The sequence below is a fragment of the Pseudomonas wadenswilerensis genome (assembly GCF_024749185.1).
Taxonomy (GTDB): Bacteria; Pseudomonadota; Gammaproteobacteria; order Pseudomonadales; family Pseudomonadaceae; genus Aquipseudomonas; species Aquipseudomonas wadenswilerensis.
Window position 1 is genome coordinate 5223710 of record NZ_CP087191.1, and the last position, 57671, is coordinate 5281380.

47 protein-coding genes, 6 tRNA genes and 3 rRNA genes (1 of these 56 cut by a window edge) are annotated in these 57671 nt (G+C 59.7%); 15 read left to right on the forward strand and 41 right to left on the reverse strand.

What is annotated here, in order from left to right; genetic code table 11:
* Positions 1-107: 107 nt before the first annotated feature.
* The 22 genes from rpoC to tyrS all read right to left on the reverse strand — a co-directional run bounded on the left by rpoC (position 108) and on the right by tyrS (position 23092).
* Entirely contained in the window at positions 108-4307 is a 4200-nt protein-coding gene (gene rpoC, locus LOY45_RS24030; protein WP_115085067.1) for a DNA-directed RNA polymerase subunit beta', read from the reverse strand.
* Between the two features lie 64 nt (positions 4308-4371).
* Positions 4372-8445 carry a DNA-directed RNA polymerase subunit beta gene (gene rpoB, locus LOY45_RS24035; RefSeq protein ID WP_115085066.1) on the reverse strand — a complete coding sequence of 1358 codons (4074 nt, stop codon included), beginning with the start codon at positions 8443-8445 and terminating at the stop codon, positions 4372-4374.
* Between the two features lie 219 nt (positions 8446-8664).
* Positions 8665-9030, reverse strand: a complete 366-nt coding sequence (rplL, locus tag LOY45_RS24040) for a 50S ribosomal protein L7/L12 (RefSeq protein ID WP_043861936.1) — start codon at positions 9028-9030, stop codon at positions 8665-8667.
* Between the two features lie 78 nt (positions 9031-9108).
* Positions 9109-9609, reverse strand: a complete 501-nt coding sequence (rplJ, locus tag LOY45_RS24045) for a 50S ribosomal protein L10 (protein ID WP_045190247.1) — start codon at positions 9607-9609, stop codon at positions 9109-9111.
* Between the two features lie 200 nt (positions 9610-9809).
* Positions 9810-10505: a 50S ribosomal protein L1 gene (gene rplA / locus LOY45_RS24050; RefSeq protein ID WP_038606147.1), complete on the reverse strand. Its 696-nt coding sequence runs from the start codon at positions 10503-10505 to the stop codon at positions 9810-9812.
* Entirely contained in the window at positions 10505-10936 is a 432-nt protein-coding gene (gene rplK, locus LOY45_RS24055) for a 50S ribosomal protein L11 (protein WP_115085065.1), read from the reverse strand. The genes rplA and rplK overlap by 1 nt, the downstream gene beginning before the upstream one ends.
* A 119-nt stretch (positions 10937-11055) precedes the next feature.
* Positions 11056-11589, reverse strand: coding sequence for a transcription termination/antitermination protein NusG (gene nusG / locus LOY45_RS24060; RefSeq protein ID WP_010220294.1), 534 nt, complete (start codon positions 11587-11589; stop codon positions 11056-11058).
* 9 nt (positions 11590-11598) lie between these two features.
* Entirely contained in the window at positions 11599-11967 is a 369-nt protein-coding gene (gene secE, locus LOY45_RS24065; protein ID WP_045202238.1) for a preprotein translocase subunit SecE, read from the reverse strand.
* Positions 11968-12012: 45 nt separating this feature from the next.
* Positions 12013-12088: transfer RNA gene (locus LOY45_RS24070), tRNA-Trp, on the reverse strand.
* A 53-nt stretch (positions 12089-12141) separates the two neighbouring features.
* Positions 12142-13335: an elongation factor Tu gene (gene tuf / locus LOY45_RS24075; RefSeq protein WP_115085064.1), complete on the reverse strand. Its 1194-nt coding sequence runs from the start codon at positions 13333-13335 to the stop codon at positions 12142-12144.
* Between the two features lie 86 nt (positions 13336-13421).
* A tRNA-Thr gene (locus LOY45_RS24080) sits at positions 13422-13497 on the reverse strand.
* A gap of 26 nt (positions 13498-13523) precedes the next feature.
* A tRNA-Gly gene (locus LOY45_RS24085) sits at positions 13524-13597 on the reverse strand.
* A 24-nt stretch (positions 13598-13621) separates the two neighbouring features.
* A tRNA-Tyr gene (locus LOY45_RS24090) sits at positions 13622-13705 on the reverse strand.
* 152 nt (positions 13706-13857) lie between these two features.
* Positions 13858-14286: a hypothetical protein gene (locus tag LOY45_RS24095; protein WP_258578465.1), complete on the reverse strand. Its 429-nt coding sequence runs from the start codon at positions 14284-14286 to the stop codon at positions 13858-13860.
* A 7-nt stretch (positions 14287-14293) separates the two neighbouring features.
* On the reverse strand, positions 14294-15040 hold the full coding sequence (locus tag LOY45_RS24100) for a pantothenate kinase (RefSeq protein WP_115085062.1): 747 nt from the start codon (positions 15038-15040) through the stop codon (positions 14294-14296).
* A complete protein-coding gene (gene birA, locus LOY45_RS24105) occupies positions 15030-15989 on the reverse strand; it encodes a bifunctional biotin--[acetyl-CoA-carboxylase] ligase/biotin operon repressor BirA (RefSeq protein ID WP_258578466.1) in 960 nt (319 codons plus the stop codon). Before birA ends, LOY45_RS24100 begins: the two co-directional genes overlap by 11 nt.
* Positions 15990-16146: 157 nt before the next feature.
* Positions 16147-16262, reverse strand: a 5S ribosomal RNA gene (gene rrf / locus LOY45_RS24110).
* Between the two features lie 146 nt (positions 16263-16408).
* A 23S ribosomal RNA gene (locus tag LOY45_RS24115) occupies positions 16409-19299 on the reverse strand.
* Positions 19300-19513: 214 nt separating this feature from the next.
* A tRNA-Ala gene (locus LOY45_RS24120) sits at positions 19514-19589 on the reverse strand.
* A gap of 29 nt (positions 19590-19618) precedes the next feature.
* Positions 19619-19695 (reverse strand) — tRNA-Ile (locus LOY45_RS24125).
* A gap of 66 nt (positions 19696-19761) precedes the next feature.
* A 16S ribosomal RNA gene (locus LOY45_RS24130) occupies positions 19762-21298 on the reverse strand.
* The 16S, 23S and 5S rRNA genes sit together here with 2 tRNA genes alongside, the layout of an rRNA operon.
* Before the next feature lie 594 nt (positions 21299-21892).
* On the reverse strand, positions 21893-23092 hold the full coding sequence (tyrS, locus tag LOY45_RS24135) for a tyrosine--tRNA ligase (RefSeq protein WP_115085060.1): 1200 nt from the start codon (positions 23090-23092) through the stop codon (positions 21893-21895).
* Between the two features lie 210 nt (positions 23093-23302).
* Between tyrS and LOY45_RS24140 the strand changes: the two genes are divergently transcribed.
* Both LOY45_RS24140 and LOY45_RS24145 read left to right on the forward strand, forming a co-directional pair.
* A complete protein-coding gene (locus LOY45_RS24140; RefSeq protein ID WP_258578467.1) occupies positions 23303-24724 on the forward strand; it encodes a peptidoglycan DD-metalloendopeptidase family protein in 1422 nt (473 codons plus the stop codon).
* A gap of 3 nt (positions 24725-24727) precedes the next feature.
* Positions 24728-25819 (forward strand): anhydro-N-acetylmuramic acid kinase, encoded by a 1092-nt coding sequence (locus LOY45_RS24145; RefSeq protein ID WP_258578468.1) that lies wholly within the window; start codon positions 24728-24730, stop codon positions 25817-25819.
* A gap of 57 nt (positions 25820-25876) precedes the next feature.
* Here the strand turns inward: LOY45_RS24145 and erpA are convergent, their stop codons facing one another.
* Complete coding sequence (gene erpA / locus LOY45_RS24150; protein ID WP_010221479.1) at positions 25877-26227, reverse strand: iron-sulfur cluster insertion protein ErpA; 351 nt, start codon at positions 26225-26227, stop codon at positions 25877-25879.
* A gap of 158 nt (positions 26228-26385) precedes the next feature.
* Positions 26386-27420 carry an N-acetyl-gamma-glutamyl-phosphate reductase gene (gene argC, locus LOY45_RS24155; RefSeq protein WP_115085057.1) on the reverse strand — a complete coding sequence of 345 codons (1035 nt, stop codon included), beginning with the start codon at positions 27418-27420 and terminating at the stop codon, positions 26386-26388.
* 142 nt (positions 27421-27562) lie between these two features.
* Between argC and hemJ the strand changes: the two genes are divergently transcribed.
* From hemJ to LOY45_RS24195, 8 genes are all read left to right on the forward strand, one after another.
* Entirely contained in the window at positions 27563-27988 is a 426-nt protein-coding gene (hemJ, locus tag LOY45_RS24160; protein ID WP_115085056.1) for a protoporphyrinogen oxidase HemJ, read from the forward strand.
* Positions 27989-28021: 33 nt separating this feature from the next.
* Positions 28022-28978: an NAD(P)H-dependent flavin oxidoreductase gene (locus LOY45_RS24165; RefSeq protein ID WP_233674568.1), complete on the forward strand. Its 957-nt coding sequence runs from the start codon at positions 28022-28024 to the stop codon at positions 28976-28978.
* A 31-nt stretch (positions 28979-29009) separates the two neighbouring features.
* Positions 29010-29456 (forward strand): DUF805 domain-containing protein, encoded by a 447-nt coding sequence (locus LOY45_RS24170; protein ID WP_258578470.1) that lies wholly within the window; start codon positions 29010-29012, stop codon positions 29454-29456.
* A gap of 75 nt (positions 29457-29531) precedes the next feature.
* On the forward strand, positions 29532-30305 hold the full coding sequence (locus LOY45_RS24175) for an SDR family NAD(P)-dependent oxidoreductase (RefSeq protein ID WP_115085053.1): 774 nt from the start codon (positions 29532-29534) through the stop codon (positions 30303-30305).
* 73 nt (positions 30306-30378) lie between these two features.
* Positions 30379-30717 carry a histidine triad nucleotide-binding protein gene (locus tag LOY45_RS24180; RefSeq protein WP_038998468.1) on the forward strand — a complete coding sequence of 113 codons (339 nt, stop codon included), beginning with the start codon at positions 30379-30381 and terminating at the stop codon, positions 30715-30717.
* A gap of 65 nt (positions 30718-30782) precedes the next feature.
* A complete protein-coding gene (coq7, locus tag LOY45_RS24185; protein ID WP_038998467.1) occupies positions 30783-31430 on the forward strand; it encodes a 2-polyprenyl-3-methyl-6-methoxy-1,4-benzoquinone monooxygenase in 648 nt (215 codons plus the stop codon).
* Between the two features lie 8 nt (positions 31431-31438).
* Complete coding sequence (locus LOY45_RS24190; protein WP_233674567.1) at positions 31439-32479, forward strand: DUF2157 domain-containing protein; 1041 nt, start codon at positions 31439-31441, stop codon at positions 32477-32479.
* Positions 32479-32898, forward strand: a complete 420-nt coding sequence (locus LOY45_RS24195; RefSeq protein ID WP_115085051.1) for a hypothetical protein — start codon at positions 32479-32481, stop codon at positions 32896-32898. Before LOY45_RS24190 ends, LOY45_RS24195 begins: the two co-directional genes overlap by 1 nt.
* Before the next feature lie 48 nt (positions 32899-32946).
* Here LOY45_RS24195 and LOY45_RS24200 read toward each other — a convergent pair whose 3' ends face one another.
* Complete coding sequence (locus LOY45_RS24200) at positions 32947-33369, reverse strand: OsmC family protein (RefSeq protein ID WP_115085050.1); 423 nt, start codon at positions 33367-33369, stop codon at positions 32947-32949.
* 192 nt (positions 33370-33561) lie between these two features.
* On the opposite strand from LOY45_RS24200, the gene crp reads away from it, so the two are divergent.
* Positions 33562-34206 carry a cAMP-activated global transcriptional regulator CRP gene (gene crp, locus LOY45_RS24205; RefSeq protein WP_115085049.1) on the forward strand — a complete coding sequence of 215 codons (645 nt, stop codon included), beginning with the start codon at positions 33562-33564 and terminating at the stop codon, positions 34204-34206.
* Here the strand turns inward: crp and LOY45_RS24210 are convergent.
* Genes LOY45_RS24210 through LOY45_RS24225 form a run of 4 tightly spaced genes read right to left on the reverse strand, consistent with a single transcriptional unit; the run spans position 34203 to position 37446 of the window.
* A complete protein-coding gene (locus tag LOY45_RS24210; RefSeq protein WP_115085048.1) occupies positions 34203-34907 on the reverse strand; it encodes a lipoate--protein ligase family protein in 705 nt (234 codons plus the stop codon). The genes crp and LOY45_RS24210 overlap by 4 nt on opposite strands.
* A 53-nt stretch (positions 34908-34960) precedes the next feature.
* Entirely contained in the window at positions 34961-35797 is an 837-nt protein-coding gene (gene trpC, locus LOY45_RS24215; protein ID WP_258578471.1) for an indole-3-glycerol phosphate synthase TrpC, read from the reverse strand.
* The gene (gene trpD, locus LOY45_RS24220; RefSeq protein ID WP_258578472.1) at positions 35794-36843 is read right to left on the reverse strand and encodes an anthranilate phosphoribosyltransferase; all 1050 of its coding nucleotides are present in this window, start codon (positions 36841-36843) and stop codon (positions 35794-35796) included. The genes trpC and trpD overlap by 4 nt, the downstream gene beginning before the upstream one ends.
* Before the next feature lie 9 nt (positions 36844-36852).
* The gene (locus tag LOY45_RS24225) at positions 36853-37446 is read right to left on the reverse strand and encodes an aminodeoxychorismate/anthranilate synthase component II (RefSeq protein ID WP_115085045.1); all 594 of its coding nucleotides are present in this window, start codon (positions 37444-37446) and stop codon (positions 36853-36855) included.
* Between the two features lie 404 nt (positions 37447-37850).
* Here LOY45_RS24225 and estP point away from each other — a divergent pair, with 404 nt between their 5' ends.
* A complete protein-coding gene (gene estP, locus LOY45_RS24230) occupies positions 37851-39773 on the forward strand; it encodes an esterase EstP (protein ID WP_258578474.1) in 1923 nt (640 codons plus the stop codon).
* A 45-nt stretch (positions 39774-39818) separates the two neighbouring features.
* Here estP and trpE read toward each other — a convergent pair whose 3' ends face one another.
* The 9 genes from trpE to LOY45_RS24275 all read right to left on the reverse strand — a co-directional run bounded on the left by trpE (position 39819) and on the right by LOY45_RS24275 (position 50664).
* Positions 39819-41300, reverse strand: coding sequence for an anthranilate synthase component I (trpE, locus tag LOY45_RS24235; protein ID WP_115085043.1), 1482 nt, complete (start codon positions 41298-41300; stop codon positions 39819-39821).
* Positions 41301-41369: 69 nt separating this feature from the next.
* On the reverse strand, positions 41370-42188 hold the full coding sequence (locus LOY45_RS24240; protein ID WP_115085042.1) for a phosphoglycolate phosphatase: 819 nt from the start codon (positions 42186-42188) through the stop codon (positions 41370-41372).
* Positions 42185-42859: a ribulose-phosphate 3-epimerase gene (gene rpe, locus LOY45_RS24245; protein ID WP_258578475.1), complete on the reverse strand. Its 675-nt coding sequence runs from the start codon at positions 42857-42859 to the stop codon at positions 42185-42187. Before rpe ends, LOY45_RS24240 begins: the two co-directional genes overlap by 4 nt.
* 144 nt (positions 42860-43003) lie before the next feature.
* Positions 43004-43831: an ABC transporter permease gene (locus LOY45_RS24250; protein ID WP_010221459.1), complete on the reverse strand. Its 828-nt coding sequence runs from the start codon at positions 43829-43831 to the stop codon at positions 43004-43006.
* An 11-nt stretch (positions 43832-43842) separates the two neighbouring features.
* Positions 43843-45090, reverse strand: coding sequence for an ABC transporter permease (locus LOY45_RS24255; protein ID WP_036995062.1), 1248 nt, complete (start codon positions 45088-45090; stop codon positions 43843-43845).
* Positions 45091-45154: 64 nt separating this feature from the next.
* Positions 45155-46189, reverse strand: coding sequence for an ABC transporter substrate-binding protein (locus LOY45_RS24260; protein ID WP_258578476.1), 1035 nt, complete (start codon positions 46187-46189; stop codon positions 45155-45157).
* Positions 46190-46229: 40 nt separating this feature from the next.
* The gene (locus tag LOY45_RS24265) at positions 46230-47354 is read right to left on the reverse strand and encodes an ABC transporter ATP-binding protein (protein WP_038998451.1); all 1125 of its coding nucleotides are present in this window, start codon (positions 47352-47354) and stop codon (positions 46230-46232) included.
* Positions 47355-47634: 280 nt separating this feature from the next.
* Positions 47635-48264, reverse strand: coding sequence for a response regulator (locus LOY45_RS24270; RefSeq protein WP_115085040.1), 630 nt, complete (start codon positions 48262-48264; stop codon positions 47635-47637).
* Between the two features lie 9 nt (positions 48265-48273).
* Positions 48274-50664: a PAS domain-containing sensor histidine kinase gene (locus LOY45_RS24275; protein ID WP_258578477.1), complete on the reverse strand. Its 2391-nt coding sequence runs from the start codon at positions 50662-50664 to the stop codon at positions 48274-48276.
* Between the two features lie 94 nt (positions 50665-50758).
* Between LOY45_RS24275 and LOY45_RS24280 the strand changes: the two genes are divergently transcribed.
* The gene (locus LOY45_RS24280) at positions 50759-51763 is read left to right on the forward strand and encodes an alpha/beta hydrolase family protein (protein ID WP_258578478.1); all 1005 of its coding nucleotides are present in this window, start codon (positions 50759-50761) and stop codon (positions 51761-51763) included.
* Here the strand turns inward: LOY45_RS24280 and LOY45_RS24285 are convergent.
* The 3 genes from LOY45_RS24285 to LOY45_RS24295 are packed head-to-tail and all read right to left on the reverse strand — an operon-like array spanning position 51760 to position 54219.
* Positions 51760-52524 carry a TerB family tellurite resistance protein gene (locus LOY45_RS24285; RefSeq protein WP_115085037.1) on the reverse strand — a complete coding sequence of 255 codons (765 nt, stop codon included), beginning with the start codon at positions 52522-52524 and terminating at the stop codon, positions 51760-51762. The genes LOY45_RS24280 and LOY45_RS24285 overlap by 4 nt on opposite strands.
* Position 52525: 1 nt before the next feature.
* Positions 52526-53197, reverse strand: a complete 672-nt coding sequence (murU, locus tag LOY45_RS24290; RefSeq protein WP_258578479.1) for an N-acetylmuramate alpha-1-phosphate uridylyltransferase MurU — start codon at positions 53195-53197, stop codon at positions 52526-52528.
* Positions 53194-54219 carry an aminoglycoside phosphotransferase family protein gene (locus tag LOY45_RS24295; RefSeq protein WP_258578480.1) on the reverse strand — a complete coding sequence of 342 codons (1026 nt, stop codon included), beginning with the start codon at positions 54217-54219 and terminating at the stop codon, positions 53194-53196. The genes murU and LOY45_RS24295 overlap by 4 nt, the downstream gene beginning before the upstream one ends.
* Positions 54220-54349: 130 nt before the next feature.
* Here LOY45_RS24295 and LOY45_RS24300 point away from each other — a divergent pair, with 130 nt between their 5' ends.
* The gene (locus LOY45_RS24300; RefSeq protein ID WP_258578481.1) at positions 54350-57166 is read left to right on the forward strand and encodes an LPS-assembly protein LptD; all 2817 of its coding nucleotides are present in this window, start codon (positions 54350-54352) and stop codon (positions 57164-57166) included.
* Positions 57147-57671, forward strand: the start of a protein-coding gene (gene surA, locus LOY45_RS24305; RefSeq protein ID WP_258578482.1) for a peptidylprolyl isomerase SurA. The gene runs 795 nt beyond the window's last position; 525 of the gene's 1320 nt are visible here — the first part of the coding sequence; the start codon lies at positions 57147-57149; the stop codon falls past the right edge of the window. Before LOY45_RS24300 ends, surA begins: the two co-directional genes overlap by 20 nt.

The window sequence follows — 57671 nt, forward strand, 5'->3', positions numbered from 1 at the left end:
GATCTTGCCCCCAGTCAAGACAAGGCCCCGGCCCTCCCCTTCCGGTCATCGGCAACAAATTATGTCGCCAATGACCAAAACAGGTTTGCCGGGGCCCTATCCTACTTTCAGTTACCGCTGGAATTCAGCGCTTCGGTCAGTGCGGCTTCCACCTCACTGGCACTTACGCGCAGCGGTTTGTCGGCATCACGGCGACGCTTGCGCTCGCTGTGGTAGGCCAGACCGGTACCGGCCGGGATCAGACGACCCACGACCACGTTTTCTTTCAGGCCGCGCAGGTAATCGCGCTTGCCGGTTACCGCCGCTTCGGTCAGTACTCGAGTGGTTTCCTGGAAGGAAGCCGCCGAGATGAACGATTCGGTGGACAGCGAGGCCTTGGTGATACCCAGCAGTACGCGAGTGAACTTGGAGACAAACTTGTCTTCCGCGCCAAGGCGCTCGTTCTCTACCAGTACATGGGTCAGTTCCATCTGGTCGCCCTTGATGAAGCTGGAGTCACCCGACTCGGCAATCTCGACCTTGCGCAGCATCTGACGCAGGATGGTTTCGATGTGCTTGTCGTTGATCTTAACGCCTTGCAGACGGTAAACGTCCTGAATCTCGTTGACGATGTACTTGGCCAGCGCGCTGACACCCAGCAGACGCAGGATGTCGTGCGGATCGCTCGGACCGTCGGAGATAACTTCGCCGCGGTTCACTTGCTCGCCTTCGAAGACGTTCAGGTGACGCCACTTTGGAATCAGCTCTTCGTACGGATCGCTACCGTCGTTCGGGGTGATGACCAGACGGCGCTTGCCCTTGGTCTCTTTACCGAAGGCGATGGTGCCGCTGACTTCAGCCAGAATCGAGGCTTCTTTCGGACGACGGGCTTCGAACAAGTCGGCAACCCGCGGCAGACCACCGGTGATGTCACGGGTCTTCGACGTTTCTTGCGGGATACGCGCGATAACGTCACCGACGCCAATCTGGGCACCGTCAGCCACACCGACCAGGGCGTTGGCTGGCAGGAAGTACTGAGCCGGTACGTCGGTACCTGGCAGCAGCAGATCCTTGCCATTGGCGTCGACCATCTTGATTGCAGGACGGATTTCCTTGCCTGCAGCCGGACGGTCTTTGACGTCCAGAACTTCAATGTTGGTCAAACCAGTCAATTCGTCAGTCTGACGCTTGATGGTGATGCCTTCTTCCATGCCCACGAAGGTCACGGTACCTTTCATCTCGGTAACGATCGGGTGGGTGTGCGGGTCCCACTTGGCGACGATTGCGCCAGCGTCGACCTTGTCGCCTTCCTTCACCGAAATGACCGCACCGTAAGGCAGCTTGTAACGCTCGCGCTCACGACCGAATTCGTCGGCAATCGCCAACTCACCGGAACGCGATACGGCGACCAGGTTACGGTCGGCACGCTCAACGTGCTTCAGGTTATGCAGGCGAACCATACCGCCGTTCTTCACCTGGACGCTGTCGGCAGCCGAGGTCCGGCTTGCAGCACCACCGATGTGGAATGTACGCATGGTCAGCTGGGTACCCGGCTCACCGATCGACTGGGCAGCGATAACGCCGACCGCTTCACCGATGTTCACCTGGTGACCACGCGCCAGGTCACGACCGTAGCACTTGGCGCAGATGCCGTAGCGGGTTTCGCAGCTGATCGGCGAACGCACGATCACTTCGTCGATGCTGTTCAGCTCGATGAACTCGACCCACTTCTCGTCGACCAGGGTACCGGCCGGAACGATAACGTCGTCGGTGCCTGGCTTGAACACGTCACGGGCGATAACACGACCCAGTACACGCTCACCCAGCGGCTCTACAACGTCGCCGCCTTCAATGTGCGGCGTCATCAGCAGGCCTTGCTCGGTGCCGCAGTCGATCTCGGTCACGACCAGATCCTGGGCAACGTCTACCAGACGACGAGTCAGGTAACCGGAGTTCGCGGTTTTCAACGCGGTATCCGCAAGACCCTTACGAGCACCGTGAGTCGAGATGAAGTACTGGAGTACGCTCAGACCTTCACGGAAGTTCGCGGTGATCGGCGTCTCGATGATCGAGCCGTCCGGCTTGGCCATCAGACCACGCATACCGGCCAGCTGACGAATCTGAGCTGCCGAACCCCGGGCACCGGAGTCAGCCATCATGTACATCGAGTTGAAGGACTCTTGCTCGACTTCGTCGCCATTGCGGTCGATGACCTTCTCTTTCGAGAGGTTGGCCATCATCGCCTTGGAAACTTCGTCGTTCGCCTTGGACCACAAGTCGATGACTTTGTTGTACTTCTCGCCCTGGGTTACCAGGCCGGAGGCGTACTGGCTCTCGATCTCTTTCACTTCGTCGGTGGCAGCACCGATGATGCGGGCTTTTTCATCCGGGATAACGAAGTCGTTAACACCGATGGAAACGCCGGAGATGGTCGAGTAGGCAAAACCGGTATACATCAGCTGGTCAGCGAAGATCACGGTCTCTTTCAGACCAACCACGCGGTAGCACTGGTTGATCAGCTTGGAGATCGCCTTTTTCTTCATTGGCTGGTTGACCACGTCGTACGACAGACCTGGTGGAACAACCTGGAACAGCAGTGCACGGCCGACAGTGGTGTCGACGATACGGGTGTTCTTGACGCTGCCGCCATCACGATCGTTTACGGTTTCGTTGATACGAACCTTGATCTTGGCGTGCAGGGCAGCTTCGCCGGCACGGAATACCCGGTCGACTTCCTGCAGGTCAGCGAATACGCGACCTTCGCCCTTGGCGTTGATGGCTTCACGGGTCATGTAGTACAGACCCAGTACAACGTCCTGCGACGGAACGATGATTGGCTCACCGTTGGCTGGCGACAGGATGTTGTTGGTCGACATCATCAGCGCGCGCGCTTCGAGCTGGGCTTCCAGCGTCAGCGGCACGTGAACGGCCATCTGGTCACCGTCGAAGTCGGCGTTGTACGCAGCACAGACCAACGGGTGCAGCTGGATAGCCTTACCTTCGATCAGTACCGGTTCAAACGCCTGGATGCCCAGACGGTGAAGGGTCGGTGCACGGTTGAGCAGTACGGGGTGTTCGCGAATCACTTCGGCGAGAACGTCCCAAACCTCTGGCAGCTCACGCTCGACCATTTTCTTGGCGGCCTTGATGGTGGTCGCCAGACCACGCATTTCCAGCTTGCCGAAAATGAACGGCTTGAACAGCTCGAGAGCCATCTTCTTCGGCAGACCGCACTGGTGCAGACGCAGGGTCGGACCTACGGTAATTACCGAACGGCCGGAGTAGTCAACACGCTTACCGAGCAAGTTCTGACGGAAACGACCTTGCTTACCCTTGATCATGTCGGCCAGGGACTTCAGAGGACGCTTGTTCGAGCCGGTGATGGCACGACCGCGACGGCCGTTATCCAGCAAGGCGTCGACCGCTTCCTGCAGCATGCGCTTTTCGTTGCGCACGATGATGTCCGGCGCGGACAGGTCGAGCAGGCGCTTCAGACGGTTGTTACGGTTGATCACCCGACGATACAGGTCGTTCAGGTCGGAAGTCGCGAAGCGACCGCCATCCAGCGGAACCAATGGACGCAGGTCTGGCGGCAGAACCGGCAGAACGGTCAGGACCATCCACTCAGGCAGGTTGCCCGAGCCCTGGAAGGCCTCCATCAGTTTCAGACGCTTGGACAGCTTCTTGATCTTGGTTTCCGAGTTGGTCTGCGGAATCTCTTCGCGCAGGCGACCGATCTCGTGCTCCAGGTCGATAGCGTGCAGCAGCTCGCGGACAGCCTCGGCACCCATGCGGGCGTCGAAGTCGTCACCGAACTCTTCCAGCGCTTCGAAGTACTGCTCGTCGTTGAGCAGCTGGCCTTTTTCCAGGGTGGTCATGCCCGGGTCGATAACGACATAGCTCTCGAAGTAGAGAACGCGCTCGATATCACGCAGGGTCATGTCCATCAGCAGGCCGATACGCGACGGCAGCGATTTCAGGAACCAGATGTGGGCAACCGGCGAAGCCAGTTCGATGTGCGCCATGCGCTCACGACGAACCTTGGCCAGGGCGACTTCAACGCCGCACTTCTCGCAGATCACGCCGCGGTGTTTCAGGCGCTTGTACTTACCGCACAGGCACTCGTAGTCCTTGACTGGGCCAAAGATCTTGGCGCAGAACAGGCCGTCACGCTCAGGCTTGAACGTACGGTAGTTGATGGTTTCCGGTTTTTTAACTTCACCGAACGACCACGAACGGATCATCTCAGGCGAGGCCAATCCGATACGGATGGCGTCGAACTCTTCGACTTGACCCTGGTTTTTCAGCAAATTCAGTAGGTCTTTCAAGGCCTTTCCTCCTGGCGGAGCAGGGAGCGGGCTTTTCAGCCACGCTCCCGATTCGCGTCACGTGTTATTCGGTTTCCAGATCGATATCGATACCGAGCGAACGAATCTCTTTGATCAACACGTTGAAGGACTCGGGCATGCCCGGCTCCATACGGTGATCGCCGTCCACGATGTTTTTGTACATCTTGGTCCGACCGTTCACATCGTCCGACTTCACTGTGAGCATTTCTTGCAGGGTGTATGCCGCGCCGTATGCTTCCAGCGCCCACACTTCCATCTCCCCGAAACGCTGACCACCGAACTGCGCCTTACCACCCAGCGGCTGCTGGGTAACCAGGCTGTAAGAACCAGTGGAACGCGCGTGCATCTTGTCGTCCACCAAGTGGTTCAGCTTGAGCATGTACATGTAACCAACGGTCACATGACGCTCGAACTTGTTACCAGTACGACCGTCGAACAGCTGCATCTGACCGCTTTCTGGCATGTCTGCCAGTTTCAGCATGGCCTTGATCTCGCTTTCCTTGGCACCGTCGAAGACTGGAGTGGCCATTGGCACACCGCCTTTGAGGTTCTTCGCCAGGTCCAGGATCTCCTGGTCGGAGAAAGTCTCCAGCTCTTCCTGACGACCACCGATCTCGTTGTAGATCTCGGTGAGGAACTTGCGCAGCTCGATGACCTTGCGCTGCTCTTCGAGCATGCGGTTGATCTTCTCGCCCAGACCTTTGGCCGCCAGGCCCAGGTGGGTTTCGAGGATCTGACCAACGTTCATACGCGATGGTACACCCAGCGGGTTGAGTACCACGTCGACCGGAGTACCGTTGGCGTCGTGCGGCATGTCTTCGACCGGCATGATCACCGAGACCACACCTTTGTTACCGTGACGACCGGCCATCTTGTCGCCCGGCTGGATGCGACGACGGATTGCCAGGTAGACCTTGACGATCTTCAGTACGCCCGGTGCCAGGTCATCGCCCTGCTGCAGCTTGCGCTTCTTGTCTTCGAACTTGTCGTCCAGCAGACGGCGACGATCAACGATGTAGGCCTGGGCCTTCTCGAGCTGCTCGTTCAGCGCGTCTTCGGCCATGCGCAGTTTGAACCACTGGCCGTGCTCCAGACCGTCCAGGACTTCGTTGGTGATCACAGTGCCTTTCTTCAGGCCTGCACCACCGTCGACAACCTGGCCGTTCAGGGCCGAACGCAGACGCTCGAAGGTTGCGCCTTCGACGATGCGGAACTCTTCGTTGAGGTCCTTGCGGATCTCGTCCAGCTGCATCTTCTCGATGGACAGCGCACGGCTGTCGCGCTCGACGCCATCACGGGTGAAGACCTGTACGTCGATGACAGTACCTTTGGTGCCGGTAGGCACGCGCAGGGAGGTGTCTTTAACGTCGCTGGCCTTCTCACCGAAGATCGCGCGCAGCAGTTTTTCTTCCGGAGTCAGCTGGGTTTCGCCTTTTGGCGTGACCTTGCCGACCAGGATGTCGCCAGCGCCAACTTCAGCACCAACATAGACGATACCGGCTTCGTCCAGCTTGTTCAGCGCAGCTTCACCGACGTTCGGGATGTCCGCGGTGATTTCCTCTGGGCCAAGCTTGGTGTCACGGGCCACACAGGTCAGTTCCTGGATGTGGATCGTGGTGAAGCGGTCTTCCTGAACCACACGCTCGGACAGGCAGATGGAGTCTTCGAAGTTGAAGCCGTTCCACGCCATGAACGCGATGCGCATGTTCTGACCCAGTGCCAGTTCACCCATATCGGTGGACGGGCCGTCGGCCATGATGTCGCCACGCTGAACCGCGTCACCCTTGTTCACCAGCGGACGCTGGTTGATGCAGGTGTTCTGGTTCGAACGGGTGTACTTGGTCAGGTTGTAGATGTCGACACCGGCTTCACCGGTTTCAACTTCGTCATCGGCAACGCGAACAACGATACGGCTGGCATCGACGGAGTCGATCACGCCACCACGACGGGCCACGACGCAAACGCCGGAGTCACGGGCAACGTTGCGCTCCATGCCGGTACCGACCAGCGGCTTGTCGGCGCGCAGGGTTGGTACAGCCTGACGCTGCATGTTCGAACCCATCAACGCACGGTTGGCGTCGTCGTGCTCGAGGAACGGAATCAGCGACGCTGCAACCGAAACTACCTGCTTCGGCGAAACGTCCATCAGGGTGACGTCTTCCGGCGCCTTGACGGTGAATTCGTTCAGGTGACGAACAGCTACCAGCTCGTCGATCAGGTGCTTCTTCTCGTTCATCGTGGCCGAAGCCTGGGCGATGACGTGATCAGCTTCTTCGATCGCCGACAGGAACACGATGTCGTCGGTAACCACGCCTTCTTTCACCACGCGGTACGGGCTTTCCAGGAAGCCGTACTGGTTGGTGCGAGCGTACGCAGCCAGGGAGTTGATCAGACCGATGTTCGGACCTTCAGGGGTCTCGATCGGGCACACACGGCCGTAGTGGGTCGGGTGTACGTCACGGACTTCGAAGCCTGCGCGCTCACGGGTCAGACCACCAGGGCCGAGTGCGGAGACACGACGCTTGTGGGTGATCTCGGACAGCGGGTTGTTCTGGTCCATGAACTGCGAGAGCTGGCTGGAGCCGAAGAACTCTTTCACCGCCGCCGCAACCGGCTTGGCGTTGATCAGGTCCTGAGGCATCAGGCCTTCGCTTTCAGCCATCGACAGACGCTCTTTGACCGCGCGCTCTACACGCACCAGGCCAACGCGGAACTGGTTCTCGGCCATCTCGCCGACACAACGGACGCGACGGTTACCCAGATGGTCGATGTCGTCGACGATACCTTTGCCGTTACGGATGTCGACCAGGGTCTTGAGGACCTCGACGATATCTTCCTTGCTCAGCACGCCCGAACCTTCGATCTCGGTACGACCGATACGACGGTTGAACTTCATGCGGCCAACGGCCGACAGGTCGTAACGTTCGGCGCTGAAGAACAGGTTGTTGAACAGGGTCTCGGCGGCATCCTTGGTTGGCGGCTCGCCAGGACGCATCATGCGATAGATCTCGACCAGCGCTTCCAGTTGGTTGCTGGTGGAGTCGATCTTCAGGGTATCCGAGATGAACGGACCGCAGTCGATGTCGTTGGTGTACAGGGTCTCGATGCGAACAACCTGAGCCTTGGCGATCTTCACCAGGGCGTCGGTGGTCAGCTCGGTGTTGCACTCAGCCAGGATCTCGCCGGTAGCCGGGTGCACGATCGCCTTGGCGGTAGTGCGGCCCAGGACGTATTCCAGCGGAACGTCCAGCTGCTTGACGCCAGCTTTTTCCAGCTGGTTGATGTGGCGAGCGGTGATACGACGACCTTGCTCGACAATGACCTTGCCGGTTTCGTCATGAATATCCATGACCGCAACTTCACCACGCAGGCGCTGAGGCACCAGCTCCAGGCTGAGCTTCTCGCCCGACACGTGGAACACGTTGGTGGTGTAGAAAGCATCCAGCACTTCTTCAGTGCTGTAGCCCAGCGCGCGCAGCAGAACCGACGCAGGCAGTTTACGACGACGGTCGATACGGACGAATACACAGTCTTTCGGATCGAACTCGAAGTCCAGCCACGAACCGCGGTAAGGAATGATCCGCGCCGAGTACAGCAGTTTGCCAGAGCTGTGCGTCTTGCCGCGGTCGTGATCGAAGAACACGCCCGGCGAACGGTGCAGCTGGGAAACGATAACACGCTCGGTACCGTTGATTACGAAGGTACCGTTTTCAGTCATCAGGGGAATTTCACCCATGTAGACTTCTTGCTCTTTGATGTCCTTGATCGCTTTGTTCGACGACTCTTTGTCGAAAATGATCAGGCGGACTTTTACCCGCAGCGGAACCGCATAGGTCACGCCACGCAGTACGCATTCTTTGACATCAAAAGCCGGTTCGCCCAGACGATAGCCAACGTACTCCAGGGCAGCATTGCCGGAGTAGCTGATGATCGGGAAAACCGATTTGAAGGCCGCATGCAGGCCCACGTCGCGGAACTGATCTTTGGTCGCTCCCGCTTGCAAGAATTCACGATACGAATCCAGCTGGATGGCCAGGAGGTAAGGCACATCCATGACGTCCGGCAACTTGCTAAAGTCCTTGCGGATACGTTTTTTCTCAGTGTATGAGTAAGCCATCAGCGTTCCCCAGCTTGGTCACCTGCTTGTTTGGCTTCTCCCGACGGGAGCAGCCAGAAAATCGTGCAAACCCCATGGTTTGCGCCACCATCATTGGTGGTTGCAGCTCGTTATCGGCGCCGACCTGGTCAGCTGCCAATAACGGAAAAAGGCCGGTGGCAAGAGCCACCAGCCATCAGCCTTTCGCTTATCGCTCGGGCTGGAGACGCACAGTCGAAATTACTTCAGTTCGACGGTAGCGCCTGCTGCTTCCAGGTCAGCTTTAGCTTTGTCAGCGGCTTCTTTCGAAACGCCTTCAGCAACAACCTGAGGAGCGGTATCAACCTTTTCCTTGGCTTCTTTCAGGCCCAGGCCGGTCAGTTCACGAACAGCCTTGATCACGTTTACTTTCTTGTCGCCAGCGGCAACCAGAACAACGTTGAACTCGGTTTGTTCTTCAACAACGGCAGCGGCAGCAGCTGGGCCGGCAGCGGCAACAGCAGCGGTAACACCGAAGGTTTCTTCCATTGCTTTGATCAGCTCAACAACTTCCAGAACGGTTTTCTGGCCGATTGCTTCGATGATTTGCTCGTTAGTCAGAGACATGACTTAAATCCTGTATTGGGGTGACAGCCTACGCAGCCATCAAATTAAACGTATGATTTCGAAAGTGCTTTCTGCGCCTTAGGCTGCAGCAGCTTCTTTCTGGTCGCGAACGGCTGCCAAAGTACGAGCCAGCTTGCTGGTAGCGCCTTGGATCACGCTCATCAGCTTCGCAATGGCCTCGTCGCGGGTCGGCAGGGAAGCCAACACGTCGATCTGGTTTGCGGCAAGGAACTTGCCGTCGAACGCAGCTGCCTTGATCTCGAACTTGCTCTGACCCTTGGCGAATTCTGCGAACAGACGGGCAGCAGCGCCCGGGTGTTCGTTGGAGAATGCGATCAGGGTAGGGCCAGTGAAGGCGTCGTTGAGGACACTGAATTCAGTGTCAGCAACAGCGCGCTTGAGCAGGGTGTTACGTACAACACGTACGTAAACGCCAGCTTCACGAGCCTCTTTACGGAGTCCGGTCATTGCGCCTACAGTCACGCCACGGGCATCAGCCACGACAGCAGACAGAGCGACTTTGGCAGCCTCGTTGACTTCAGCGACGATGGCCTTCTTGTCTTCGAGTTTAATTGCCACGGGTAAAACTCCTGCTTGTTACCGTTTCATCCAGCCGGAGCCGGATGTCGTTTTGGTGTCTGATTCGGTAAGGAACCAGGGGCACCATCTGCGTAGGCTTGTGGTTTAAGACTTGCGTCGCCTACGGTCTTGGATAGCCCCCGCCAGGCAGGGACCCCAATTTTTTCAACCTGGTGCGATCGCTCGCACCGGGTTTTGTCTTACGCGTTCAGCGAGCTCTGGTCGATGACCAGACCTGGGCCCATGGTGGTGCTCAGGGTAACGCGCTTGACGTAGATACCTTTCGAGGAAGCTGGCTTGATGCGCTTCAGATCAGCGATCAGGGCTTCAACGTTTTCCTTCAGCTTGCCAGCTTCAAAGCCGACTTTGCCAACGGAGGTGTGGATGATGCCGTTTTTGTCGGTGCGATAACGAACCTGACCAGCCTTGGCGTTTTTAACCGCGGTGGCTACGTCTGGAGTTACGGTACCGACTTTCGGGTTAGGCATCAGGCCGCGAGGACCCAGAACCTGACCCAGCTGACCTACAACACGCATTGCGTCCGGGGAAGCAATAACGACGTCATAGTTCAGGTCGCCGCCTTTCATTTCGGCAGCCAGATCGTCCATACCAACGCGGTCAGCGCCGGCAGCCAGAGCGGCTTCAGCAGCAGGACCCTGGGTGAAGACAGCTACACGTACGGTCTTGCCAGTGCCGTGTGGCAGCACGGTAGCGCTACGAACGACCTGGTCGGATTTACGTGGGTCAACACCGAGGTTGACAGCAACGTCGAAGGATTCGCTGAACTTCACGGTGGACAGTTCGGCCAGCAGCACTGCTGCGTCTTCGAAGTTGTAGACTTTGCCTGCTTCGATTTTCGAAGCAATGGCCTTTTGGCGCTTGGTCAGCTTAGCCATTACACACCCTCCACGTTGAGGCCCATGCTGCGAGCAGAACCGGCGATGGTTCGCACGGCTGCATCCATGTCAGCAGCAGTCAGATCAGCCTGTTTGGTCTTGGCGATCTCTTCCAGCTGAGCACGGGTCACAGTACCGACTTTAACGGTGTTCGGACGTGCAGAACCGCTGGTCAGGCCAGCTGCTTTCTTCAGCAGAACCGAAGCAGGGGTGCTTTTGGTTTCGAAGGTGAAGCTGCGGTCACTGTAAACAGTGATGATCACAGGAGTCGGCAGACCGGCTTCTTGACCCTGAGTACGGGCGTTGAAGGCCTTGCAGAATTCCATGATGTTCACACCGTGTTGACCCAGTGCTGGACCAACGGGTGGGCTTGGGTTGGCCTGGCCGGCCTTTACTTGCAGCTTGATGTAAGCCTGAATCTTCTTAGCCATGAGCTACTCCAATATCGGGTACGAACGCCTGAAGGCTCCCCGGATTACTTGCGTTTTATCCCAGTGACGACAAAACCCCGCAGCACATAGGGCTGCGGGGTATGGGATGCTTTGTTCGGCTAGACCTTCTCGACCTGGCTGAACTCGAGCTCTACCGGGGTAGAGCGACCGAAAATAAGCACGGCCACTTGGATCCGGCTCTTCTCGTAGTTAACTTCTTCAACGGTACCGTTGAAATCAGCGAACGGACCGTCGATAACGCGGACCACTTCGCCCGGCTCGAACAAAGTCTTCGGCTTCGGCTTATCGCTGCCATCGGCAACGCGACGCAGAATGGCTTCAGCTTCTTTGTCGGTGATGGGTGCAGGCTTGTCTGCAGTACCACCGATGAAGCCCATGACACGAGGAGTATCCTTGACCAAGTGCCAAGTCCCTTCGTTCATGTCCATTTGGACCAGCACATAACCCGGGAAGAACTTACGCTCGCTTTTGCGCTTCTGGCCATTGCGCATCTCAACCACTTCTTCAGTGGGGACCAGAATCTCGCCGAAGCCATCTTCCATGCCAGCCAGCTTTACGCGCTCGATCAGCGAGCGCATTACATGCTTCTCGTAACCCGAGTAAGCATGCACAACGTACCAACGCTTAGCCACGGGACACCCTTAGCCAACAATCAAGGAAATCAACCAACCCAGCAGGGAGTCGAGACCCCACAGCAGCAACGCCATAACCAGGACAACCGCCACTACGATGAGCGTGGTCTGCGTGGTTTCTTGGCGGGTTGGCCATACGACTTTACGAATCTCGGTGCGAGCTTCCTTTGCCAGCGCAAAGAACGACTTGCCTTTGGCAGTCTGCAGGGCAACGAAGCCAGCTACAGCAGCAAGAGCAAGCAGTGCAAGTACGCGATACAGAATCGGCGAGGCGGAGTAATACTGGTTACCCACAACACCAACGACTACCAAAGCGACAACAGCCAGCCACTTGAGCAGATCAAAACGAGAGTCTTGGGCTTCAGCCTTGGGAGTCATCTAGGAAAATCCTGTGAAAAGAAAGCCAGACACACGAGGTGAATCTGGCAGGTCAGGAGGGAATCGAACCCCCAACCTACGGTTTTGGAGACCGTCGCTCTGCCAATTGAGCTACTGACCTAAAAGCTTATCAGGCCGACCATTATGTCGGCCTGATCGAGAGAAATCAACTACTTATTCGATAATCTTTGCTACGACACCAGCACCGACGGTACGACCGCCTTCACGGATAGCGAAACGCAGACCGTCTTCCATCGCGATGGTCTTGATCAGGGTAACAGTCATTTGAATGTTGTCACCTGGCATTACCATTTCAACGCCTTCTGGCAGCTCGCAGTTACCAGTCACGTCAGTAGTACGGAAGTAGAACTGTGGACGGTAGCCTTTGAAGAACGGAGTATGACGGCCGCCTTCTTCCTTGCTCAGAACGTAAACTTCTGCGGTGAACTTGGTGTGCGGCTTGACCGAACCTGGCTTGACCAGAACCTGGCCACGCTCAACGTCGTCACGCTTGGTGCCGCGCAGCAGCACGCCGCAGTTCTCGCCAGCACGACCTTCGTCCAGCAGCTTGCGGAACATCTCAACACCGGTGCAGGTGGTGGTGGTGGTGTCACGCAGACCAACGATTTCCAGGGCGTCTTGAACGCGGACGATACCACGCTCGATACGACCGGTAACAACGGTACCACGACCCGAGATCGAGAATACGTCTTCGATTGGCATCAGGAACGGCTTGTCGATAGCGCGCTCAGGCTCTGGGATGTAGGCATCCAGAGTCTCAACCAGCTTCTTGACAGCGGTGGTGCCCATTTCGTTGTCGTCTTTGCCTTCCAGCGCCATACGAGCCGAACCGATGATGATCGGAGTGTCGTCGCCTGGGAAGTCATAGGTGGACAGCAGGTCGCGAACTTCCATCTCGACCAGTTCCAGCAGCTCAGCGTCGTCTACCAGGTCAGCCTTGTTCAGGAAGACCACGATGTACGGAACGCCAACCTGACGAGACAGCAGGATGTGCTCACGGGTTTGTGGCATCGGACCATCGGCGGCCGAGCAAACCAGGATCGCGCCGTCCATCTGGGCAGCACCGGTGATCATGTTCTTCACGTAGTCAGCGTGACCTGGGCAGTCGACGTGAGCGTAGTGACGAATCTTCGAGTTGTACTCGACGTGTGCGGTGTTGATGGTGATACCGCGAGCTTTCTCTTCTGGAGCGCTGTCGATCTTGTCGAAGTCAACAACGGCCGAACCGAAAACTTCGGAGCAGACGCGGGTCAGCGCTGCGGTCAGCGTGGTCTTGCCATGGTCGACGTGACCAATGGTGCCGACGTTCACGTGCGGCAGACTACGATCGAACTTTTCCTTAGCCATCGAGACAATCCTCAGCAAGAAGAAATAAGCAAGTCAATACGACCATTAAAACAAAGGCAGATATTTTCATATCTGCCTTAGTTATATGGAGCTCTTGAGCGGATTTGAACCGCTGACCTCACCCTTACCAAGGGTGTGCTCTACCAACTGAGCTACAAGAGCGTAACACTGTGCAACAACCGTAAACTTGGAGCGGGTAGCGGGAATCGAACCCGCATCATCAGCTTGGAAGGCTGAGGTTCTACCACTAAACTATACCCGCGGAGCTTGCGGCTCTCGCTAAAACTGGTGGAGGGAGAAGGATTCGAACCTTCGAAGCTCTCGCAACGGATTTACAGTCCGTCCCCTTTGACCGCTCGGGAATCCCTCCAGATTTGGCCGGCATTCTATGCAGAAGCCGATCCAGTGTCAAGCGCTTTTTCAAATTTTTTCAATCAAATCTGAAACTTAGCTGCTTTGACACCGCCTCCAGCTCTACCACCTGAGTGGTGTTCCCTGTGAAGCGGGCGCCATTCTATCAAGCTATTCGCCAGTTGCAATACCCTCGCACAACATTATTTTATGTTTTAAGTCTTTGAAATCATGGGAAAGTGTCCCAAGCACGGTTTGGTCCAGCAAACGCTGGCTCTGGGGCGCGACCTGCAGCCACAAACCAGTGCTATCACCCAGGCGGCCGGTCACCGGAACAGCAGCAATATCCAGGGTCAGCAAGCGCTGACGCAGTGCCTTTACCTGATCCTGGCCCGCCAGGCCGCCTACGTAGAGGCATTCCTGGCCACGCTCGGGCGCCGTTTTACCCTTGCTCGACTCGCTCAGCAGACGAATATCCTGCTGATTTCCCTTATACAGCGACAACGGCGCCACTTCCTTGGCCTTCAACGGCGCTTCCTGCTGGTGCCAGACGTAATAAAAGACATTGAGCACCACCAACAACAGAAACAACCAACGCATAGGCACCTCAATCCAGGGGACAAGCCATGGCCAGACCAACGAACACCAGGTCCGGCACCACCCGGGCCTGTGGCGCGGTCTCCTGCACCAGGAGCGCATCGCCCCCGGTTAGCAGCACGGTGAAATCATCACCCCACAGTCCCTGAGCGTATTCGAGCTGCGAGCGAACAAAGCCCTGCAGCATATGCACGCAACCACGCTCCACCGCCTCGACAGTAGAACGCCCAGGCGCCAGGCTCGACAATGCCCGTTCAGCCGAAGCATCGTCATAGCGGATACGCCGGGTGTGGGTACGCAGCTGACTGCGCATCAACGGCATGCCCGGGCAAATGAAACCACCCAGATGCTCGCCGTCGGCAGATACGAAGTCGGCCTTGGCCGCCGTACCAAAATCCATGACCAGGCAAGCGCCGCCCGCCAAGTGATACCCCCCCAGGAGCGCAAGCCAACGATCCAGGCCAAGGCGCTGGAAGTCTTCGTAACCATTACGCACGCCACAGACCTCTTTGGCCGGCTGCGCCACCACAACATTCAGGCCAAAGTGCTGAGCGAGCAGCGCCGAAAGACCGGCAGTCTCCTCTTCACTTCTGACACTGACCAGGCGGCAGCGCCTGGGCGCCTCAGGGAGCGCCATGACAGCCGCTACCAGGGCCTGATCGGAGTCCACTATGCCGCCGGCAGCCACAGCACCCTGCGCAGCATGGATTACCCGCCACTTGATAAAGCTGTTGCCACAATCGAGCTCAAGAATCATCACGCAACCTCAAACTGAGCTCACCACCGCTAAAGCTCTTCTCAACACCATCAACCTCGAGGCGCAACGCCCCTTGCCGGTCAATGCCTAGAACAATTCCGTCAATCCGGTTGACTCCGGCAATCAGGGACACCGCAGCCCCCTGCCACAGATGGGATTGTTCCCATTCGGCCTGGAACGCGGCGAAACCGGATTGCCGATGGCGCTGCAGATCCTGCTGCAGGTTCTGACTGAGCGCAGCCACCAGCTTATTACGATCGACTGCCACCCCTGTCTCACGACGCACAGACGTCCACAGCTGATCGATCTGCTCGTTGACCTGCATGTTGACGTTGATACCAACCCCCAGCACGACGTGACAGACGTCCGCGGGATCTCCAACCAGCTCCAGGAGGATGCCAGCGATTTTCTGATTGTTTACCAGAACATCATTCGGCCATTTCAGTCCCGCGCTGGCAACACCAAAGGCCTGCAGCGTACGCATTACCGCCAGGCCAACCACAAGGCTCAAACCTTCCAGCTGGCGCATGCCGCCTTCAATACGTAGCACCAGGCTGTAGTACAGGTTTTCCGCGAATGGGCTGACCCACTGCCGGCCACGCCGACCACGCCCGGCCGCCTGACGCTCAGCCAGCACCAGGAACGGCGCAGCCTGGCCTTCGCTGATCGAGCGCAGGGCCTGGGCGTTGGTCGAGTCGATGGATTCGAATATCAACACTGGCCACTGTTCACCTTGGGAAAGCTCGGCTAATGCCGACTCTTCCAGCAACGACAGCGGCGTGGCCAACTGATAGCCGCGGCCACGGACTTTATGAATGGGCAGGTTCAGCTCAGCCTCAAGAAGCTGCAATTGCTTCCAGACAGCGGCGCGACTGACGCCCAAGGCTGCGCCCAGGTCTTGCCCGGAATGGAACCGGCCATCCTTGAGGAGCTTCAACAACTTCAGCATGCCAATCTCGACTCACAATGAGGAGGGCATGATAGCCATGCAGGTGGGGATTGCATAGAAAACTGAGTTGCGGGAGCGGCAGCAGGAGCGCACAGAGGAAAATGCCAGAAAGACAAAACCCCTACCTGCATACGCAGATAGGGGTTTCGGAATTTAATCTTGACGATGACCTACTCTCACATGGGGAAACCCCACACTACCATCGGCGATGCATCGTTTCACTGCTGAGTTCGGGATGGGATCAGGTGGTTCCAATGCTCTATGGTCGTCAAGAAATTCTGTTGCCAGAAGGTCTTGTTAGACACTCCAGCGAATCGGGTATGTGATGCTTGTGAGTTACAAATTCTCGGCTTTGCAGTCTTCACTACCGCAATTTGGCCTGCTCTTTATTTAGGAGCAGCAAATTGCTTGGGTGTTATATGGTCAAGCCTCACGGGCAATTAGTATTGGTTAGCTCAACGCCTCACAGCGCTTACACACCCAACCTATCAACGTCGTAGTCTTCGACGGCCCTTCAGGGAGCTCAAGGCTCCAGTGAGATCTCATCTTGAGGCAAGTTTCCCGCTTAGATGCTTTCAGCGGTTATCTCTTCCGAACATAGCTACCCGGCAATGCCACTGGCGTGACAACCGGAACACCAGAGGTTCGTCCACTCCGGTCCTCTCGTACTAGGAGCAGCCCCTCTCAAATCTCAAACGTCCACGGCAGATAGGGACCGAACTGTCTCACGACGTTCTAAACCCAGCTCGCGTACCACTTTAAATGGCGAACAGCCATACCCTTGGGACCGGCTTCAGCCCCAGGATGTGATGAGCCGACATCGAGGTGCCAAACACCGCCGTCGATATGAACTCTTGGGCGGTATCAGCCTGTTATCCCCGGAGTACCTTTTATCCGTTGAGCGATGGCCCTTCCATACAGAACCACCGGATCACTAAGACCTACTTTCGTACCTGCTCGACGTGTCTGTCTCGCAGTCAAGCGCGCTTTTGCCTTTATACTCTACGACCGATTTCCGACCGGTCTGAGCGCACCTTCGTACTCCTCCGTTACTCTTTAGGAGGAGACCGCCCCAGTCAAACTACCCACCATACACTGTCCTCGATCCGGATAACGGACCTGAGTTAGAACCTCAAAGTTGCCAGGGTGGTATTTCAAGGATGGCTCCACGCGAACTGGCGTCCACGCTTCAAAGCCTCCCACCTATCCTACACAAGCAAATTCAAAGTCCAGTGCAAAGCTATAGTAAAGGTTCACGGGGTCTTTCCGTCTAGCCGCGGATACACTGCATCTTCACAGCGATTTCAATTTCACTGAGTCTCGGGTGGAGACAGCGCCGCCATCGTTACGCCATTCGTGCAGGTCGGAACTTACCCGACAAGGAATTTCGCTACCTTAGGACCGTTATAGTTACGGCCGCCGTTTACCGGGGCTTCGATCAAGAGCTTCGCGTTAGCTAACCCCATCAATTAACCTTCCGGCACCGGGCAGGCGTCACACCCTATACGTCCACTTTCGTGTTTGCAGAGTGCTGTGTTTTTAATAAACAGTCGCAGCGGCCTGGTATCTTCGACCGGCATGGGCTTACGGAGCAAGTCCTTCACCCTCACCGGCGCACCTTCTCCCGAAGTTACGGTGCCATTTTGCCTAGTTCCTTCACCCGAGTTCTCTCAAGCGCCTTGGTATTCTCTACCCAACCACCTGTGTCGGTTTGGGGTACGGTTCCTAGTTATCTGAAGCTTAGAAGCTTTTCTTGGAAGCATGGCATCAACCACTTCGTCGCCTAAAGGCAACTCGTCATCAGCTCTCGGCCTTAAGATCCCGGATTTACCTAAGATCTCAGCCTACCACCTTAAACTTGGACAACCAACGCCAAGCTGGCCTAGCCTTCTCCGTCCCTCCATCGCAATAACTAGAAGTACAGGAATATTAACCTGTTTTCCATCGACTACGCTTTTCAGCCTCGCCTTAGGGACCGACTAACCCTGCGTCGATTAACGTTGCGCAGGAAACCTTGGTCTTTCGGCGTGGGAGTTTTTCACTCCCATTGTCGTTACTCATGTCAGCATTCGCACTTCTGATACCTCCAGCAAGCTTCTCAACTCACCTTCACAGGCTTACAGAACGCTCCTCTACCGCGTCACCTAAGTGACACCCGTAGCTTCGGTGTATGGTTTGAGCCCCGTTACATCTTCCGCGCAGGCCGACTCGACTAGTGAGCTATTACGCTTTCTTTAAAGGGTGGCTGCTTCTAAGCCAACCTCCTAGCTGTCTAAGCCTTCCCACATCGTTTCCCACTTAACCATAACTTTGGGACCTTAGCTGACGGTCTGGGTTGTTTCCCTTTTCACGACGGACGTTAGCACCCGCCGTGTGTCTCCCATGCTCGGCACTTGTAGGTATTCGGAGTTTGCATCGGTTTGGTAAGTCGGGATGACCCCCTAGCCGAAACAGTGCTCTACCCCCTACAGTGATACATGAGGCGCTACCTAAATAGCTTTCGAGGAGAACCAGCTATCTCCGAGCTTGATTAGCCTTTCACTCCGATCCACAGGTCATCCGCTAACTTTTCAACGGTAGTCGGTTCGGTCCTCCAGTCAGTGTTACCTAACCTTCAACCTGCCCATGGATAGATCGCCCGGTTTCGGGTCTATACCCAGCGACTAAACGCGCTATTAACACTCGCTTTCGCTACGCCTCCCCTATTCGGTTAAGCTCGCCACTGAATATAAGTCGCTGACCCATTATACAAAAGGTACGCAGTCACCTAACAAAGTAGGCTCCCACTGCTTGTACGCATACGGTTTCAGGATCTATTTCACTCCCCTCTCCGGGGTTCTTTTCGCCTTTCCCTCACGGTACTGGTTCACTATCGGTCAGTCAGTAGTATTTAGCCTTGGAGGATGGTCCCCCCATATTCAGACAAAGTTTCTCGTGCTCCGTCCTACTCGATTTCATGACTAAGAGATTTTCGCGTACAGGGCTATCACCCACTATGGCCGCACTTTCCAGAGCGTTCCGCTAATCTCAAAGCCACTTAAGGGCTAGTCCCCGTTCGCTCGCCACTACTAAGGGAATCTCGGTTGATTTCTTTTCCTCAGGGTACTTAGATGTTTCAGTTCCCCTGGTTCGCCTCTTGCACCTATGTATTCAGTACAAGATACTCAGCTTATGCTGAGTGGGTTCCCCCATTCAGAGATCTCCGGATCAAAGTCTGTTTGCCGACTCCCCGAAGCTTATCGCAGGCTACCACGTCTTTCATCGCCTCTGACTGCCAAGGCATCCACCGTATGCGCTTCTTCACTTGACCATATAACCCCAAGCAATCTGGTTATACTGTGAAGACAACATTCGCCGAAAACTTGTAATTACTCACAAATTTTACCTTAGCCTGAACACACACCAGTGAAAGTGCTGTCCAGTCTATCTTTCTATCACATACCCAAATTTTTAAAGAACGATTCTGAAAAAGTTCAGAAATCAATATTCGAGCCGAATATTCATTTCTAAGCTTTGACGTAAGGTGGTGGAGCCAAGCGGGATCGAACCGCTGACCTCCTGCGTGCAAGGCAGGCGCTCTCCCAGCTGAGCTATGGCCCCGTATTGCTACAGGCTGCACCACATGTAATTGGTGGGTCTGGGCAGATTCGAACTGCCGACCTCACCCTTATCAGGGGTGCGCTCTAACCAACTGAGCTACAGACCCAATCGTCTTCTTCAATGAATCAAGCAATTCGTGTGGGAGCTCATAAGACAGCTGATGTCTGTCGATTAAGGAGGTGATCCAGCCGCAGGTTCCCCTACGGCTACCTTGTTACGACTTCACCCCAGTCATGAATCACACCGTGGTAACCGTCCTCCCGAAGGTTAGACTAGCTACTTCTGGTGCAACCCACTCCCATGGTGTGACGGGCGGTGTGTACAAGGCCCGGGAACGTATTCACCGCGACATTCTGATTCGCGATTACTAGCGATTCCGACTTCACGCAGTCGAGTTGCAGACTGCGATCCGGACTACGATCGGTTTTGTGAGATTAGCTCCACCTCGCGGCTTGGCAACCCTCTGTACCGACCATTGTAGCACGTGTGTAGCCCAGGCCGTAAGGGCCATGATGACTTGACGTCATCCCCACCTTCCTCCGGTTTGTCACCGGCAGTCTCCTTAGAGTGCCCACCATAACGTGCTGGTAACTAAGGACAAGGGTTGCGCTCGTTACGGGACTTAACCCAACATCTCACGACACGAGCTGACGACAGCCATGCAGCACCTGTGTCAGAGTTCCCGAAGGCACCAATCCATCTCTGGAAAGTTCTCTGCATGTCAAGGCCTGGTAAGGTTCTTCGCGTTGCTTCGAATTAAACCACATGCTCCACCGCTTGTGCGGGCCCCCGTCAATTCATTTGAGTTTTAACCTTGCGGCCGTACTCCCCAGGCGGTCAACTTAATGCGTTAGCTGCGCCACTAAAATCTCAAGGATTCCAACGGCTAGTTGACATCGTTTACGGCGTGGACTACCAGGGTATCTAATCCTGTTTGCTCCCCACGCTTTCGCACCTCAGTGTCAGTATGAGCCCAGGTGGTCGCCTTCGCCACTGGTGTTCCTTCCTATATCTACGCATTTCACCGCTACACAGGAAATTCCACCACCCTCTGCCCTACTCTAGCTCGCCAGTTTTGGATGCAGTTCCCAGGTTGAGCCCGGGGATTTCACATCCAACTTAACGAACCACCTACGCGCGCTTTACGCCCAGTAATTCCGATTAACGCTTGCACCCTCTGTATTACCGCGGCTGCTGGCACAGAGTTAGCCGGTGCTTATTCTGTCGGTAACGTCAAAATACTCACGTATTAGGTAAGTACCCTTCCTCCCAACTTAAAGTGCTTTACAATCCGAAGACCTTCTTCACACACGCGGCATGGCTGGATCAGGCTTTCGCCCATTGTCCAATATTCCCCACTGCTGCCTCCCGTAGGAGTCTGGACCGTGTCTCAGTTCCAGTGTGACTGATCATCCTCTCAGACCAGTTACGGATCGTCGCCTTGGTGAGCCATTACCTCACCAACTAGCTAATCCGACCTAGGCTCATCTGATAGCGCAAGGCCCGAAGGTCCCCTGCTTTCCCCCGTAGGGCGTATGCGGTATTAGCGTTCCTTTCGAAACGTTGTCCCCCACTACCAGGCAGATTCCTAGGTATTACTCACCCGTCCGCCGCTGAATCGAAGAGCAAGCTCTTCTCATCCGCTCGACTTGCATGTGTTAGGCCTGCCGCCAGCGTTCAATCTGAGCCATGATCAAACTCTTCAGTTCAATACTGCTTGGGTTTTGAGAAAACCCTAAACTTGGCTCAGCAATCTCAAATGACTTACTTTCAAATCTTTCGATTTTCGTGTAGCCACTTGTGATGCTGATAATCTTTTTGACTATCAGTCTGAACTCACAAGCACCCACACGAATTGCTTGATTCAGTTGTTAAAGAGCGGTTGGTTAAGAGCTTTTCGTCTCAACCGAGGCGCGCATTCTACGCTTTCCTCAGAGCCTGTCAAGCGTTTATTTTGAAGTTTTTCAGATGCTTTCGATTAAAAAGCCTTTCAACTTCAACCACTTGACTCGCTGCGATCTCTCGTCAGCGGGAGGCGAATTCTACAGCGTTTCAAACCGCTGTCAACTGCCTTTTTCACCGCTGTCGATCTTTCGATCGAAGCCCTTCCGGATGACCTTGGAACCGCTAACTCTTTGAAACTCAAGGAGTTTTCAGTTCCGACTGCGCCGGAAGTGGTGCGCATTATAAGGGGATTCGAAAGCCCGTCAAGGCTTAATTTCAATAAACCTTAACATTGCTGAAAAACAAAGCGGGGAGGCCTGCCGGCCTCCCCGTCTATATATAGCTACACCAGCAGGCGATTACTCAGCCTTGAGGGTAACCCGGGCAAATGCCTTCTTGCCCGCCTGGCACACATGGGTCGCACCAAGTGCAAACATGAAGTCGCGATCAACCACCGCACCGTCGACTTTCACGGCGCCGCCATTGAGCAGATCCCGCGCCATCGCCGAGTTCTTCACCAGGCCCGCCCGGTTCAACACCGCAGCGATCGGCAAGCCTTCAGCCGCAGCAACCTCGACATCAGGCAGGTCCTCCGGCAACTCGCCCTCTTTCATACGGTTACCTGCCGCGCGGTGCGCATTGGCGGCAGCCTCCTCACCATGGAAGCGTGCAACGATCTCTTCCGCCAGCTTGATCTTGATGTCACGCGGGTTCGCGCCATTGGCGACATCCGCACGGAACTGCTCGATCTCTTCCATGGAACGGAAGCTCAGCAGCTCGAAGTAGCGCCACATCAAGGTGTCAGGAATCGACACGAGCTTGCTGTACATCACTCCGGGGGCTTCCTGGATGCCGACATAATTGCCCAGCGACTTGGACATCTTCTTCACGCCGTCGAGCCCTTCGAGCAACGGCATGGTCACGATGTTCTGCGCTTCCTGGCCGTAGGCACGCTGCAGCTCGCGCCCCATCAGCAGGTTGAACTTCTGGTCGGTACCGCCGAGCTCGACATCGCACTTCAGTGCCACCGAGTCATAGCCCTGCACCAGCGGGTAGAGGAACTCGTGGATCGCGATCGGCTGGTTGGTGGTGTAGCGCTTGTCGAAGTCGTCGCGCTCAAGCATGCGCGCCACGGTGTACTGCGACGCCAGGCGAATGAAATCGGCAGGACTGAGCTTGTCCATCCAGGTGGAGTTGAACGCGACTTCGGTCTTGGCCGGGTCGAGAATCTTGAACACCTGCTGTTTATAGGTCTCGGCGTTATCCAGCACCTGCTCGCGGGTCAGCGGCGGACGGGTGGCACTCTTGCCGCTCGGGTCACCGATCATGCCGGTGAAGTCACCGATCAGGAAGATCACCTGGTGACCCAGATCCTGGAACTGGCGCAGCTTGTTGATCAGGACGGTATGCCCCAGGTGCAGGTCAGGCGCAGTCGGGTCAAAACCCGCCTTGATCCGCAGCGGTTGCCCGCGCTTGAGCTTCTCGACCAACTCGGACTCGACCAGTACCTCTTCCGCTCCACGCTTGATCAGCGCTAGCTGCTCTTCAACCGACTTCATAACAGACCCGCAAGGCTCAGATTCAAAGGGACCCAACCATACAAGATCAGCCATCAAATACAAGTTTTTGCCCCGAGTGTGACCTCGAAGCCGACTGATGACGTCTGCGCGCTTGCGCTGAAGGGGATTTGGTTATATTTTATACAGTTATTTCATCTTCATCATGTCATTCATCTTTTCCACTTCATCTATTTCAAAGTCAATTCATCTATGACCAACGAACCGCCTAAAGCGCCTCCGCTTTATCCGAAGAGCCACTTGTTGGCCGCCAGCGGCATCGCCGCCTTACTCAGCCTGGCCTTGCTGGTGTTCCCATCCAGCGAGGTCGAAGCCAAGAAAACCACCCTGAACCTGGAGCTGGAAAGCCCGGCCGAGCAACTCAAGCAGGAACAGGACGCCCCACTTACCCAGAACACTGACGCCGCGCCCTCGCCGTTTGCGCAGATCGACAACAGCGCCGCACCGACCGAAACCGCCAAGGTCGAGCCGGCGCCTGCCGCTGCCGAAGCTGCGCCAGCCAGCAAGGACCCAAGCCACCGCGAAGTTACCGTGAGCCGTGGCGATACCCTGTCGACCCTGTTCGCCAAGGTCGGCCTGCCGGCTACCGCCGTGCATGAAGTGCTGACCAGCAACAAGCAGGCCAAGCAGTTCAGCCAACTCAAACACGGCCAAGTGCTGCAGATCGAGCTCGACAAGGACGGTCAGTTGGCCAGCCTGCACAGCAAGCTCAGCGACCTCGAAACCATTCGCCTGACCAAGAGCGCAAACGGTTACGCGTTCAACCGTGAAATCAGCAAGCCAGTGGTGCGTTCCGCCTATGTTCATGGCGTGATCAAGAGCTCGCTGTCGGCCTCGGCCCAACGCGCCGGCCTGAATCACAATCTGACCATGGATATGGCACGTATTTTTGGCTACGACATCGACTTCGCCCAGGATATTCGCCAGGGCGACGAATTCGACGTGATCTACGAACAGAAGGTCATGAACGGCAAGGTCGTCGGCACCGGCAATATCCTGTCCGCGCGCTTTACCAACCGCGGCAAGAGCTTCACCGCGGTGCGCTACACCAACAAGCAGGGCAACACCAACTACTACACCGCCGACGGCAACAGCATGCGCAAGGCGTTCATCCGTACTCCGGTTGATTTCGCCCGTATCAGCTCGCGCTTCTCGGCAGGCCGCAAGCACCCGATCCTGAACAAGATCCGCGCACACAAAGGTGTCGACTACGCAGCACCACGCGGTACGCCGATCAAGGCGGCCGGTGACGGCAAGGTCCTGCTGGCGGGCCGCCGCGGTGGTTACGGCAACACCGTGATCATCCAGCACGGCAACCGCTACCAGACCCTGTACGGGCACATGCAGGGCTTCGCCAAGGGCGTGAAGACCGGCGGTTCCGTCAAGCAAGGGCAGATCATCGGCTACATCGGCACCACCGGCCTGTCCACCGGCCCGCACCTGCACTACGAGTTCCAGGTCAACGGCGTACACGTCGACCCGCTCGGGCAGAAGCTGCCAATGGCCGACCCGATCGCCAAGGCCGAGCGCCAGCGTTTCCTGCTGCAAAGCCAGCCACTGGTCGCGCGCATGGAGCAGGAAAAGGCCACCCTGCTCGCCTCGAGCAAGCGTTAAGCAATGCCGCTCTATCTGGGTGTGATGTCCGGGACCAGCCTCGATGGCCTGGACATCGCCTTGATCGAACAGGAGCAGCACCTCAAGCTGCTCGCTACCCATTACATTCCCATGCCCGTCAGCCTGCGCCAGGACCTGCTGGACCTGTGCGCCAGCGGGCCTGACGAGATCGCCCGCGCGGCCCTGGCAGAGAACCAGTGGGTGCGCCTTGCCGCCGAAGGCATCCAGCACCTGCTGGCCGCCCAAGACCTCAAGCCTGAGGCCATTCGCGCCATCGGCAGCCATGGCCAGACCATTCGTCACGAACCGGCGCGCGGTTTCACCGTGCAGATCGGCAATCCGGCGTTGCTGGCCGAGCTCACCGGCATCAGCGTAGTCAGCGACTTTCGCCGCCGCGACGTTGCTGCTGGCGGCCAGGGTGCGCCGCTGGTACCGGCCTTCCACGAAGCGCTGTTCGCCCACCAGGGCCAACGCCTGGCAGTGCTCAACGTCGGCGGTTTCAGCAATCTCAGCCTGATCGAACAGGACAAGCAAGTCAGCGGCTTCGATTGCGGGCCGGGTAACGTGCTGCTCGATGCCTGGATCCAGCAGAAACAGGGCCACAGCTACGACGCCGACGGTGCCTGGGCTGGCACCGGCCAGGTGATCCCCGGTTTGCTCGCCTCCCAACTCAGTGACCCGTTCTTCGCCGGTACCGGGCCGAAAAGTACCGGCCGCGAAGTGTTCAACCTGCCTTGGTTGAACCAGCATCTTGCGTCTCAGCCGGGCTATCGGGATGAAGACGTGCAGGCCACCCTGCTGGAGCTGACCGCCCGCAGTATCGTCAGCTCGTTGCAGGCGGCGCAGGACGATACCCAGGCCTTGCTGGTCTGCGGTGGCGGCGCGCACAACAGCGTGCTGATGCAGCGTCTGGCAACGCTGCTACCCAACGCCCGGGTCAGCAGCACTGCCGCTTGCGGGGTCGACCCTGACTGGGTCGAAGCCATGGCCTTCGCCTGGCTGGCCCACTGCTGCCTGGAGCACATCCCCGCCAACCGCCCCAGCGTCACTGCTGCTCGTGGCCTGCGGGTGCTGGGCGCGATCTACCCGGCATAAACCGCAGATAGCAAAACGCCGCGCATCGGCGCGGCGTTTGCGGTACTGCCCTTGCGATCAGATCGAGAACGAAGAGCCGCAACCACAGGTCGTGGTGGCGTTCGGGTTCTTGATGACGAAACGCGAGCCTTCCAGGCCTTCCTGGTAATCCACCTCGGCTCCTGCCAGGTACTGAAAGCTCATCGGATCGACCACCAGGGCCACGCCTTCGCGCTCGACGATGGTGTCGTCCTCGGCAACATCTTCATCGAAAGTGAAACCGTACTGAAAACCCGAGCAACCGCCGCCGGTCACGAATACTCGCAACTTCAGGCGATCATTGCCTTCTTCATCGACCAGGGTCTTCACCTTGTGCGCTGCACCCTCAGTGAACTGCAATGCCACAGGGGTGAAGGATTCGACGCTCATGCTGACTATCTCCCGGCGCTATGCCGCCATAATGCGTGATGACGCGCATTATCCGCTTCTCCGAGAAAAGCGGTCAACAATACAAAAGCTGCAAGGGGTTGGCTGCAAGCTATAAGCGGATCGCGTCCGCCTTTGACTTGCAGCTTGAAACCTACCGTTTAAGGCAGCAGGCCGGCGTGGGAAAGCCCCATGCGCTCGTCCAGGCCGAAGAGGATGTTGAGGTTCTGTACCGCCTGCCCCGACGCGCCCTTGACCAGGTTGTCGATCACCGACAGCACCACGACCAGGTCGCCGCCTTGCGGACGGTGCACGGCAATCCGGCAAACGTTGGCGCCGCGCACGCTGCGGGTTTCCGGGTGACTGCCAGCCGGCATTACGTCGACGAACGGTTCATCGGCATAGCGTTTCTCGAACAGCGCCTGCAGATCGACCGAGGTATCGGCGACGGTCGCGTACAGGGTCGAATGGATACCGCGGATCATCGGGGTCAGGTGCGGCACGAAGGTCAGGCCGACATCAGTACCCGCTGCACGGCGCAGGCCCTGGGTGATTTCCGGCAGATGACGGTGCCCTTTGACCGCGTAGGCCTTCATGCTCTCGCCCGCCTCACAGAACAGCGAACCAACCGCCGCGCCACGACCGGCGCCGCTGACACCGGACTTGCAGTCGGCGATCAGGCGCGAGGCATCGGCGATACCGGCTTCGAGCAGTGGCAGGAAGCCCAACTGGGTAGCGGTAGGGTAGCAACCCGGCACGGCGATCAGGCGCGCCTGGCGAATCTGCTCGCGATTCACTTCAGGCAAGCCGTACACCGCGTCCTTGAGCAGCTCTGGCGCACCGTGGGGCTGGCCGTACCACTTGGCCCATTCATCGGCATCCTGCAGGCGGAAGTCAGCGGACAGGTCGATGACCTTGGTGCCAGCGGCCAGCAACTCGCCCGCCAGGGCATGGGCGACACCGTGCGGGGTAGCGAAGAACACCACGTCACAGGCAGCCAGGGTCTTCACGTCCGGCACACTGAAGGCCAGGCCGTCGTAGTGACCGCGCAGGTTCGGGTACATATCGGCAACCGCCAGGCCAGCTTCGGAGCGCGAGGTGATCACCGCCACCTCGGCCTGTGGATGCTGTGCCAACAGACGCAGCAGCTCGACCCCGGTGTAACCCGTGCCGCCAACGATACCGACCTTGACCATAACGCGTGCCCCTTATCAACGAACCAACAGGAAAGCCCACGATAATAGGGGCGCTGAAACACGCCCACAACTGTTGCGATGGCTCGCGGCCCCCCTAGCCTCTACTATCTGACGACCGTGAACCCTGAAGGAACTCAACCCCATGCTTTTTCTCTGGATCAAAGCGCTGCATATCGTCAGCGTAGTCTGCTGGTTCGCCGGCCTGTTTTACCTGCCGCGCTTGTTCGTCTACCACGCACAAAGCCAGGACAGCATCAGCCAGGAGCGCTTCGTGATCATGGAGCGCAAGCTGTACCGCGGCATCATGCTGCCAGCGATGATCGCCAGCCTGGTCTTCGGCATCTGGCTGCTGAGCCTTACCCCGGGCTTTCTCAGCCAGGGCTGGATGCACGCCAAGCTCACCCTGGTGGTGTTGCTGATCGGCTATCACCATATGTGCGGCGCGCAGCTCAAGCGCTTCGCCCGTGGTGAAAACAAACGCAGCCACGTGTTCTACCGCTGGTTCAATGAAGCGCCGGTGCTGGTCCTGCTGGCCGTGGTAATTCTGGTGGTGGTCAAACCGTTCTAACCTAAGCCCATACTCAGCCTCGGGAAACCTGCCATGTCATTGCCTGCCCTGCTCGAACAACGCCTGCGTCTGCCGGTCGTAGCGGCACCGATGTTTCTGATCTCCAACCCGCAACTGGTACTGGCCTGTTGCGCCAATGGCGTGGTCGGCAGTTTCCCGGCGCTGAACCAGCGCGATAGCGCTGGCTTCAAGGCCTGGCTCGAAGAAATCGAAACCGGCCTGGCAACCCTCGACAAGCCTGCGCCCTATGCGGTCAACCTGATCGTGCACCAGAGCAACCCGCGCCTGCAGGCGGACCTGGCGCTGTGCGTCGAGCACCGGGTGCCAATCGTCATCACCAGCCTCGGAGCGGTGAAGGAGCTGGTCGATGCCGTACATGGCTACGGCGGCCTGGTGTTCCATGATGTGACCACTCGCCGGCATGCCGAGAAAGCCGCCGAAGCCGGCGTCGACGGTCTGATTGCCGTGGCGGCGGGCGCTGGAGGCCACGCCGGGACCTGGAGCCCGTTCGCCCTTGTTGCCGAAATTCGCCAGTTCTTCGACAAGACATTACTGCTGGCCGGCTGCATCAACCGTGGCCAGGAAATCCTTGCCGCGCAACTGCTGGGCGCCGACCTTGCCTACCTGGGCACGCGCTTTATCGCCACCCACGAGAGCCAGGCGCCGGGGCCCTACAAAGAAATGATGCTTGAAGCCAAGGCAGCCGATATCATCCACACCGCTGCGGTTTCCGGGGTGCCTGCCAGCTTCATGCGCCAGAGCCTGGAAAACGCCGGTTTCGACATGGCCGCCCTGCGCAGCCACACCGAGACCAAGCTCAAACCCATCGACGACGAGGCCAAGGCCTGGAAGACCGTCTGGTCTGCCGGACAAGGTGTCGGTGCCATCGACCAGCTGTGCTCGGTCGAGCAACTGATTGCCCGCCTGGATGCCGAGTACCGCCAGGCACACGCCTCGGCCACAGCCCTGAGCCGCCACTGGCCGGGCTGATTTACGCTTTATCACGGCAAAGGAAGCCTGCATGAACAACACCCTCACCTTCGCAAACGAGCTGATGAGCCCTCAAGGCCGAATCGGCCGGCTCCGCCTTCTGGCCTGGAGCCTGGGTTTGATTGCGGCCACCGTGGCCTTTGCGCTGTTGCTGGGCTGGGTGACTAGTGCAGTGTGGAAAGACGCTGCCGGCCTGATCCTGATTGCCGCCCTTATCGCTCGAATCATGAGCATGATCTTCTTCGTCAAGCGCCTGCACGACCTGAACTGGAGTGGCTGGTTCTGCTGGGCAGTGTTGTTGCCCTGGGTCGGCAACTTCCTGCTGCTGCTCCTGCTGCTGATACCTGGCAACCGAGGCAACAATCGCTTCGGACCTGCACCGCCGCCCAACAGCATGTCCGTCGTTATGCTGGCCTCGATGTGGCTGGTAGTGATCGTTGTCGCAGTGGTTTTGACCGTGTTCAGGCCCGGTATCTGAATCACACCGGCAGCACCTCAAGCCCGCTAGCTGTAAACTGCGCACTTTGGCCACCCTTCCCGACTGGAGAACTGCATGACCCGTTACGCCATGATCACCGGTGCCTCCAGCGGCTTGGGCCTGGCACTGGCCGAGGCGCTGGCACGTCGGGGACGCAATCTGATCCTGGTGGCCCGCCAGCGTGACCCGCTGGAAAGCATCGCCATCGAGCTGACCCAGCGTTTTGGCGTCGAAGTGCTGTTCCGCGCCTGCGACCTGGGCGAGCCCCTGCGCCTGTCGGGGTTCCTTCTGGAACTCGAAGAAAGCGAACGGCACATCGACTTGCTGGTCAACTGCGCCGGTATCCGTTCCTACGGGCATTTCCTCGCCCAGGAGTGGAGCGATGAACAGGACCTGATCGAGGTGAACATTCTTGCCCTGACCCGTCTCTGCCACGCCCTGGGTAATGCCATGGCGGTGCAAGGTGGCGGGCAGATCCTCAACGTTGCCTCCCTTGCTGCTTTCGCCCCCGGGCCGTGGATGAGCAGCTATGCGGCGAGCAAGGCTTATGTACTGCACTTTTCCGAAGGCCTGCGCGAAGAGCTCAAGCGCACGGGCATCAAGGTCTCGGTACTTTGCCCAGGCCCGGTGCGCTCGCCGTTGCGGCGCATCCCACGGTTGGAGAAAGGCCAGCGCTGCCTCAGCCCGGAAGAAGTCGCCCTGTACACCGTGCGTGCCCTGGACAAGAACCGCGCCCTGATCATCCCCGGCCGCCGTAACCGCTGGCTGGCCTTCAGCCCGCGCCTGCTGTCGCGCTGGGTAACGCGCAAGCTGGCCGGCGCCATCAACCAGGCCTATTGCCCTCGCTAATTTGCACAGAGCTGGGCGCAAGCGCCTGGCCTGCGTACACTCAAGTCCGATTACCCTCATGGAGCAACCGTAAGTGGAAACTCTGTTTACCAAGATCATCAACCGGGAAATCCCGGCCAAGATCATCTACGAGGACGACCAGGTTCTGGCCTTCCACGATATCGCCCCGCAGGCACCGGTACATTTTCTGGTCATCCCGAAAAAACCGATCCGCACGCTCAACGACCTCACCGAAGAAGACAAGGGCCTGGCCGGGCACATCCTCTTCACCGCTCAGCGGTTGGCCAAAGAGCTGGGCTGCGAAGACGGCTTTCGGGTGGTCATGAACTGCAATGAGCAAGGTGGGCAGACCGTCTACCACATTCATATGCACGTGCTTGGCCAGCGTCAGATGCACTGGCCACCGGGCTGATCCAGGGCAAGCCCCGACTTCGCGATTGGGGTAAACTGTCGGGCACATTCTTGCGGAGGTGCCCGATGGCTACCGAACGTCACTATTCCCCGCTCGACCGCTTGTTGCTGCAGGCCGACACCGCCATGCGCACCTTGCTGCCCTTCAGCGGCCAGCCTTCCCGACCGTCGCCGGCGATCATTCAGCCAGACGTCACTCTGGACGAAACGCAGACCCGCCATGTGGCCGGGCTCATGCGCATCAACCATACCGGCGAAGTCTGCGCCCAGGCGCTGTACCAGGGCCAGGCCCTGACCGCCAAGCTGCCCCAGGTACGCAAGGCCATGGAACACGCCGCCGAAGAAGAGATCGACCACCTGGCCTGGTGCGAGCAGCGTATTCGCCAGCTTGGCAGCCACCCCAGCGTGCTCAACCCGTTGTTCTATGGCATGTCCTTTGGCATTGGCGCCCTCGCCGGCCTGGTCAGCGACAAGGTCAGCCTGGGTTTTGTCGCCGCCACCGAGCATCAGGTCTGCAAGCACCTGGACGAACACCTGGAGCAGATCCCGGCCGAGGATGAAAAGTCCCGGGCAATTCTCGAGCAGATGCGCGTCGACGAAGAGCAACATGCCGAATCCGCACTGGATGCTGGCGGCTTCCGCTTCCCGGCACCAGTCAAGTTCGGCATGAGCCTGATGGCCAAGGTCATGACCAAAAGCACCTATCGTATCTAGGACCGCCGATGACGGAACGCTTCGATGCCAAGGACCTGGCCCGCGCCGTCAGCGCCGGCGTTCTGAACCCGGGCCAGGACCAGGCCCTGATTGAGTTTCTCAAGCGCCAGCCGCAAGCCCAGGCCAGTTTTCAACTGGCCCATGTGGCTTTTTACTTCGGCGCCTTGCTGATCATGGCCGCCATGGGCTGGTTGCTCAGCGAAGCCTGGATGCGCGTCGGTGACAGCGCCCTGCTGCTGGTTGCCCTGATCTACATCGGCGTGCTGACCCTGGGTGGCTTACTCATGCAGCGCCGCGGCCAGATCATCCCCGCTGGCGTGCTCGCCGCGGTGGCGGTGAGTATCGTGCCGCTGGCGGTGTTCGCGGTGGAACGTATCACCGGTTTCTGGCCACTGGACGATGCCCAGGGCAATTACCACAACTACTACACCTATGTGCAGGGCGGCTGGCTGCTGATGGAGGCGGCGACGGTGCTGGCCGGCTTGTTGATGCTGCGGCTGATCCCTTTCCCGTTCATCGTCATGCCGATCGCCGTGGCCTTGTGGTTCATGTCCATGGACCTGAGCGAATGGTTCTACGGCGAAGCCTTCGACTGGAATCAGCGGCGCACGGTGTCACTGTGGTTTGGCCTGGCGACGTTGCTGGTATTCCTGGTGGTCGACGGTCGCACTCGCCAGGACCACGCGTTCTGGGGTTATCTGGCCGGATTGCTGGCCTTCTGGTTCGGCTTGCCGCTGCTGGACACCGACAGTGAATGGGACAAAGCCCTGTACTGCCTGATCAACCTCGGCCTGATGGGCGTTGCGCTGCTGCTGCGCCGACCGCTGTTCATGGTCTTTGGCGGCATGGGCGTGGCGATGTACCTGGGTTATCTGTCTTACCAGGTGTTTGCCGAATCGCTGCTGTTCCCGGTGGTACTGACCTTTATCGGCCTGGGCGTGATTGGCCTGGGCCTGCTGTATCAGAAACACCGCGATAATCTGAGCCGTTGGCTACGTGCACAAGTGCCGGAGGGTTTACTCAATCTATTGCCAGGACTGCGTCGCTGATGATCAGGCTGTTTTGTGTTCGCTTGTTGCAAAGCCTGGGTCTGGCGCTGGTGGCCTACCTGTTCGTGTGCCTGATGACCGCCAGCATGAGGGAAGCGCCCTTCAGCCTGACGCTGCCAGAAATCTCCCAACCTGATGGCAACAGTGCTTTCGACCTGCTGTTGTTCTCACTGCCCGGGCAACTGCTGTTCGTGTTGGTCGGCTGTTTTATCCACAGGCGGCGACTGCTCGGCGGGGTCTTTGCGCTGTTTGCCGCGCTGATTGCCTTGCTGCAGTGCCTGCTGTTTGCCGATGCCTTTGGCAATACCTGGAGCACAGCAGAAATCTTCGGCTTGCTTGGCTTTAACCTGCATTGGTTTTTGCTGGCGCTGGTTCCAGGGCTGGCCTGGCTGATTGGGCTGGAGCGCCTGCGCGTTTAGCCTGAGCGTGGGGCAAGCCCGCTCCTACAGGAGCGGGCTTGCTGACCATCAACCGAGCTCGACGATCTCGTAGCCATGGGTGATCTCGACACCGGCCCGGCCGAGCATGATCGAGGCCGAGCAATACTTCTCTGCCGACAACTCGACCGCGCGCTTGACCTGGGCTTCTTTAAGGCCACGGCCCTTGACCACGAAGTTCAGGTGGATCTTGGTGAACACCTTCGGGTCTTCACCGGCGCGCTCGGCTTCAAGAAACACTTCGCAGCTCTCCACCGCCTGGCGGGATTTCTTCAGGATGCTGACCACATCGAAGTTGCTGCAGCCACCCAGGCCCAGCAACAGCATTTCCATGGGCCGTACACCCAGGTTGCGGCCACCGGCCTCGGGCGGGCCGTCCATCACGACCACGTGGCCACTGCCCGATTCGCCCAGAAACATGGCTTCACCTGCCCACTGGATACGCGCCTTCATTACCTGGACTCCCTTGTTTGAAAAAAGGCTGCCAGCTTAGACCCTGCGGGCCCGGTGGAAAAGCTCAAGCGCATGAGTAAATCTGCCGATAGAAGGGCAAGCGTCTGATAAGCTGACGCCAAATCACTGGCGCTTATCGCCAGACTACCTATAAAAGTAAATGAAGCGTCGCCTCCTGACCGGGATCCAGCCATGGTTGCATCAGCCCTTCCAGCCAAGATCAAGAACATCGACAAGCTGCTGGTCCATTGCCAGCGCCGCCGCTATGCGGCCAAGAGCAACATCATCTGCGCCGGCGACAAGGCCGAAACCCTGTCGTTCATCATCAAGGGCTCGGTGACCATTCTCATTGAAGACGACGATGGCCACGAAATGATCATCGCCTACCTCAACAGTGGTGATTTCTTCGGTGAGCTCGGTCTGTTTGAACCGGCCGGGCAGGAACAACAGCGCAGCGCCTGGGTCCGGGCCAAAAGCGAATGTGAGGTTGCGGAAATCAGCTACGAGAAATTCCGCGAGCTGGCACGCCACGACCCGGAGATCCTCTACGCACTGGGCAGCCAGATGGCCCAGCGTCTGCGCAATACCACGCGCAAGGTCGGCGACCTGGCATTCTTCGACGTCACCGGCCGGGTAGCCCGCTGCCTGCTGGAGCTGTGCAAGCAGCCGGATGCAATGACCCACCCCGACGGTATGCAGATCAAGATCACCCGCCAGGAAATCGGCCGGATCGTTGGATGCTCACGGGAGATGGTCGGCCGCGTCCTCAAGGACCTTGAAGAGCGCAGCCTGGTACACGTCAAGGGCAAGACCATGGTGGTCTTTGGCACCCGTTAATCGCGGGCGATGCCCTTGATCACCTCGGCATAGGCCTGGCCCAGCCGCTCGAGCAGCGGCGCCTGGGGCACCACTTCGTGCAGGGCGATGTGGCTGTCAGCCAGGCAGTGCTGCTCCAGTTCGCAGCATTCGTTGAAGCGGTTGACCGCTGCCACCATTGATTCGCGCTCGTTATCCAGCAACAACGCACCATGCACCAGCACCACCGGGCGCTTGCCTCCCAGGCCCTGGCGCCAGCGCTGGGCAGTGCCGACCAGCTTGCGGCCGTTGAGGTTGACGTTGTAGCGCCCATCACAGAACGCCCCTTCGATTTCCCCCACCGACGCCAGCCCACCCCATTCACGCAGCACATCACACAACGGCAGGCACAGGCGCTCGTAGGCGCTTTCTATGCGGCCGTGATCACCTTCGCTTTTTGGTGCTACGTATACCAGCGCGATGTTGATCACCGCAGGTGACTGCGGCACCGGCTCGCCACCGGTTTCGCGCAGCAGCACCGGCCAGCCGGCAATCGCAAGCTCCGCGCAGGCAGCCTCGAAACCGTCCAGGCGGCTCATGCGCCGGGGCATGACCAAGGCGCGGTCAGTCGGACGCCAGAACAACAGGCCATGATCCTTTTCGCCTTTGCATACAGCCGCCAACAACTCCTGCTCGGCGTGCAGCCCGGCCTCGACAGTGACATCAAGCACTTGATCAGTCATCGCATAAACCTTGTAGAGACAAAAAAGCCGGCATCGCCGGCTTCAGAGTTGAATCAGTCCAGGCCTTGCACCGGGTTCTGCACCACGCGCTCCGGGAAGAACAGGCGCTGCAGCTCCAGCCCCGGGAGCTCGGCACGCATGAACGCTTCGCCGACCAGGAAGGAGTACACCTCGTTGATTTCCATCAGCTCGACGTCGGCGCGATTGAGGATGCCGCTCTCGGTGATGGCCAGGCGGTCACGAGGGATGCGCGGCAGCAGGTCGAGGGTGGTTTCCAGGCTGACTTCAAACGTGTGCAAGTTGCGGTTGTTGACGCCGACCAGTGGCGTGTCGAGAGTCTTCAGCGCCCGCTCCAGCTCGTCGCCGTCGTGCACTTCGACCAGGACATCGAGGCCGACGCGCTTGGCGGTATCGGCAAGTTCGGCCATCTTCACGTCATCCAGCGCCGCAACGATCAGCAGCACACAGTCAGCGCCCAGGGCCCGGGCTTCGACGATCTGGTAAGGATCGATCATGAAGTCCTTGCGGATCACCGGCAGCTTGCACGCGGCGCGCGCCTGCTGCAGGTAGATGTCGCCGCCCTGGAAGTAGTCGACATCGGTCAACACCGACAGGCAGGTCGCCCCGCCCTTCTCGTAGCTGACGGCGATGTCGGCCGGAATGAAGTTTTCGCGGATCACACCCTTGCTGGGCGAGGCTTTCTTGATCTCGGCAATGACTGCCGGTTGCTTGCGCCTGGCCTGCTCAATCAGGGCCTTGGCAAAGCCGCGCGGGGCATCGGCGACTGCAGCCATGCGCTCCAGCTCCGCCAGGCTGACCCGGGCGCTGCGCTCGGCCACTTCCTCGACCTTGCGGGCAAGGATCTTTTCCAGAACCGTCGGCACACTCATCCTTCATTCTCCTGCTTGAATACCGCGGTAAAGGCACCGAGTTCTTCGAGTTTTTCCCGGGCGAGACCGGTGTGCAACGCATCATGAGCGAGCTCGACGCCTTGCTTGAGGCTCATGGCGTGGTCGGCAGCGTAAAGCGCGGCGCCGGCGTTGAGCACGATCATTTCCGCAGCCTTCTGGCCGTTCTCGGTCTTGCGCCGGCCCAAGGCATCGCGGATCAGCTCCAGCGACTTGGCCGGGCTCTCCACGGCCAGGCCGTGCAGGCTCTGGCTTTTCATGCCGAGGTCTTCGGGCTCGACCCAATATTCCGTGATCTGGTCATTCTTCAGTTCGGCAACGAACGTCGGCGCCGCCAGGCTGAATTCGTCCAGGCCGTCTTTCGAATGCACCACCAGCACATGCTTGCTGCCAAGGCGTTGGAGCACTTCAGCCAACGGACGGCATAGCGCCTGAGTGAACACGCCGACGACCTGGTGCTTGACCCCGGCCGGATTCGTAAGCGGGCCGAGCATGTTGAACAAGGTACGCAGGCCCAGGTCACGACGTGGGCCGGCGGCGTATTTCATCGCCTTGTGGTGGGTCTGGGCAAACATGAAGCCGATACCGACGCTGTCGATGCAGCGTGCCACTTGTACCGGCGTGAGGTTCAGGTAGATACCGGCTGCTTCCAGCAGGTCGGCACTGCCGCTCTTGCCCGAGACCGCACGGTTTCCGTGCTTGGCCACGGTGCAGCCGGCGGCGGCAACGACGAATGCCGAAGCGGTGGACACGTTGAAGATGTTGGCGCCATCGCCGCCGGTGCCGACCACGTCGACCACCTGGTCGAGGGTGCTGAGCTCGACCTTGTCGGCCAGCTCGCGCATCACTGAGACGGCACCGACGATTTCATCGATGCTCTCGCTCTTCATGCGTATGCCCATCAGGAAGGCGCCGATCTGCGCCTCGCTGCATTGGCCGGTCATGATTTCGCGCATGACATCGCGCATTTCTTCGGTGCTCAGGTCCAGGTGACCGACGATACGGCTCAGCGCGCTCTTGATATCCATGTTCAATCCTTAACGGCGGCCGCCGGTCTGCTTGAGGAAGTTGGCGAACAGCTCGTGGCCCTGCTCGGTGAGGATCGATTCGGGGTGGAACTGCACCCCTTCGATATTCAGCTCTTTATGGCGCAGGCCCATGATCTCGTCCACCGAGCCGTCTTCAAGGACGGTCCAGGCGGTCAGCTCCAGGCATTCGGGCAAGGTTTCGCGCTTGACCACCAACGAGTGGTAGCGGGTGACGGTCAGCGGGTTATTGAGGCCAGCGAACACGCCCTGGTCCTTGTGCAACACCGGGCTGGTCTTGCCATGCATCACCTGGCGGGCGCGCACTACATCACCACCGAAGGCCTGGCCAATGGACTGGTGGCCCAGGCATACGCCGAGGATCGGCAGCTTGCCGGCAAAGTGCTTGATGGCCTCCAGCGACACACCGGCTTCAGTCGGGGTGCACGGGCCGGGGGAGACGACAATGCGCTCGGGGTTCAGGGCTTCGATCTGGGCGATGGTCAGTTCGTCATTGCGAATGACCTTGACCTCTGCACCCAGCTCGCCGAGGTATTGCACGACGTTGTAGGTGAAGGAGTCGTAGTTGTCGATCATCAGTAACATCTGGGTTCAACCTCTTGCATCTACTGACTTTGAATACATGCCTTTCGAAGTGCCTGTGCGCTGTGCAACAGGTGCTAGTTCGCCTGTGCGCACCAGCCACAGCCGGCTACAGCAGGTAAAGCGTTCAGAAAGGCAAAGCGGTACAGGGCCGGCGAACCGGCAAGAGATAAAGTCAGGCGCGCCAACGCCAACGGGCGTGGGCCTTGATAACGCGCATCAAGAGTTTGCTGACGATCAACACGGGGTAGGTCTCGTTCATACGTTCCCGCACAGTAGCCTACCGGCGCGGTCCACGCAATATGACCGAGGCATGCCGAAACGCTTTAGCGATGGAAGACGCGCGGAATGTTTTGCTAACGTCTTTAGGCGTCATCCGATAACAACAACGAAAAAGGATCTTTGCGATGTTGAAAGCGCGCTCACTGTTGCCCTGTGCATTCTCGCTTCTGGCCCTGGCCTGCTCCAGCGCCCATGCGGCCCCCTCCCCCTACTCGACCTTGATTGTCTTCGGCGACAGCCTTGCCGATGCCGGGCAATTCCCCGACGGTAACGGTGCGCCGGGCTCTACCCAGCGCTTTACCAACCGTATCGGCCCGACCTATGGCAACGGCGAGGCCTTCGGCGCGGTATCGCCCATGTTGCTCGGGGCGCAGCTGGGTATTGCTCCGACTGACCTGGGCGCTTCGACTTCACCGGTCAATGCCGCACTCGGTCGTCCTGACGGCAACAACTGGGCAGTGGGCGGCTACCGCACCGACCAGATTCTCGACTCGATCACCGGCACTTCCGACGTGATCATTCCACCAGGCAACCCCGGTGCCGGCACCGTGCTGCGCGAACGCCCGGGGTATCTGGCCGGCGGACTGCGCGCCGATCCCAACGCGCTTTACTACCTGACCGGCGGCGGCAACGACTTCCTCCAGGGGCAGATCACCAGCCCGGCCAGCGCCGCAGCCGCCGCCAATCGCCTGGCCGCCAGCGCCCAGGCCCTGCAGCAGGGCGGCGCGCAGTACATCATGGTCTGGTTGCTGCCCGACCTGGGCCTGACCCCGGCGATGAATGGCACCCCGATGCAAGGCCCGGCTTCGCAGCTGAGCAGCCTCTTCAACCGGCAACTGGTCGGCCAACTGAGCCAGATCGACGCACAAATCATTCCGCTCAACGTGCCACTGCTGCTCCAGGAAGCCCTGGCCACTCCGGCGCAGTTCGGCCTGGCCAGCGGTCAGAACCTGGTCGGCACCTGCTTCAGTGGCAACGGCTGCGTGCAGAACGCGACCTACGGCATCAACAGCGCCACGCCCGATCCGAGCAAGTTGCTGTTCAACGATTCGGTCCACCCCACCACTGCCGGGCAGGAGCTGATTGCCGACTACGCCTTTTCGATCCTCTCCGCACCATGGGAGCTGACGCTGCTACCAGAAATGGCCCACGCCAGCTTGCGCGCGCACCAGGATGAACTGCGCAACCAGTGGCAAGGCCGCTGGCAACCGGTTGGCCAGTGGCAGGCAATCGTGGCTGCTGGTGGGCAGAATCTGGATATCGACAGCCAGCGCAGTTCCGCCAGCGCCGATGGCCATGGCTACAACCTGACCCTGGGCGGCAGCTACCGCCTGGATGACGCCTGGCGTATTGGTATTGCTACCGGCGTTTACCAGCAGAAGCTAGAAGCCGGCGAGCAAGACTCCGACTACAAGCTCGACAGCTACCTGGCCACCGCCTTCGTGCAGTTCCAGCAGAACCAATGGTGGGCAGATGCGGCCCTGACCGGCGGGCACCTGGACTACAGCGACCTGAAACGCACCTTCGCTCTGGGCGTGAACGATCGCAGCGAGAAAGGTGATACCGATGGCGAGCTGTGGGCGTTCGCCGCGCGCCTGGGGTATGACCTCGCGGCTCCCGGCAGCCAGTGGAGCCTGTCGCCTTTCGTCAGCGCCGACTATGCGCGGGTGAAAGTCGATGGGTATTCGGAGAAAGGCACCCGCGCCACGGCCTTGAGCTATGACGATCAGGACCGTGAATCGCGGCGTCTGGGCCTGGGTTTGCAGGGCAAGTATCAGGCACGACCAAGCACCTTGCTGTTCGCCGAAGTGGCTCACGAGCACGAGTTCGAAGACGACCGCCAGGACCTGACCATCCACCTCAACAGCCTGCCAGGCAACGACTTCACCCTGACCGGCTATACCCCGCAGAGCAATCTGAATCGGGCAACCCTGGGCTTGAGCCAGACCCTCGCACCGGGGCTGGCCCTGCGCGGCAGCTACAACTGGCGCAAGAGTGACGAGCTGACCCAGCAAGGGATCAACCTGGCGTTGAGCCTGGAGTTCTAAGGAAGGGATACGGCGCCTGCCACAAGCAGGCGCCGTGGATCAGGCTCAGCTACGTGGTGTCTGCTCGGCCAGCGCCACCGCACGGAACATGGCCCGGCGCTTGTTGATGGTTTCTTCCCACTCAAGCGCTGGCACCGAGTCGGCAACGATACCGCCACCGGCCTGCACATGCAGCTCACCGTCCTTGATCACTGCGGTACGGATGGCAATCGCGGTGTCCATGTTGCCGTTCCAGGCAAAGTACCCCACCGCACCGCCGTAGACCCCGCGCTTGACCGGCTCCAGCTCGTCAATGATTTCCATGGCGCGGATCTTCGGCGCCCCGGACAAGGTGCCCGCCGGCAGGATCGCGCGCAGTGCATCCATGGCGCTCAGGCCCTGCTTCAGCTCGCCGGTGACGTTGGAAACAATGTGCATGACGTTGGAGTAGCGCTCGATCACCATCTTCTCGGTGACCTTGACCGAGCCGGTTTCCGAGACCCGGCCAGCGTCGTTACGGCCCAGGTCGATGAGCATCAGGTGCTCGGCGATTTCCTTGTCGTCGGACAGCAGGTCTTCTTCCAGCGCGCGATCGGCTTCTTCGGTGGCGCCGCGTGGGCGGGTTCCGGCGATCGGGCGAACGGTGACCAGGTTGTCCTCGACCCGCACCAGCACTTCTGGCGAGCTGCCCACTACATGGAAGTCGCCGAAGTTGAAGAAGTACATGTACGGCGTCGGGTTGAAGCAGCGCAGTGCCCGGTACAGGTCGATCGGCGCGGCCTTGAAGTCGATGGACATGCGCTGCGATGGCACCACCTGCATGCAGTCGCCAGCGAGGATGTACTCCTTGATGGTATCGACCGCACGCTCGTAGTCGCTCTGGGTAAAGCTGGAGCGGAACGCCGGCTCTGCCGGCAACGGGCCGCCCAGGTCCAGGCCGCGACGCGGGGCGATGGGCTGGCGCAGCTGTTCGAGCAGGCCTTCGAGACGGGCCAGGCCGTTTTCATAGGCCTGTTCCTGAGCCGGATCGGCCAGCACGATAGCGTGCATCTTGCCGGCCAGGTTGTCGAACACCACCACCGCGTCGGACACCATCAGCAGGATGTCCGGTACGCCCAGCGGATCAGGGTTCGGGCACTTGCCCAGGCGCCGCTCGACATAGCGCACGCAGTCATAACCGAAGTATCCGACCAGGCCACCATTGAAGCGCGGCAGGCCGGCGATGGTCGGCACCTGGTAGCGCTCCTTGAAGGCTTCGACGAAGGCCAGCGGATCTTCTACTTCATGTTGTTCGATCAGTTCACCGTCGTGGGTGATCCGGACCTGGTGATCATGCACCCGCAACACCGTACGGCACGGCAGGCCGATGATCGAGTAACGCCCCCACTTCTCGCCGCCCTGCACCGATTCGAGCAGGTAGGAGTTGGGTTGATCAGCCAGTTTCAGGTAGATCGACAGTGGCGTGTCGAAGTCGGCCAGGGTTTCGCAGGCCAGGGGAATGCGGTTATAGCCGGCAGCGGCCAGGCGCAGGAATTCTTCGCGGGTCATGATAGCCTCGTGGCAAGCAGCAGATGGGTCAGGCAGGCAAGCAGGCCGGCATGTGCCGGCAGATGGCAGTCAGGCGCGCCAACGCCAGCGGGCCAGGGCCTTGATGACTTTCATCCAGAGTTTGCCGGTAACCGCCACGATGGAATCTCGATCTGAGGGGGATTGAACGTCCGCCAACGTTATCCCAGTGGCCGGATCTAAGCAACCAGGCAACAGCGCGCGCAGGTCGTCGATGACCAGGCACGGCGCCTCTTCGCTGATCGGCCGGCCATGGTTGTAGCCATAGGTCAGGCCGACGCACTTGACTCCAGCCGCTTTGGCCGCCAGCACATCGCTGCGCGAGTCGCCGACGAACAGGGCCTGCTCAGGCGCAACGCTGGCCATTTTCATGACAAACAGCAAGGCGGCAGGGTCGGGCTTTTTCTGCGGCAGGGTATCGCCGCCGATGATCCAGCGGAAATAGCGGCCGATCTTCATCTGATCGAGCAAGGGTGCAACGAAGCGCTCGGGCTTGTTGGTGATCAGGGCCATTTCCACACCCTGCTTGTGCAACCACTTGAGGGTGTCGCGCACGCCGGGGTAGACCACCGTCAGCTCATGACTTTCGGCGTAGGCCTGCATGAACAACTCCAGGCCCCGCTCGGCTTCGTCGTCATCGACCGCTTCGTGGTCGATGCCGCCAGCCAGGGCGCGACGCACCAGCACCGGCGCACCATTGCCGACCCAGTGGCGCACCGCCTCAAGGCCGGCGGGCTGACGCCCCATTGCGAGCAGCATGTTGTCCACCGCCGCTGCCAGGTCCGGTACCGAATCGATCAGGGTACCGTCCAGATCAAACATCACCAGTTTGGGCAGGGCGCCGGGGAACAGCTGCTCGAAGCCACTCATGGGCGGGCCAGGGCCAGTTCGGCGTGCATCCTGGCAATCACCTCACGGTAGTCCGGGGTGTTGAAGATCGCGGAACCGGCGACGAAGGTGTCGGCGCCCGCGGCGGCGATTTCACGGATGTTGTTGACGTTCACACCACCGTCGATTTCCAGACGGATGTCACGGCCACTGGCATCGATCAGTGCACGGGCTTCGCGCAGCTTGTCGAGGGTGCCAGGGATGAACTTCTGGCCACCGAAGCCCGGGTTGACGCTCATCAACAGGATCATGTCGACCTTGTCCATCACGTACTTGAGGGTGTCGAGCGGGGTCGCCGGGTTGAACACCAGGCCGGCCTTGCAACCGCCGTCGCGAATCAACTGTAGCGAACGATCGATGTGCAGGCTGGCTTCCGGATGGAAGGTAATGTAGCTGGCGCCCGCTTCGATGAAGTCGCCGATGATGCGGTCGACCGGACTGACCATCAGGTGCACATCGATCGGCGCGGTGATGCCGTACTTGCGCAGGGCGGTGCAGACCATCGGGCCGATGGTCAGGTTGGGCACGTAGTGGTTGTCCATCACATCGAAGTGAACGATGTCGGCACCCGCGGCCAGGACGTTGTCGACTTCCTCGCCCAGGCGGGCGAAGTCGGCAGAAAGAATCGAGGGGGCAATAGCGTAGGGCTGCATGGCGCACCTGTAGGCAGAATCACAGTGGCGCGCATTGTACCTCAGGGAAACAGTCTAGGGCTGACCGGTATCAAGGCGGTCGACGGATGTTCATCGCAGGGCAAGCCCGCTCCTGTGGGAGCGGGCTTGCCCTGCGAAAAGGCCTCAACCCGGCTGCTGGGTACGTAACTTCTCGCTACGTCCACGCAACCACTCCAGGGTCAGCAACAGCACCACCGAGAAGGCAATCAACAAGGTTGCCGCTGCGGCGATGGTCGGGCTGAGGTTCTCGCGGATGCCGCTGAACATCTGCCGGGGCAGGGTCGCCTGCTCGGGACCGGCGAGGAACAGGGTGACCACCACCTCATCGAAAGACGTGGCGAAGGCGAACAGCGCCCCGGAAATCACCCCCGGCGCAATCAGCGGCAAGGTCACCCGACGGAACGTGGTCAGCGGCGAAGCACCCAGGCTGGCGGCGGCGCGCACCAGGTTATGGTTGAAGCCCTGCAGGGTCGCCGAGACGGTGATGATGACGAACGGCACGCCGAGCACCGCATGCACCAGGATCAGCGAGATGAAGCTGTTGCCCATGCCCAGCGGGGCAAAGAACAGGTAGCTGGCCACACCGATGATCACCACCGGCACCACCATGGGTGAAATCACCAGGGCCATGATCAGCGACTTGCCCGGGAAATCACCCCGGGTCAGGCCGATCGAGGCCAGGGTCCCGAAGACCATCGCCAGCACCGTGGCGGCTGGCGCCACGATGATGCTGTTCTTCAGCGCCCGCATCCACTCGGCCGAGGCGAAGAAATCGTGGTACCACTGCAGCGAGAAGCCCTGCAGCGGGTAGACCAGGAAGCTGCCGGAGTTGAACGACAGCGGAATGATCACCAGCACCGGCAACACCAGGAACAGCAGGATCAGCCCGCAAAGGATGCGCAAACTGTAGAACCAGACCCGTTCGACGGGCGACATGTAGGGACTCAGCATGACAACGCTCCTCAGCTCAGGCGCAGGCGGCTGGCGCCGACCAGCCAGCTATAGATCAGGTAAAGCAGCACGGTGGCCAGCAACAGCAAGCCGCCCAGCGCGGTCGCCATGCCCCAGTTGATGCTGGTGTTGGTGTAGAAGGCCACGAAGTAGCTGACCATCTGATCGTTGGGGCTGCCAAGCAGCGCCGGGGTGATGTAGTAGCCGATGGCAAGGATGAACACCAACAGACAGCCCGCGCCTACACCAGCGTAGGTTTGCGGGAAGTACACCCGCCAGAAGCTGGCGAACGGATGACAGCCGAGGGAAATCGCCGCACGCATGTAGGTCGGCGATATGCCCTTCATCACGCTGTAGATCGGCAGGATCATGAACGGCAGCAGGATATGCACCATGGAGATGTACACCCCGGTGCGGTTGAACACCAGTTCCAGCGGCTTGTCGATGATGCCCATGGCCATCAGCGCGCTGTTGATCAGCCCGCCCGATTGCAGCAGCACGATCCAGGCCGCAACCCGAACCAGGATCGAAGTCCAGAACGGCAGCAGCACCAGAATCATCAGCAGGTTGCTCTGCCGGGTCGGCAGGTTGGCCAGCAGGTAGGCCAGGGGATAAGCCAGCACCAGGCAGATAGCGGTGATGACGAAGCCCATCCACAGGGTACGGGTGAAGATATCCAGGTAGATGGCCTGGTCCGGGGTGGCCTTGGCCAGCTCGCCGAGATCATCGATACGATGGTCGAGGGCCGCCAGCAGGTAAAACGGGGTGACGCTACTGGTGTTACGGCGAATCGCCTGCCAGTAGGCCGGATCGCCCCAGCGCTCGTCCAGTTCCTGCAGGGCTTCTTTATAGGAAGCCGGCTCGGTCTTGAACGGCAGCGCCCGGGCGGTCTTGGCCAGCAGGCTGCGATAGCCGGCCAGCTCCATGTTCAGGCGCTTGGAGGTATCGCCCAGGGTCTGGTTCTTGCGCGCCTGGGCAAGGTCTTCGCTCAGCGCCTTGTACACCGCCTCCCCTGGCAGGCCCTTGCCATCCCACTCGGCCACGGCGGTCACGGTCTGCGGCAAGCCGCCCACCACTTCCGGGTTACCCACGCTCTTGTACAACAGCGCGGCAATCGGCACGAGGAACACCAACAGCAGAAACAGCGCCAGTGGCGCGATCAGCGCTTGCGCCTTCCAGCGGTTGACCCGCTCGGCACGCTTGAGGCGCTGCTTGAGGTTGGAACCGGCGCCTTCATTCAGGGGCACTGCGATGGCCATAGCGAACTCCGAAATCTTGAGAACAAGGAGCGCCGGCGGCAAGCCGACGCCCCATCAGCGGCCCTTACTTGGCAGCCCAGGCGTTGAAGCGTTGCTCGAGTTGCTCGCTGTTGTCCGCCCAGAACGCCACGTCGATCTGCACCTGGTTGGCGATGTTCTCCGGGGTGGTCGGCATGTCTTTCTTGATCTCGTCGGACAGCAGCGCGACCGCCTTGGAGTTGGCCGGGCCGTAGGCGATGTTCTGCGAATAGGTCTTCTGCTGTTCAGGCTGGACCGAATAGGCGATGAACTTCTTCGCCTCCTCAACGTTCTTGGCGCCTTTAGGGATGGCCCAGGCGTCGAAGTCGTAGATACCGCCGTTCCAGACGACTTTCAGGTTGCTCTCTTTTTGCACGGCGGCAATGCGGCCGTTGTAGGCCGAACTCATGACCACGTCACCCGAGGCCAGGTATTGCGGTGGTTGCGCACCGGCTTCCCACCACTGGATGCTCGGCTTGAGTTCGTCGAGTTTCTTGAAGGCACGGTCCTGGCCTTCCTTGGTGGCGAGTACCTTGTAAACGTCCTTGGGCGCAACACCGTCGGCCATCAGGGCAAATTCGAGGGTGTACTTGGCGCCTTTGCGCAGGCCGCGCTTACCCGGGAACTGCTTGGTGTCCCAGAAATCCGCCCAACTGGTCGGCGCAGTCTTCAGCTTGTCGGCGTTGTAGGCCATGACCGTGGACCAGACGAAGAAGCCAACACCGCAAGGCTGGATAGCGCCGGGAACGTAGTCGGATTCGTTACCGAAAAGTGCAGGATCAAGCTCCTCGAACATGCCTTCGTCGCAACCACGGGCAAGCTCTGGCGATTCGACCTCCACCAGGTTCCACGACACGCTCTTGGTGTCGACCATGGCTTTGACCTTGGCCATTTCACCGTTGTACTCGCCAGCGACGATCTTGCCGTTGCCCGCCTTTTCCCATGGCTCGTAGAACGCCTTGACCTGGGCCGCCTTGTTGGCGCCGCCGAAGGAAATCACGGTCAGGTCGGCCGCCGCCATGGCCTGGGTTGCCGCGAACAGGCCCAGGGTCAGGGCGGTCAACTTCAAGTGTTTGCGCATTATTATTCTCTCCACAGTACAGGGTTGGTGAAGCAAACCTTCAATTGGCTTCCAGCAAAGGATCGAGCGCGCGGGCGTGCTCCACCTGCCAGCCAAGCGGTACCACATCGCCCACGGCCAGGGCCGGGTCGAGTTCGGCAATCGGCTGCTTCACGAAGAAATCGGCCTTGCCGCAGACTTCCAGGCGAACCCGCACGTGGTCGCCCAGGTAGATGAATTCGGCTACCCGCCCGGAGAAACGGTTGACGCAGCTTTCGCTGTGGCCATTGAGGCGCACGCGCTCGGGGCGGATCGACAGGGTTACCGGTTCGCCGGCCTGACCGACATTGACCGCCAGTGCCTCGACCTTTTCGCCGCGCGGCAGCAGCACCTGGCAGCGCTCGCCGTCGTGGCTGAGCAGACGACCATTGATGCGGTTGTTTTCGCCGATGAAGTTGGCGACGAAGGTGTTCTTCGGCTCTTCATAGAGGGTGCGCGGGTCGGCGATCTGCTGGATCTCGCCCTGGTGGAACACCGCGACGCGGTCGGACATGGTCAGCGCTTCGCCCTGGTCGTGGGTGACGTAGACCACGGTGACGCCCAAGCGCTGGTGCAGGTGCTTGATCTCCATCTGCATGTGTTCGCGCAACTGCTTGTCGAGGGCCCCCAGCGGTTCGTCCATCAGTACCAGTTGCGGCTCGAACACCAGCGCGCGGGCCAAGGCCACCCGCTGCTGCTGGCCACCGGAAAGCTGGCCGGGGTAACGCTGGGCGAAGGCGTCGAGCTGGACCATGTTGAGCACACGTTTGACCCGCTCGCTGATGTCGGTCTTGCTCAGGTTGCGCACGCTCAGGGGAAAAGCCAGGTTCTCGGCCACGGTCATGTGCGGGAACAGCGCATAGTTCTGGAACACCATGCCGATGTCGCGCTTGTGCGGCGGCACGTTGTTGATCGAACGGCCGGCCAGCTGAATCTCGCCTGCGGTCGGCGTTTCGAAGCCGGCCAGCATCATCAGGCTGGTGGTCTTGCCAGAACCGGACGGGCCGAGCAAGGTGAGGAACTCACCCTTGCGGATATCCAGGTTGAGGTCTTTGACGATCAGCGACTCGCCGTCGTAGCTCTTCTGCACACCACGGAAGCTGACCAGCACTTCGCCGGTTGCAGCGCTCGAATTCACCTCACTCATACCCGCACCTTTTTATTGGATGACTGCTGTATCCAAAGCCTAGTGAAGGCGGCAAGCGGCGCAAATCGGGGGTGGAGAGAGATTGATATCAGCGCGATGGAAGGCTTGGGGTAGGGATTTCCCTACAAGGGTGGCGTTTTTGGATAAGCGCTGAAAACTTCATCGCTACAACCATCGCTATCGCTGGCAAGCCAGCTCCCACAAGAGCCATGCCTGTTGGTTTTCTGTGGGAGCTGGCTTGCCAGCGATGAAGGTAAGCACGATGTCGCTTCTGGAACACTCACAGCAGTTTGTGCTCCATCGCATACTTCACCAATTCCGCCAGCGAGTTCACGTTGAGCTTCTGCATCAGCCGCGCCTTGTGGGTGCTGATGGTCTTGTTGCTCAGGGCCAGTTGCTGGGCTATGTCATTGACATTGGCGCCCTGGGCCAGGCGCTCGAACACCGAAAACTCCCGCTCCGACAGCAACGAATGCAACGGCCGTGCATCGGTCAGGCCGACCTCGAAGACCATGCGATCGGCCAGGTCCGGGTCGATATAACGCCCGCCACCGGCCACCCGACGAATGGCGGTCAGCAACAAGGCCGGATCGCTGTCCTTGGTAGCATAACCGGCAGCGCCGACCTTCAGCGCCCGCGCCGCCATCTGCGCTTCGTCGTGCATCGACAGCACCAGGATCGCCGGCGGGTTGTTCAAGGCGCGAATCCGTGGAATCGCCTCCAGGCCGTTGACCCCAGGCATGGAAATATCCAGCAGGACCACCTCGCACGCGGTATGGCGCAGGGTTTCCAGCAGTTGCTCGCCATTGCCGGCCTCCCCCGCTACCTGCATGTCCTTGGCCAGGCCGATCAACTGCTTGATGCCTTCACGGACAATGGTGTGGTCTTCGGCAACCAGTACTCGAATCACGCAATGCTCCTAATCCAGGGGGATGGCCACGCTCAGGCTGGTGCCCTCGCCCGGCTCGCTTTCCAGGGTCATGCTGCCGCCCAGCATGAGCACCCGCTCACGCATGCCGACCAGGCCAAATGAGCTTGGCCTACTTTGTTCCAGGACAAATCCTGCGCCATCGTCGATCACCGTCAGCCGCAGGGTCTGGCCGTCGAGGCTCAAACTGATCTGCACAGTATGCGCCTGGGCATGGCGCATGACATTGGTCAGCGCCTCTTGCAGGATGCGGAACAGGCCAATGGCCTTGGCATCACTCAAGGGTGGCGGGTTTTCCAGCACTTGCACCAGGCAAGGGATCTGCGTGCGCGCTTCGAAGCGCCGGGCCTGCCACTCAATGGCCGAAGCGATGCCGGCATCGAGGATCGGCGGACGCAGGGCGGTGGCCACATCGCGCACCAGCTGGAACAGCTGGGCGATCAGGCGTTTCATGCTGCCCAGGCGCTCGTTGAGGCCGGGATCCAGCTCGGCGTAGGCCAGTTCGCACATGGAGGTTTCCAGCTTCAGTACTGTGAGCATCTGCCCCAGTTCATCGTGCACTTCCCGCGCTATACGGGCTTTTTCTTCCTCACGAACGCTTTCCAGGTGCGCCGACAGTTCACGCAGCTGTTCCTGGGAGCGGGCCAGTTCGAGCTCGACGCGCTTGCTCTGGCTGATATCCCAGACCACCCCATCCCAGACCACCCGGCCATCCACCAACGTCCGGGTGCTGGCCTTGATATCGGCCCAGCGCTGTTCGCCCTGGCGGGTCAGGATCCGCCCCTGCCAGGACCAGTCGCTGTCGCTGGCCAGGGCCAGGTCCTGGACCCGGTGATAGTCGGCGCGGTCGTCCGGGTGCACCAGGTTGCGCAGGCCCATGTCCGGGTGTTGCAACGCCGCAGGCGGATAGCCCACCAGGGCTTCGCTGCCTTCACTGATATAGGGGAATTCCAGCTCGCCTTCGGCCGGGTTGCGTTCGAGGCGAAACACCAGGCCCGGCACGTTGCCGGCGATGCCCTTGAGCCGCGCCTCGCTCTCGCGCAATGCCGCCAATGCCCGTCGGCGCTCGGTGACGTCGGCGAGAAACACCACCAGGTACTCGGCATCGCGAAAACGCAGGAAGCTCAGCGACACATCCACCGGCAACAGGCTGCCATCGGCGCGCAGGCACCGGGTTTCAAAGTGCTGAGGGGCTTCATCGCTGGTTCGGGCGCGCTTCCACAGGTCGAGCCAGCGGTCCATGTGCAGGGTCGGCTCGAAATCGATCAGCGGCCGATCGATCAGAGCCCCCGAAGCGTAACCAAGCATGCTTTCAGCGGCCCGGTTGGCGTAGCGTACATGGCTGTCCCAGTTGACCCAGAGAATACCCACGGTGCTCTGGTCGATGGAGAACTGGCTCAGGCGCAGGGCTTCTTCGCGGGCCTGACGCTGGGCCAGGGTGTCGCGGGTGGCCAGCAGGCTGTGTTCAAGCTGATGCAGTTGCCGACGCTGCCAGATGACGATGGCCACACAACTGAGCAGCAGTGCCGCCAGCAGCAGGCCAAGGTTCTGCCAGAATCCCGGGGATTCGCTCAGGCGCGGGTATTTTGGCTCCAGCCAGCGCTGGTGCAGTTGTTCCAGGTCCTTGGCCGGAACAGCCTGCAGGCCGCGTTCAACAATCCCGGCAAGCTCGGGCCAGTCCCGCCGCGAGCCCACCCGTAACAATTGCGGCAGGCCGATATCACCGACCACCACCAGTTCGCTGAACTCGCTTTCCCGTGACAGGCGGCTCAATTGCGCCTCATCCACCACGGCAAACCTTGCTTGCTCGCTGAGCACCAACTGCAAGGCCTGGCGCTCTTGAGGCACCCCTTGCAAATTCAGGTTCGTATAGGTGGCACGCAGATAGTCGGCAACGGTGCTGGGCATGCGCACGGCGACCCGATCGGTACTGGCCAGTTTCTCCAGATCCACCGCCACTGCGCCGGTACGCGGCCCGACGATCAGTTGCGGCACCCGCATGTAAGGGTCGCTGAACAACCACAGGCGCAAGCTGGCCGGTGTCTGGGTCAAGCCCGGGGCAAGATCGACTTCACCGGCCAGCAGCGCATGTTCCAGTGCCGCCTGGTCGGGAAAGTTGCGCCAGGTGAGGTCCAGCCCCAGCGAGCGGCCGAGCCAGTTCATCAGCTCGACGTTGACCCCGTAGAGCTGCTGCAAACGCCGATCGAACTGGGCAAAGGGTGCTTGCAGCACCAGCCCGACCCGCAGGCTGCGATGCCGCTCAAGCCACTGTTGCTGGGCAGGCTCCAGCACAACCTGCGCAGGCGCGGCAGCCGAAGCTGTCCCCGTGATCAAGGGCAGGCAAAAACAGCCGATAAGCAAAAGGCAGCGCAAAAGTTTCATCTGCACTCTCATCAAGGGTAGGACGGCCACCGAGCATGGCCGTCCCGAGCAAATACTATTAGGCTGCCGGTATTAATCTGGTCTGGATCGATCCATGTTCGCACTTTATCGCACGACGCTGCCGGCGTTATGCCTGTCACTGATACTACCTTGTACCGCACAAGCGGCAGCTGGCGAAACGCCAGAAGCTGCTGCCGACAGCAAACCTGCCGCTGTCGAACGCCAACCGCTGGCCGAACGCAGCCAGGAAGATGCCCTGGCCCTGGAGCGCCAGGTTCCTCAGGCTGAACAGCAAACCCTGCAGGCCGGCAGCGACAGCTTCCTGGCCCTGTGGAAGCCAGCCAACACCGCCGAGCCCGAAGGCGCCCTGATTATTCTCGCCGGTGCCGGCGAAAATGCCGATTGGCCAAAGGCCGTCGGCCCGTTGCGGCGCAAGTTTCCCGATGCCGGTTGGCACAGCCTGAGCCTGGCCCTGCCAGACCTGCTGACCAACAGCCCGCAAGCGCGCGTCGAAGCAGCGCTGGCACCAGCGCAAAAGGCCGAGCAAGGCGAAAGCGCGCCGGCCAAGGACACCCCGGCCAATGCCAACGCCAGTATCGAACAGGCCACGGCCGCCGAAAGCGACAACAGCGAAAGCGTCGAGCAGGCAAAGGCGCCGGTCGAGAATGACAAGGCCGATGCCGAACGTATCTTCAATCGCCTCGATGCCGCCGTTGCCTACGCCCAGCAGCAAAATGCGCGCAGTATCGTCCTGCTCGGCAACGGCAGCGGTGCTTATTGGGCAGCCCGCTACCTGAGCGAGCGGCAACCGGCGCAGGTACAGAAGCTGGTGATGGTCGCCGCACAGACGCCGACTCAGGCCGAACACGGCCTGGACAGCCTGGCGCCGACTTTGAAAGTGCCGACTGCAGACTTTTTCTATGCCACCCTGCCTCAGGCCAAGCGCGCGGCCGAACAGCGCCTGCAAGCCAGTAAACGCTTGAAGGACGCCAACTACCGCCAGGTCAGCCTGACCGCCGTGCCGGGCAACAGCGCAGCGGAACAGGAACAACTGTTCCGCCGCATCCGTGGCTGGCTGAGCCCGGAAAAGCTCGACTAGAAGCCGCGGCGCTTGCGAATGACGGCGTAGGCCTGATGCAGCTCGCGGGTACGTTCGGTTGCCTCGCGAATCTGCAAAGGGCTGGCGCCATTGCCCACCAGCTTGTCCGGATGGTGGCGGCTGAGCAGCCGCCGATAGGCTTGCTTGATCTGCCCGGCGTCGGTTTCTGCACTGACCCCGAGCATCCGCAAGGCCTGCGGATAGCCCAGGATACCGTCGGCCAGCGCCGCCTTCTGCGGTTCGTAGTCCAGCGCCAGGGCCTGGACCTTGGCCGACGACCAGCCCAGGGCCTGGCCCCACGCCAGTAACAGCTCACGCTCGTGCCGGCCGGCCTGGCCATCGGCCCAGACCATGCGCCAGCAAGCACGCAACATGCCTTCGGCGGCATGAGGCTGTTGCTTCAGACGCCGCAAGTGCGCACCCAGGCGCTCTTTGCCGCGCTTGCCGCGATTGAAGGCAGCAATGGCGCGGCGCCTGGCCGGCTCGTTCATCTCCAGCCGCTGCATCTCCACCCGCGCCTGCTGGATATGGCCATCGACCACGCGCCCGTCGCTCTTGGCCAGGCGCCCGAGCAGCACGAACAGTACTTCGTCGTCGCGCAACACCGGCCGCCCTCCCAGGCGTTCGCGCACATGCGCCCAACTGTGCAACTGCAAACGGCGGTCCATCGCCTGACCCAGCAACGCCCCCAGCAAAGCCCCTGGAATACTGGCGATGGCAAAGCCTGCCCCGGCACCTATCACTGTGCTCGGCCACAACATGTCAGCGGCGCTCGGCGAGCAGTTGCTCGACTTCAGCCAGACGTTCCAGGGTGCCGACATCCACCCAGTGCCCACTGAAATGCTCACCACTGACTTGCCCGGCCGCCATCGCCTGACGCAGTAGCGGCGCCAGCTTGAAAGCACCCGCCTGGCAGTCGGCGAACAGTTGCGGGGCCAGCACGGCGATGCCGCTGTAGGTCAGTGTGTCGACATCGGCATTACCGTCACGGACCTGGTCCTGATCCAGGCAAAAATCGCCCTTGCCATGATGACCAGGGTTATCCACCAGCACCAGGTGGGCCAGCCCGTTCAGGTTTTTGGGCAGGCGGGCAAAGTCGTATTCGGTCCAGATATCGCCGTTGACCAGCACAAATGGCTCATCACCCAGCAATGGCAGGGCCTTGAAGATGCCACCGCCGGTTTCCAGCGGCTCGCCTTCCGGCGAGTAACTGATACTCAAGCCCCAGCGTGAACCATCGCCCAAGTGATCTTCGATCTGCTGCCCAAGCCAGGCGTGGTTGATCACCACGTCCTTGAAGCCGGCCGCCGCCAGGGCACGCAGGTGATACTCGATCAGCGGCATGTCGGCCACCGGCACCAGCGGTTTTGGCGTGTGCAGGGTCAGCGGGCGCATCCGCTCACCCTTGCCCGCGGCGAGAATCATCGCTTTCATGGACGCACTCCGGCAGCGGCCTGAAGGCTCTCGATCAACTCGTCCAGCTCGGCCAGTTCCGGTCGACGGGCGATCACATCATCTATATAGGCAAAGAAGCGCGGCACATCGGCCAGGTAGCGCGGCTTGCCGTCGCGGTGGCAGATACGAGCGAAAATACCGATGACCTTGAGGTGGCGCTGTACGCCCATCAGGTCACTGGCACGGTGGAAGTCTTCGAATTCGGCCTGCACCGGGATGCCTTTGGCCTGGGCGCGCTGCCAGTAATCCTTCAGCCAGCCCTGCACGCGTGCCTGCGGCCAGCTCAAGAAAGCATCCTTGAACAGGCAGGTGATGTCATAGGTGGTCGGTCCGTATACCGCATCCTGAAAGTCCAGCACGCCGGGGTTCGGCTCGCTGTGCATCAGGTTGCGCGGCATGAAGTCGCGGTGCACCAGCACTTTCGGCTGGGCCAGCGCGCTGTCGATCAGCAGGCTGCTGATACGCTGCCAGGCGGCCAGTTGCGCGTCGTTAAAGCCAAGGCCCAGCTCACGGCCCACGTACCACTCGGGGAACAGCTCAAGCTCGCGACGCAGCAACGCCACGTCGTAGCTTGGCAACGGCGCGTCCATCGGCAACTGCTGGAAGGCCAGCAGCGCTTCGATGGCGTCGTTGAACAGGCCATCGGCATTCTCGGCGTTGATCACATCGAGGTAGGTCTGGGTGCCCAGGTCGCTGAGCAGCAGGAAGCCGCGCTCAAGGTCCTCGGCATGAATAACCGGCACATTGACCTTGGCAGTGGCCAGCAAATGAGCAATATCAACGAACGGCCGGCAGTTTTCCTGCGGCGGTGGCGCATCCATGACAATAAAGCTGTGGCCTTCGGCCTGCCAGCGGAAGTAGCGGCGAAAGCTCGCATCGCTGCTGGCGGCGGTCAGGCTACCCGCGGGAACCGTGCCCCAGCCCTGTTTATGGAACAGGTTTGCCAGCTGCTCGGCGAGCCAGACATTCAGGTGTTGCAAGCGTACATCGTGATCGGGCATTACAAGGGTCTCCGACGGCCCTAGCCGTCAAGCGGGTCATGCTTTATTATCCAGCATCTTTTTCAGACCATCGAGAGGCGTGCGGCCCCACACGCGGGCAGATGGCACGCAGGAAGCCCGGACTAATAAGATGGCATTGAAATCCCCCGCGTTTCGTAAAAAATTCCCGTTGCTAGTCACCGGCGGTTTGCTGGCGATGCAACCTCTGGCCACCCCATACGTGGTTGCCGCAGAGCAGTTCGACTGCCAAGTGTCTGCTGCCGGAGGCTGGGACTGCAAGCCCAAAACCCCAGCCGCCGCACTGCCGCCACGCCCGGTGCATGTCGGTGCCGCTGCCCCCTCGTCCGGTGAAACGCCAGCCGATACCGGCGAGGTTGCCCAGGTGCAGGGTCAAGGCCCGGTGCTGGTCACCGAAGCCAAAGGCCGCGTGCTGAAGTCCCGCAGCCCCGACGCCAGCCACCTGGACTGGGTGCCGCGCGACCAGCTGACCCCGGCCCAGCTCGCCGAAACCGGGCCTTATTGCGCCGGCGCCTACATCGAGCCGACGCGTCCGGGCATGGACGACACCACACCCAAAGACGAATCGCCGACCTTTATCGGCGCCAAGGTCTCGCGCTACCAGCAGGAGCAGCAGATCGCCACCCTCGCCGGTGACGTGGTCATGCGCCAGGGCAGCATGCAGGTCGAGGCCGACGAAGCCAACCTGTACCAGGCCGAGAACCGTGGCGAGCTGAGCGGCAACGTGAAGATTCGCGACAACGGCTCGCTGGTCGTGGGCGATCACGCCGACATCCAGCTGGACACCGGTGAAGCCAAGGTCGACAACGCCGAATACGTGATGCACAAGTCACGTATCCGCGGTAGCGCGCTGTACGCCAAGCGTGCCGAGAACGCCATCATCCGCCTCAAGGATGGTACCTACACCACCTGTGAGCCGAACAGCAACGCCTGGCAGCTCAAGGGCAACAACATTACCCTGAACCCGGCCACCGGCTTCGGTACCGCGACCAACGTCACCCTGCGGGTCAAGGATGTACCGGTGTTCTACACACCTTATATCTACTTCCCGATCGATGACCGTCGCCAGTCCGGCTTCCTGCCGCCGTCGTTCAGCACCAGCAGCGACACCGGCTTCATGCTGGTCACGCCGTACTACTTCAACCTGGCGCCAAACTACGACGCCACCTTGTATCCACGCTACATGGCCAAGCGCGGCATGTTGATGGAAGGCGAGTTCCGCTACCTGACCAAGTCCAGTGAAGGGCAGTTCGGTGGTGCTTACCTGAATGACAAGGACGATGAGCGCAAGCTGCAATCCGACTACAAAGACCAGCGCTGGATGATCAACTGGCAGCACAAGGGCGGCCTTGATCAACGCCTGATGACCGAAGTCGACTATACCGATATCAGCGATCCGTACTACTTCCAAGACCTGGAGTCGGACCAGATCGGTGTCGAAAGCAAAGACTATATCAACCAGCAAGGTGCGCTGACCTACCGTGGAGATGACTACACTGCCCGGTTGAATATGCAGGCCTTCAAGCTGGCGACCATTACCCAGATTACTCCGTATGACCGCCTGCCGCAGCTCACCTTCAATGGCATGCTTCCTTATCACCCAGGCGGCCTCGATTTTGCCTACAACACCGAGTTCGTACGGTTCGATCGCGACTTGCGCAGCGGCAACTACGTCGACGATAAGGGCATTCCCGCGCCGCGGTATGACAACAACGTCTACGCCCTCGCCCGAGCTACTGGTGATCGAATCAATCTGGCCCCTGAAGTCAGCCTGCCACTGGACTGGACCTACGGCTTCCTGAAGCCATCGATCAAGTACATGTACACCCGCTACGACCTGGACCTGGACAATAAAGGTAAACAGGACATTGCAAACGGTGTAGCCGCAGCAAATGCAGGCGGCCCCGATTTCCTATACGGTGAGTACTCTCGAAACCAGAGCCGCAACGTTCCGATTTTCAGTGTGGACAGTGGCCTGTTCTTCGACCGTAAAACCCAATGGTTCGGCAAGAACTACACCCAGACTCTTGAACCACGCCTGTTCTACTTGTACGTCCCTTACCGCGACCAGCTCGACATACCGGTCTTTGATTCCGGTGAGAGCACATTCAACTACTCGTCGTTGTTCCGCGATAACCGCTTCAGCGGCACTGATCGTGTAGGTGACGAAAACAAACTGTCGCTTGGTATCACTAACCGTTGGATTGAAGAAAACGGCTTTGAGCGTCAACGTTTCAGCATTGGCCAAGCACTCTACTTCAAAGACCGTAAGGTTCAGTTGCCGGGTATCGACTGGCGTACTCGCGATGACGCACAAGCAAATGTGTCGCCATATGCTTTGGAGTATGAATACCGTTTCAACCGCGACTGGCGCTTCAATTCGGACTTCAACTGGGATCCGGACAGCCGCAGTACTCGCTCGGGTAGCGCGATGTTCCACTACCAGCCTGAAGATAACGTGAACAAGGTTATCAACCTTGGCTACCGCTATCGCAATGACATGGTCCGCTACGACAACGCTACCGGCAAATGGTCTGTTGGCGGTGGAGACTACGGCGCTCCAGGCGATCCGAACTACGTCAAGGACTACTACAAGATCCAGCAACATGACTTCTCGGTCATGTGGCCGATCGTCCCACAGTGGTCCGCGATCGCTCGCTGGCAACATGACTACAACCGTAACCGCACCCTGGAAGCCTTCGGTGGTTTCGAATACGACAACTGCTGCTGGAAACTGCGCCTGATCAACCGTTACTGGGTTGACTACGACGAGTTCAGCCAGGATGCACCGCAAAACGAAAAAGGCGACCACGGCGTCTTCCTGCAGATTGTGCTGAAAGGCCTCGGCGGCGTAGTGGGCAATAAGGTCGAGTCTTTCCTCGACGAAGGCATTCAAGGTTATCGTACTCGTGAAGACCAAGCTTACTGATTGTCTGCGCCCGCTGTTGCTGGGCGCGGTATTGCTGACCGGCACGGCGCATGCCGCCGTGCAACCCCTGGACAGCGTTGTGGCCATCGTCGATAACGACGTGGTGATGAAAAGCCAGCTGGACAGCCGCGTGCGTGAGGTCCAGCAGACCATCGCCAAGCGTGGCGGCCAAGTGCCACCCGCCGGAGTCCTGGATCAGCAGGTGCTCGAGCGCCTGATCGTCGAAAACCTGCAACTGCAGATCGGTGACCGTTCCGGTATCCGTATCACCGACGAAGAGCTGAACCAGGCCATCGGCACCATTGCCCAGCGCAACGGCATGAACCTGGAGCAGTTCCGCGCGGCCCTGGCTCATGATGGCCTGTCGTACGAAGATGCCCGCGAGCAGGTTCGGCGCGAGATGATCATCAGCCGCGTACGTCAGCGCCGGGTTGCCGAGCGCATTCAGGTCTCGGAGCAGGAAGTGAAGAACTTCCTCGCTTCGGAGCAGGGCCAGATGCAACTG

What these genes read in the sequence shown, in the direction of transcription:
- rpoB (WP_115085066.1), bottom strand. Translation starts at nt 8,445, where the DNA reads ATGGCTTACTCATACACTGAGAAAAAACGTATCCGCAAGGACTTTAGC.
- rplL (WP_043861936.1), bottom strand. Translation starts at nt 9,030, where the DNA reads ATGTCTCTGACTAACGAGCAAATCATCGAAGCAATCGGCCAGAAAACC.
- rplA (WP_038606147.1), bottom strand. Translation starts at nt 10,505, where the DNA reads ATGGCTAAGCTGACCAAGCGCCAAAAGGCCATTGCTTCGAAAATCGAA.
- rplK (WP_115085065.1), bottom strand. Translation starts at nt 10,936, where the DNA reads ATGGCTAAGAAGATTCAGGCTTACATCAAGCTGCAAGTAAAGGCCGGC.
- secE (WP_045202238.1), bottom strand. Translation starts at nt 11,967, where the DNA reads ATGACTCCCAAGGCTGAAGCCCAAGACTCTCGTTTTGATCTGCTCAAG.
- tuf (WP_115085064.1), bottom strand. Translation starts at nt 13,335, where the DNA reads ATGGCTAAGGAAAAGTTCGATCGTAGTCTGCCGCACGTGAACGTCGGC.
- LOY45_RS24095 (WP_258578465.1), bottom strand. Translation starts at nt 14,286, where the DNA reads ATGCGTTGGTTGTTTCTGTTGTTGGTGGTGCTCAATGTCTTTTATTAC.
- LOY45_RS24100 (WP_115085062.1), bottom strand. Translation starts at nt 15,040, where the DNA reads ATGATTCTTGAGCTCGATTGTGGCAACAGCTTTATCAAGTGGCGGGTA.
- birA (WP_258578466.1), bottom strand. Translation starts at nt 15,989, where the DNA reads ATGCTGAAGTTGTTGAAGCTCCTCAAGGATGGCCGGTTCCATTCCGGG.
- tyrS (WP_115085060.1), bottom strand. Translation starts at nt 23,092, where the DNA reads ATGAAGTCGGTTGAAGAGCAGCTAGCGCTGATCAAGCGTGGAGCGGAA.
- LOY45_RS24140 (WP_258578467.1), top strand. Translation starts at nt 23,303, where the DNA reads ATGACCAACGAACCGCCTAAAGCGCCTCCGCTTTATCCGAAGAGCCAC.
- LOY45_RS24145 (WP_258578468.1), top strand. Translation starts at nt 24,728, where the DNA reads ATGCCGCTCTATCTGGGTGTGATGTCCGGGACCAGCCTCGATGGCCTG.
- erpA (WP_010221479.1), bottom strand. Translation starts at nt 26,227, where the DNA reads ATGAGCGTCGAATCCTTCACCCCTGTGGCATTGCAGTTCACTGAGGGT.
- argC (WP_115085057.1), bottom strand. Translation starts at nt 27,420, where the DNA reads ATGGTCAAGGTCGGTATCGTTGGCGGCACGGGTTACACCGGGGTCGAG.
- hemJ (WP_115085056.1), top strand. Translation starts at nt 27,563, where the DNA reads ATGCTTTTTCTCTGGATCAAAGCGCTGCATATCGTCAGCGTAGTCTGC.
- LOY45_RS24165 (WP_233674568.1), top strand. Translation starts at nt 28,022, where the DNA reads ATGTCATTGCCTGCCCTGCTCGAACAACGCCTGCGTCTGCCGGTCGTA.
- LOY45_RS24170 (WP_258578470.1), top strand. Translation starts at nt 29,010, where the DNA reads ATGAACAACACCCTCACCTTCGCAAACGAGCTGATGAGCCCTCAAGGC.
- LOY45_RS24175 (WP_115085053.1), top strand. Translation starts at nt 29,532, where the DNA reads ATGACCCGTTACGCCATGATCACCGGTGCCTCCAGCGGCTTGGGCCTG.
- coq7 (WP_038998467.1), top strand. Translation starts at nt 30,783, where the DNA reads ATGGCTACCGAACGTCACTATTCCCCGCTCGACCGCTTGTTGCTGCAG.
- LOY45_RS24190 (WP_233674567.1), top strand. Translation starts at nt 31,439, where the DNA reads ATGACGGAACGCTTCGATGCCAAGGACCTGGCCCGCGCCGTCAGCGCC.
- LOY45_RS24195 (WP_115085051.1), top strand. Translation starts at nt 32,479, where the DNA reads ATGATCAGGCTGTTTTGTGTTCGCTTGTTGCAAAGCCTGGGTCTGGCG.
- LOY45_RS24200 (WP_115085050.1), bottom strand. Translation starts at nt 33,369, where the DNA reads ATGAAGGCGCGTATCCAGTGGGCAGGTGAAGCCATGTTTCTGGGCGAA.
- crp (WP_115085049.1), top strand. Translation starts at nt 33,562, where the DNA reads ATGGTTGCATCAGCCCTTCCAGCCAAGATCAAGAACATCGACAAGCTG.
- LOY45_RS24210 (WP_115085048.1), bottom strand. Translation starts at nt 34,907, where the DNA reads ATGACTGATCAAGTGCTTGATGTCACTGTCGAGGCCGGGCTGCACGCC.
- trpC (WP_258578471.1), bottom strand. Translation starts at nt 35,797, where the DNA reads ATGAGTGTGCCGACGGTTCTGGAAAAGATCCTTGCCCGCAAGGTCGAG.
- trpD (WP_258578472.1), bottom strand. Translation starts at nt 36,843, where the DNA reads ATGGATATCAAGAGCGCGCTGAGCCGTATCGTCGGTCACCTGGACCTG.
- LOY45_RS24225 (WP_115085045.1), bottom strand. Translation starts at nt 37,446, where the DNA reads ATGTTACTGATGATCGACAACTACGACTCCTTCACCTACAACGTCGTG.
- estP (WP_258578474.1), top strand. Translation starts at nt 37,851, where the DNA reads ATGTTGAAAGCGCGCTCACTGTTGCCCTGTGCATTCTCGCTTCTGGCC.
- trpE (WP_115085043.1), bottom strand. Translation starts at nt 41,300, where the DNA reads ATGACCCGCGAAGAATTCCTGCGCCTGGCCGCTGCCGGCTATAACCGC.
- LOY45_RS24240 (WP_115085042.1), bottom strand. Translation starts at nt 42,188, where the DNA reads ATGAGTGGCTTCGAGCAGCTGTTCCCCGGCGCCCTGCCCAAACTGGTG.
- rpe (WP_258578475.1), bottom strand. Translation starts at nt 42,859, where the DNA reads ATGCAGCCCTACGCTATTGCCCCCTCGATTCTTTCTGCCGACTTCGCC.
- LOY45_RS24250 (WP_010221459.1), bottom strand. Translation starts at nt 43,831, where the DNA reads ATGCTGAGTCCCTACATGTCGCCCGTCGAACGGGTCTGGTTCTACAGT.
- LOY45_RS24255 (WP_036995062.1), bottom strand. Translation starts at nt 45,090, where the DNA reads ATGGCCATCGCAGTGCCCCTGAATGAAGGCGCCGGTTCCAACCTCAAG.
- LOY45_RS24260 (WP_258578476.1), bottom strand. Translation starts at nt 46,189, where the DNA reads ATGCGCAAACACTTGAAGTTGACCGCCCTGACCCTGGGCCTGTTCGCG.
- LOY45_RS24265 (WP_038998451.1), bottom strand. Translation starts at nt 47,354, where the DNA reads ATGAGTGAGGTGAATTCGAGCGCTGCAACCGGCGAAGTGCTGGTCAGC.
- LOY45_RS24275 (WP_258578477.1), bottom strand. Translation starts at nt 50,664, where the DNA reads ATGAAACTTTTGCGCTGCCTTTTGCTTATCGGCTGTTTTTGCCTGCCC.
- LOY45_RS24280 (WP_258578478.1), top strand. Translation starts at nt 50,759, where the DNA reads ATGTTCGCACTTTATCGCACGACGCTGCCGGCGTTATGCCTGTCACTG.
- LOY45_RS24285 (WP_115085037.1), bottom strand. Translation starts at nt 52,524, where the DNA reads ATGTTGTGGCCGAGCACAGTGATAGGTGCCGGGGCAGGCTTTGCCATC.
- murU (WP_258578479.1), bottom strand. Translation starts at nt 53,197, where the DNA reads ATGAAAGCGATGATTCTCGCCGCGGGCAAGGGTGAGCGGATGCGCCCG.
- LOY45_RS24295 (WP_258578480.1), bottom strand. Translation starts at nt 54,219, where the DNA reads ATGCCCGATCACGATGTACGCTTGCAACACCTGAATGTCTGGCTCGCC.
- LOY45_RS24300 (WP_258578481.1), top strand. Translation starts at nt 54,350, where the DNA reads ATGGCATTGAAATCCCCCGCGTTTCGTAAAAAATTCCCGTTGCTAGTC.